Annotated in this window: 40 protein-coding genes and 6 tRNA genes (2 of these 46 running past the window's edge); 24 read left to right on the forward strand and 22 right to left on the reverse strand. The window is 55.6% G+C overall.

Annotated elements, in window-relative coordinates; all coding sequences use genetic code 11:
* Window positions 1-949 carry the 3' portion of an AI-2E family transporter YdiK gene (gene ydiK / locus ACTG2G_RS13280; RefSeq protein ID WP_421386591.1) on the forward strand. 143 nt of this gene lie to the left of the window's left edge, so the window shows 949 of its 1092 coding nt (coding positions 144-1092); the start codon falls outside the window, past its left edge; the stop codon is at window positions 947-949.
* A 104-nt stretch (window positions 950-1053) separates the two neighbouring features.
* On the opposite strand, the gene mutS is transcribed toward ydiK, so the two are convergent.
* The gene (gene mutS / locus ACTG2G_RS13285; RefSeq protein WP_439985521.1) at window positions 1054-3609 is read right to left on the reverse strand and encodes a DNA mismatch repair protein MutS; all 2556 of its coding nucleotides are present in this window, start codon (window positions 3607-3609) and stop codon (window positions 1054-1056) included.
* A gap of 212 nt (window positions 3610-3821) precedes the next feature.
* Between mutS and ACTG2G_RS13290 the strand changes: the two genes are divergently transcribed.
* From ACTG2G_RS13290 to ACTG2G_RS13300, 3 genes are all read left to right on the forward strand, one after another.
* Complete coding sequence (locus ACTG2G_RS13290) at window positions 3822-5114, forward strand: tyrosine-type recombinase/integrase (RefSeq protein ID WP_139740565.1); 1293 nt, start codon at window positions 3822-3824, stop codon at window positions 5112-5114.
* A 688-nt stretch (window positions 5115-5802) separates the two neighbouring features.
* A complete protein-coding gene (locus ACTG2G_RS13295; RefSeq protein WP_101320431.1) occupies window positions 5803-6000 on the forward strand; it encodes a helix-turn-helix transcriptional regulator in 198 nt (65 codons plus the stop codon).
* Between the two features lie 241 nt (window positions 6001-6241).
* Window positions 6242-7045 (forward strand): hypothetical protein, encoded by an 804-nt coding sequence (locus tag ACTG2G_RS13300; RefSeq protein WP_139409888.1) that lies wholly within the window; start codon window positions 6242-6244, stop codon window positions 7043-7045.
* A gap of 116 nt (window positions 7046-7161) precedes the next feature.
* On the opposite strand, the gene ACTG2G_RS13305 is transcribed toward ACTG2G_RS13300, so the two are convergent.
* The 10 genes from ACTG2G_RS13305 to ACTG2G_RS13350 form a co-directional block, all read right to left on the reverse strand.
* Window positions 7162-7890, reverse strand: coding sequence for a M48 family metallopeptidase (locus ACTG2G_RS13305; protein WP_101320435.1), 729 nt, complete (start codon window positions 7888-7890; stop codon window positions 7162-7164).
* Window positions 7887-10202, reverse strand: coding sequence for a type I restriction endonuclease subunit R (locus ACTG2G_RS13310; RefSeq protein WP_439985899.1), 2316 nt, complete (start codon window positions 10200-10202; stop codon window positions 7887-7889). The genes ACTG2G_RS13305 and ACTG2G_RS13310 overlap by 4 nt, the downstream gene beginning before the upstream one ends.
* Window positions 10203-10297: 95 nt before the next feature.
* Entirely contained in the window at window positions 10298-11053 is a 756-nt protein-coding gene (istB, locus tag ACTG2G_RS13315; RefSeq protein WP_059296348.1) for an IS21-like element ISAs29 family helper ATPase IstB, read from the reverse strand.
* Window positions 11054-11067: 14 nt separating this feature from the next.
* Window positions 11068-12609 carry an IS21 family transposase gene (gene istA / locus ACTG2G_RS13320; protein ID WP_059296349.1) on the reverse strand — a complete coding sequence of 514 codons (1542 nt, stop codon included), beginning with the start codon at window positions 12607-12609 and terminating at the stop codon, window positions 11068-11070.
* A 199-nt stretch (window positions 12610-12808) separates the two neighbouring features.
* Window positions 12809-13615 (reverse strand): type I restriction endonuclease, encoded by an 807-nt coding sequence (locus ACTG2G_RS13325; RefSeq protein WP_439985522.1) that lies wholly within the window; start codon window positions 13613-13615, stop codon window positions 12809-12811.
* 224 nt (window positions 13616-13839) lie between these two features.
* A complete protein-coding gene (gene darG / locus ACTG2G_RS13330) occupies window positions 13840-14913 on the reverse strand; it encodes a type II toxin-antitoxin system antitoxin DNA ADP-ribosyl glycohydrolase DarG (RefSeq protein ID WP_439985523.1) in 1074 nt (357 codons plus the stop codon).
* Window positions 14913-15563 (reverse strand): type II toxin-antitoxin system toxin DNA ADP-ribosyl transferase DarT, encoded by a 651-nt coding sequence (gene darT, locus ACTG2G_RS13335; RefSeq protein WP_374996536.1) that lies wholly within the window; start codon window positions 15561-15563, stop codon window positions 14913-14915. The genes darG and darT overlap by 1 nt, the downstream gene beginning before the upstream one ends.
* Before the next feature lie 53 nt (window positions 15564-15616).
* Window positions 15617-16552: an endonuclease NucS domain-containing protein gene (locus tag ACTG2G_RS13340; RefSeq protein ID WP_439985524.1), complete on the reverse strand. Its 936-nt coding sequence runs from the start codon at window positions 16550-16552 to the stop codon at window positions 15617-15619.
* Window positions 16549-17934, reverse strand: coding sequence for a restriction endonuclease subunit S (locus ACTG2G_RS13345; RefSeq protein ID WP_439985525.1), 1386 nt, complete (start codon window positions 17932-17934; stop codon window positions 16549-16551). The genes ACTG2G_RS13340 and ACTG2G_RS13345 overlap by 4 nt, the downstream gene beginning before the upstream one ends.
* Window positions 17934-20393, reverse strand: a complete 2460-nt coding sequence (locus tag ACTG2G_RS13350) for a type I restriction-modification system subunit M (protein WP_439985526.1) — start codon at window positions 20391-20393, stop codon at window positions 17934-17936. The genes ACTG2G_RS13345 and ACTG2G_RS13350 overlap by 1 nt, the downstream gene beginning before the upstream one ends.
* Window positions 20394-20675: 282 nt before the next feature.
* Between ACTG2G_RS13350 and ACTG2G_RS13355 the strand changes: the two genes are divergently transcribed.
* The 3 genes from ACTG2G_RS13355 to ACTG2G_RS13365 all read left to right on the forward strand — a co-directional run bounded on the left by ACTG2G_RS13355 (window position 20676) and on the right by ACTG2G_RS13365 (window position 22441).
* Window positions 20676-21221: a hypothetical protein gene (locus ACTG2G_RS13355; RefSeq protein ID WP_439985527.1), complete on the forward strand. Its 546-nt coding sequence runs from the start codon at window positions 20676-20678 to the stop codon at window positions 21219-21221.
* A 352-nt stretch (window positions 21222-21573) separates the two neighbouring features.
* Window positions 21574-22224: a hypothetical protein gene (locus ACTG2G_RS13360; RefSeq protein WP_439985528.1), complete on the forward strand. Its 651-nt coding sequence runs from the start codon at window positions 21574-21576 to the stop codon at window positions 22222-22224.
* 76 nt (window positions 22225-22300) lie between these two features.
* Window positions 22301-22441 carry a hypothetical protein gene (locus ACTG2G_RS13365; RefSeq protein ID WP_168176966.1) on the forward strand — a complete coding sequence of 47 codons (141 nt, stop codon included), beginning with the start codon at window positions 22301-22303 and terminating at the stop codon, window positions 22439-22441.
* Between the two features lie 394 nt (window positions 22442-22835).
* Here the strand turns inward: ACTG2G_RS13365 and ACTG2G_RS13370 are convergent, their stop codons facing one another.
* Genes ACTG2G_RS13370 through ACTG2G_RS13380 form a run of 3 tightly spaced genes read right to left on the reverse strand, consistent with a single transcriptional unit; the run spans window position 22836 to window position 29639 of the window.
* Window positions 22836-27155, reverse strand: a complete 4320-nt coding sequence (locus ACTG2G_RS13370) for an AAA family ATPase (RefSeq protein ID WP_439985529.1) — start codon at window positions 27153-27155, stop codon at window positions 22836-22838.
* A gap of 6 nt (window positions 27156-27161) precedes the next feature.
* Complete coding sequence (locus ACTG2G_RS13375) at window positions 27162-28742, reverse strand: hypothetical protein (RefSeq protein WP_210403389.1); 1581 nt, start codon at window positions 28740-28742, stop codon at window positions 27162-27164.
* 24 nt (window positions 28743-28766) lie between these two features.
* Window positions 28767-29639 (reverse strand): helix-turn-helix transcriptional regulator, encoded by an 873-nt coding sequence (locus ACTG2G_RS13380; RefSeq protein ID WP_100654644.1) that lies wholly within the window; start codon window positions 29637-29639, stop codon window positions 28767-28769.
* 954 nt (window positions 29640-30593) lie between these two features.
* On the opposite strand from ACTG2G_RS13380, the gene ACTG2G_RS13385 reads away from it, so the two are divergent.
* The 12 genes from ACTG2G_RS13385 (at window position 30594) to ACTG2G_RS13440 (ending at window position 38128) form a co-directional block, all read left to right on the forward strand.
* Window positions 30594-31085: a CinA family protein gene (locus tag ACTG2G_RS13385; RefSeq protein WP_244776833.1), complete on the forward strand. Its 492-nt coding sequence runs from the start codon at window positions 30594-30596 to the stop codon at window positions 31083-31085.
* Window positions 31086-31165: 80 nt separating this feature from the next.
* Window positions 31166-32230, forward strand: a complete 1065-nt coding sequence (gene recA / locus ACTG2G_RS13390) for a recombinase RecA (protein WP_005348744.1) — start codon at window positions 31166-31168, stop codon at window positions 32228-32230.
* A gap of 44 nt (window positions 32231-32274) precedes the next feature.
* Window positions 32275-32784, forward strand: a complete 510-nt coding sequence (locus ACTG2G_RS13395) for a regulatory protein RecX (RefSeq protein WP_139400467.1) — start codon at window positions 32275-32277, stop codon at window positions 32782-32784.
* Window positions 32785-33079: 295 nt separating this feature from the next.
* On the forward strand, window positions 33080-35704 hold the full coding sequence (gene alaS / locus ACTG2G_RS13400; protein ID WP_005336056.1) for an alanine--tRNA ligase: 2625 nt from the start codon (window positions 33080-33082) through the stop codon (window positions 35702-35704).
* Window positions 35705-35720: 16 nt separating this feature from the next.
* A complete protein-coding gene (locus tag ACTG2G_RS13405) occupies window positions 35721-36959 on the forward strand; it encodes an aspartate kinase (protein ID WP_111809428.1) in 1239 nt (412 codons plus the stop codon).
* A 103-nt stretch (window positions 36960-37062) separates the two neighbouring features.
* Window positions 37063-37251 carry a carbon storage regulator CsrA gene (gene csrA, locus ACTG2G_RS13410; RefSeq protein ID WP_005336053.1) on the forward strand — a complete coding sequence of 63 codons (189 nt, stop codon included), beginning with the start codon at window positions 37063-37065 and terminating at the stop codon, window positions 37249-37251.
* Window positions 37252-37465: 214 nt separating this feature from the next.
* A tRNA-Ser gene (locus ACTG2G_RS13415) sits at window positions 37466-37558 on the forward strand.
* Between the two features lie 3 nt (window positions 37559-37561).
* Window positions 37562-37638, forward strand: a tRNA-Arg gene (locus ACTG2G_RS13420).
* Window positions 37639-37738: 100 nt separating this feature from the next.
* Window positions 37739-37815, forward strand: a tRNA-Arg gene (locus ACTG2G_RS13425).
* A gap of 25 nt (window positions 37816-37840) precedes the next feature.
* Window positions 37841-37917, forward strand: a tRNA-Arg gene (locus tag ACTG2G_RS13430).
* A gap of 29 nt (window positions 37918-37946) precedes the next feature.
* Window positions 37947-38023, forward strand: a tRNA-Arg gene (locus ACTG2G_RS13435).
* Window positions 38024-38051: 28 nt separating this feature from the next.
* Window positions 38052-38128 (forward strand) — tRNA-Arg (locus ACTG2G_RS13440).
* Between the two features lie 343 nt (window positions 38129-38471).
* Here ACTG2G_RS13440 and pbpG read toward each other — a convergent pair.
* The 6 genes from pbpG to ACTG2G_RS13470 all read right to left on the reverse strand — a co-directional run bounded on the left by pbpG (window position 38472) and on the right by ACTG2G_RS13470 (window position 44091).
* On the reverse strand, window positions 38472-39299 hold the full coding sequence (gene pbpG / locus ACTG2G_RS13445; protein WP_005348750.1) for a D-alanyl-D-alanine endopeptidase: 828 nt from the start codon (window positions 39297-39299) through the stop codon (window positions 38472-38474).
* 159 nt (window positions 39300-39458) lie between these two features.
* Window positions 39459-40124, reverse strand: coding sequence for a DedA family protein (locus tag ACTG2G_RS13450; RefSeq protein WP_005343012.1), 666 nt, complete (start codon window positions 40122-40124; stop codon window positions 39459-39461).
* 18 nt (window positions 40125-40142) lie between these two features.
* Window positions 40143-41435, reverse strand: coding sequence for a hemolysin family protein (locus tag ACTG2G_RS13455; RefSeq protein WP_236354095.1), 1293 nt, complete (start codon window positions 41433-41435; stop codon window positions 40143-40145).
* Between the two features lie 259 nt (window positions 41436-41694).
* Window positions 41695-42753 (reverse strand): L-asparaginase 2, encoded by a 1059-nt coding sequence (gene ansB / locus ACTG2G_RS13460; RefSeq protein WP_110304215.1) that lies wholly within the window; start codon window positions 42751-42753, stop codon window positions 41695-41697.
* A 130-nt stretch (window positions 42754-42883) separates the two neighbouring features.
* Window positions 42884-43078 (reverse strand): heavy-metal-associated domain-containing protein, encoded by a 195-nt coding sequence (locus tag ACTG2G_RS13465; RefSeq protein WP_439985530.1) that lies wholly within the window; start codon window positions 43076-43078, stop codon window positions 42884-42886.
* 62 nt (window positions 43079-43140) lie between these two features.
* Window positions 43141-44091 (reverse strand): AEC family transporter, encoded by a 951-nt coding sequence (locus ACTG2G_RS13470; RefSeq protein ID WP_159157724.1) that lies wholly within the window; start codon window positions 44089-44091, stop codon window positions 43141-43143.
* 137 nt (window positions 44092-44228) lie between these two features.
* Here ACTG2G_RS13470 and treR point away from each other — a divergent pair, with 137 nt between their 5' ends.
* From treR to ACTG2G_RS13495, 5 genes are all read left to right on the forward strand, one after another.
* A complete protein-coding gene (gene treR / locus ACTG2G_RS13475) occupies window positions 44229-45176 on the forward strand; it encodes a trehalose operon repressor TreR (RefSeq protein WP_439985531.1) in 948 nt (315 codons plus the stop codon).
* Between the two features lie 192 nt (window positions 45177-45368).
* Entirely contained in the window at window positions 45369-46799 is a 1431-nt protein-coding gene (gene treB, locus ACTG2G_RS13480) for a PTS trehalose transporter subunit IIBC (protein WP_005348758.1), read from the forward strand.
* A gap of 66 nt (window positions 46800-46865) precedes the next feature.
* Window positions 46866-48527: an alpha,alpha-phosphotrehalase gene (gene treC / locus ACTG2G_RS13485; protein ID WP_167557103.1), complete on the forward strand. Its 1662-nt coding sequence runs from the start codon at window positions 46866-46868 to the stop codon at window positions 48525-48527.
* A gap of 3 nt (window positions 48528-48530) precedes the next feature.
* Window positions 48531-49130 (forward strand): sugar O-acetyltransferase, encoded by a 600-nt coding sequence (locus ACTG2G_RS13490; RefSeq protein WP_139731101.1) that lies wholly within the window; start codon window positions 48531-48533, stop codon window positions 49128-49130.
* A 120-nt stretch (window positions 49131-49250) separates the two neighbouring features.
* The gene (locus ACTG2G_RS13495; RefSeq protein ID WP_005336040.1) at window positions 49251-49439 is read left to right on the forward strand and encodes a hypothetical protein; all 189 of its coding nucleotides are present in this window, start codon (window positions 49251-49253) and stop codon (window positions 49437-49439) included.
* Between the two features lie 72 nt (window positions 49440-49511).
* On the opposite strand, the gene rluA is transcribed toward ACTG2G_RS13495, so the two are convergent.
* Both rluA and rapA read right to left on the reverse strand, forming a co-directional pair.
* Window positions 49512-50168, reverse strand: coding sequence for a bifunctional tRNA pseudouridine(32) synthase/23S rRNA pseudouridine(746) synthase RluA (rluA, locus tag ACTG2G_RS13500; RefSeq protein ID WP_042058808.1), 657 nt, complete (start codon window positions 50166-50168; stop codon window positions 49512-49514).
* A gap of 115 nt (window positions 50169-50283) precedes the next feature.
* A protein-coding gene (gene rapA / locus ACTG2G_RS13505) for an RNA polymerase-associated protein RapA (RefSeq protein ID WP_439985532.1) crosses the window boundary here: on the reverse strand, window positions 50284-52803 show its 3' portion. Its footprint extends 348 nt past the window's final position; 2520 of the gene's 2868 nt are visible here — the last part of the coding sequence; its start codon lies off the right edge, out of view; its stop codon occupies window positions 50284-50286.

Consider the following 52803-nt stretch of genomic DNA (forward strand, 5'->3'; position numbering starts at 1 on the left):
ACTGATGTTGATGGTGCAGCGGTTGCTGTGGGGCAAGCGTGCGCTGGCCGCTCTCTTTATGAGCCTGGTGCTATTGCTGATGTTTGTCATTCCGCTCTTTATGACACTGGCCAATGTGGCGGAGAAAGCCCCCATGCTGATCGAACTGGGGACCAATATCAGCCAGTCGCCTCCGCCCGAGCTGCTCTGGTTGCAGCAGATCCCGCTGGTGGGCGGCAAGCTCTATGACTTTTGGCAGCAAATTCTGGCGAGCGGTGGTCAGGTGCTGTTTGCCAAGCTGGCGCCCTACTTCGGTCAGACGGCGCGCTGGCTGGCTGCTCAGGCCGGTAATCTGGGCATGCTGCTGGTCCACTTCCTGCTGACGGTCGGTATCTGTGGTCTGCTCTATCACTCCGGTGAAGTGGTGGCGACCGGCATTCGCCGCTTTGCCCACCGGCTGGCCGGGGATCGCGGTGACAATGCGACCGTGCTGGCTTCCCAGGCGATCCGTGCCGTGGCCATGGGGGTGGTGGTCACTGCGCTGGTGCAATCCTCGGTGGCCGGGGTGGGGCTGTGGATCGCTGGCATCCCCTACACCATGGTTCTGGTGGTGGTAATGTTCCTGCTCATCGTCGCCCAGATAGGTCCCTTTCCGGTGCTGATCTCCTGTGTCGGTTATCTCTACTGGAGCGGTGATACTACCTGGGGCACCTTCCTGCTGGTCTGGTCGCTGATCGCCGGCACCATGGACAACTTCCTGCGTCCCTTCCTGATCAAACGCGGTGCCAATCTGCCCCTCATTCTCATTCTGGTGGGGGTTATCGGCGGCCTGCTGGCGATGGGGATCATCGGTCTGTTTATCGGCCCCGTGGTGCTGGCTGTGGCTTATACCTTGCTGGATGCCTGGATCAAGGAGGGTGACCACCAGTCAGAGGCGACCCATATCGCGGCAGCGCCCAGTGTAGATTGACGGTTCTATAAAAAGACGATGCAAAGAGCCGCCCGATGGGCGGCTCTTTTGTTGATGATGACAGCGTCAGGCCGGTTGTTTCATACCTGAGCCGTAGCGGTTGTTCACAGCATCTGCTTGAGGCGATAGAGCAGGTCCAGCGCCTGGCGCGGGGTGAGCTCGTCGGGGCGCACCGTTTCCAGCTCTTCCACCACCGGATGAGGCTGCGGGGCGAGAGTCACCGGAGCCGGACGGCTTTCACCGGCGGCGACCGGGGTGGCGCTCTCCAGCTCATGCAGTTTGTGACGGGCCTGCTGGATCACCGATTTCGGCACCCCGGCCAACGCCGCCACTTGCAGGCCGTAGGAGCGGCTGGCCGCGCCTTCCTGCACTGCGTGCATAAAGGCGATGGTGTCGCCGTGCTCCACCGCATCGAGGTGGACGTTGGCCAGCCCGCTCATCAGCTCGGGCAGGCGGGTCAGCTCGAAGTAGTGGGTGGCAAACAGGGTGTAGGCGCCAATCTTGCTCGCCAGCTGCTCGGCGCAGGCCCACGCCAGCGAGAGGCCGTCGTAGGTGCTGGTGCCGCGGCCAATCTCGTCCATCAGCACCAGACTGCGGGCGGTGGCGTTGTTGAGGATATTGGCGGTCTCGGTCATCTCCACCATAAACGTGGAGCGGCCGGAGGCGAGATCATCCGACGCCCCGATACGGGTGAAGATGCGGTCGATGGGGCCGATGCGGGCGCTGTCGGCGGGCACGAAGGCGCCGATATGGGCCAGCAGCACGATCAGCGCAGTCTGGCGCATGTAGGTCGATTTACCGCCCATGTTGGGACCCGTGATGATCAGCATCCGCCGCTCCCGCTCCAGCCGGATAGGGTTGGCGATAAAGGGATCTGTCATCACCTGCTCCACCACCGGATGGCGGCCCGCTTCAATGATGATCTGATCTTCGTCGATGAGGGTCGGGCAGCGGTAGTCGAGGGTCTCGGCCCGCTCGGCCAGGTTGGCCAGCACGTCCAGTTCCGCCAGTGCGGCGGCGGAATCCTGCAGATCGCCGAGGTGGGGCAGCAGGGCATCGAGCAGCTCTTCGTAGAGCCGTTTCTCCAGCGCCAGCGCCTGGGACTGGGCGGTGAGTACCTTGTCCTCGTACTTCTTCAGCTCATCGATGATGTAGCGTTCGTTGTTCTTGAGGGTTTGACGGCGGATGTAGTGGGCCGGCACCAGATGGCTGTTGGCCCGGCTCACCTCGATATAGAAGCCGTGCACCTTGTTGTAACCCACCTTGAGGGTGTTGATGCCGGTCAGCAGCTTCTCCCGCTCCTCGATGCGGGCGAGGCTGGCGGTGGCGCCGTTGGCGAGATCCCGCAGCTCGTCCAGCTCCTGATTGAAGCCGTCACGGATGACGCCACCATCGCGGATCAGCACCGGCGGCACTTCCATCACCGCGCGCTCCAGCAGGTCGAGCAGCTCGGGGAAGGTGCTGGCCCGCTCGGCCAGCTGTTGCACCGCTTCGTGCTCGTTATCCGCCAGCAGGCGCTGCAATTCGGGCAACTGGGCGAAGGCCTGACGCAGGCGGGTGAGGTCGCGCGGGCGGGCCGAGCGCAGGGCGAGGCGCGCCAGCACCCGCTCCACATCCCCCACCTGACGCAGCAGGTTGCCCAACTCGTCGTAGAGGTTCTGCTCAATGAGCTCCTTGATGGTGCTCTGGCGACCTTTCAGGATCACCCGATCGCGGATCGGCTGGTGGATCCAGCGCTTGAGCAGGCGGCTGCCCATGGGAGTGGCGGTGCGATCCAGCACCTCGGCCAGGGTATTTTCATAGCCACCGGCCAGATTCTGGGTCAGCTCCAGATTGCGGCGGGTGGCGGCATCCATGATGACCGCATGATCCGGCTGCTCGAGGCGCACGCTGCGAATGTGGGGCAGGGCGGTGCGCTGGGTGTCCTTGACGTACTGCATCAGGCAACCGGCGGCGCACAGGGCGGTCTCGCTCTGCTCGACGCCAAAGCCCACCAGATCCTGGGTACCGAACTGTTGGCACAAGAGCTTGCGGGCGGTGCCGAGCTCGAACTCCCACTCCGGGCGGCGGCGCAGACCGCGGCGACCCTCGACGTGGTGCAGGAAGGCGAAGGATTCGGGGTAGAGCAGCTCCGCCGGATTGGTGCGCTGCAGCTCCGCCAGCAGGGTCTCTTCCTTCTCGAACTGGTTGATGAAGAAGCGGCCCGAGCCGATGTCCATGGTGCCGTAGCCGAAGCGGCGGCCATCGTGATAGACGGCGGCAATCAGGTTGTCCTGTCGCTCGCTGAGCAGCGCCTCGTCGGAGACGGTGCCCGGGGTGATGATGCGAATGACCTTGCGCTCCACCGGCCCCTTGCTGGTGGCGGGATCCCCTACCTGTTCGCAGATGGCGGCAGATTCGCCAAGCTGCACCAGTTTGGCCAGATAGCCCTCGATGGCGTGATAGGGCACGCCTGCCATCGGGATGGGGCTACCGGCCGACTGGCCGCGCTTGGTCAGGGAGATGTCGAGCAGCTGGGAAGCCTTGCGGGCATCGTCATAGAACAACTCGTAGAAGTCGCCCATCCGGTAGAACAGCAGGATCTCCGGGTTCTCGGCCTTGAGGGTCAGATACTGCTGCATCATTGGTGTGTGATTGTGGAGATTCTCTATTGCTGACATGTAGTTATCTCTCTTTACATGCTTATATTACAATGGCTTATGGTGTTTGCGTGGTCTCTTGTTTGCTCTGAGAGTCTCACTCGATCTCACCCAATCGCAGGCGAAAATGTAGGTTGAAGTGTAGGTTTTGATTTTGTAGCCTACAGTGACATTAAGCCCTATGCATGCGGCCAAGCTAGGAGAGCGTATGCATCAGCCATAGGAGGTCGGTTATGCCAGCGGACAAGGGTAACAAAGCACTGTCCTTTAGAGCAATTGAAGTCATGAAGCCATCGGATAGCGATAAGGCTGATAATGGGGTCAACAGAGGGCTTCGTGTCACTTGCGGAAAGACAGGTAAAAAGACATTTTTCTATCGTTATACGAGCCCAGTAACAAATAAGTTAACCCAAATCTCACTTGGGGTATTTCCAGCCGTATCCTTGGAGCAGGCCCGTATAAAACTACGGGAGCTCAAGCTCATCAGGCAACAAGGCCGGTGTCCAGCTACTGAAGCAAGAGCTGCCGCGCTTGAGCTTAAACAAAAAGTCAAGAATGAGAGTGAGCTAGGGAAGTTTACCCTTAAAGCGATGATCGATCTTTATCTAAAGAACCATATAGAGGATCAACGTTTACCTAATGGTACTATAAAGAGTGGGGCAAGGAAAAAGAAAGGTCAGGCTGAGGCTAGGCGCACTCTTTACGGTGATGCGGTTCCAATGCTTGGTGACCAATTAGCTCGTGATGTGAGTCGACAAGATATGATTGATCTTGTTATGTCTATTATAAAGCGAGGTGCTAATGTTCAGGCTGGGAATGTTTTGCGGGAGGTTTTGGCTGCATATGATTACTCGATGGGATTGGGTAAATTCGATGACCAATTTATTAACCCTGCGCTCCAAGCTAAGGTCAGTTTGGCTAGAACCAAGGTCAAACTAACTTCTAAGAAAGGTAGCCGTTTTTTTAGTAATGATGAACTGAAAATGTTTTTGAACTGGTTGCCAAATTCAAAATTCACTGATGTGCAGAAAAATATTCTTAGGATGACTTTATGGACTGGCTGTCGTACAGGGGAAATATGTGAGGCTACTTGGCGTGATATAGATATTAACGAAGGCATATTTTACATTCGAGAGTCTAAAACAGGAGTGGCAAGAGAGGTCCAACTTCCACGTCAATGCATAACCTTTCTTAAAGAAAATAAAATCGGCAATGAGCTTTATTTATTCCCATCTCAGCGAACAGGTAAGCCCATAAAACAAAAGCAGTTGACTGAAGCTACTTGGGTTATGAGGTGTGGGAATGTAATGCTAGATATTCCGCATTGGACGCCACATGACCTCCGGCGTACCGTTAGAACAGGGCTCTCGCGTTTACAATGTCCAACAGAAGTTGCAGAGGCTATTCTTGGGCACTCGAAGAAAGGGTTGATCGGGACATATGATCTTCATCAGTACACCGAGCAAAGTCGAGAATGGTTGCAACGTTGGGCGGATCACCTAGATACATTGCATAGCTCGAGTTGATGAACTTCTGGTATGCGGTGAAGCCACAGAATGTCGATCCGGAATTTGGAGCCTGTAAATAATTCTGTGTAACTGCCAATTCCATTACAGGTGACCGTTCAGGTGGTCACCGAATTCGATAATTATAATTCTGGATAAACATTATTTCCAACGTTCATGAGTAACGTTCGTGTTCTTTGGTACAACATTCAGGATCAACATATGCGATGCACTGTTTTGCTTGGATCTTGTAGCGCTGAGCGTTCTACGTACGTGACACTAGAGCTATCTTACCTTGAGCACAGTTGCCAAAAATCTTGTCGTGCTACGTCACCAGTTGGTGAGCAGAGCCCCTTCAAAGGATTTTCGATACCCACACTTATTCTCCCTATAAGATGGCAAAATCCCTCTTGATGTGTTAAACGCGCGTGCGCGCGCGTTTAATCGCGCGCGCGATATACGCGCATGATACAACGCAGAATGTGGCGATAACGCACGTAGCGATATGAACGTGTACGTGCGCGTCCATACATCGTTATGTGTTGTGGTTGTGCAGGGCAGTTCAAAAGCCGCGATCGTGATTCTTTAGAATGCGTCCCTCGTATTCGATCAGTCGTTATGAGCGGCGACATCGAGGGAAAGAACACATCAAGTTTTCGCTGTTCTCGAAATCTGTAAATGACCTTTGACTATTACAAAGGAGTCATTTATGAAAAACGAAACATGCTTGCTGAGCCTGGCTGAAGTCATCGAATGCTGCACAATTTCTCGCGCAACAATTTATCGTTTGATGGCGCAGGGAAACTTTCCGAGATCAGTTCAGCCGAAAGGTTGTCGTCGAGTTGCATGGCGTTCCTCCGATATACAAGCATGGATGAGTAATCTGCAATACACCGACAAAAAATGAAACCACTCATTTCATTCATGAATGGGTGAGTCTAAATATTCAACCTGATTTTTGTTCTACTCTCCTTACATCTCCGCCTAAGCTCTACGTTTTTAACTTGGTAGCCAGAACCAATGCGATATTGTTGTCGAAAGATATCGCAATAATGAGTTTGTTCGTGTGGTAGTGCAAACGTTAAATATAGCGAATGGCTTCGCGATGGTATGGAGTCAGTGCCGAGACTTTGAAAATGAAAAAGTTCATGAAAGCCAAAATTGAAAATGTCATTGCAATTGAATCGTTGCTTCCAAAATTTGAGACCCATGAAGATTGTTGGCATGAGAACAAATTTAGAGTAAGCAAACTTTCTTATTCTAGTAGATATGCAGCGAGAGTGCTTGCTGAAAAACTATCAGATTGTGATGAGGAGGAACCTTGTTTTAGTTTTGCGTGCCATGAATGTGTAAGGCGATTTCGACTTAAAAAGATAAGTCAGTTAGCATTGTTCTGTGAAGATTATAAAGAGTGGAAATTTGCGACGTTCATCTATTATGACGAAATGGTTCGCGAATTAAGCCACATCGACATCCCTCGTTTGAAAGATAGGTTGTATAAGCAATTGCATCGTGCAGGCATAACTGATGTTGTTATAGGGTGTTTTGAAGTTGATTTTCAAACGGAATATGATCATTGGCTTCCCCATTTTCATCTGCTAGTGAAATGCAGGGATGATAATGCACCGGAGTGGCGTGAGCTGTGGGACCAGCTTCATAAGCAAAATGTGCCAAACAACGTCTATGTTACAAAGTTCAGCCCTGTTGAGTTTGATGAGCTCAACGATCCATTGGAGCAGATTGCTTACATTTTTAAATTTATGTGGCAGCGGAAGGTGACTTTTACTGGAAAAGATGGGCGTAGAAAACGCAAGAAATATAGATTGCCAAGAAGTAAGTTCATTGACGCATTACTGACGCTTGATTCATTGAAATTAGCTGATTTAGAGTTCATGTATATGGTGCGACAATATGGAACAACTTTGAAGGAGTCTGTCCATGGTAAAAAATGATACTTTGCTATTCCATGCTGTTAGATCATATCTACAGTACTGTAGAACTATCTACTGGCTATATTAGGTGGCTAACACTAATCATCAGGCTGCGTTTTAGTTTGCAGCCTGATGATTCAGTGGGTATCACGCATCCACGTATCATGTCCTAACGGCAGGTCTTTCAATAACGCACGGCTTTCACGCCAATTGGGAAGGTGACGATTCATCAGTGCTTCGAATCGGGCATTGTGATGCCGCTCCAGCAGATGGATCAGTTCATGTACAAGGATGTATTCGAGGCATGTCACTGGTTTCTTGGCTAGTTCAAGGTTGAGCCAAATTCGGCTCGCCTCACGATTACATGTCCCCCATTTTGTCTTCATTTTTTTGATACCCCAGTGTTGCAACTGGGTACCAAGAATGGGTTCCCACAAGGCTAGGAGAGCAGGAACTCGTTGCTTGAGCTGAGCGCGATACCACTCGGTTATGACCAGATTTCGGTTAGCCAGAGTTGTTTCTGGATTCACAAACAGTGCCAGTTTTCGGCTTCCCTTGATGAGAACTTCATGGCGGCCAACACGCTCAATTACCTCTAGTCGGTAACGTTGACCCCACACGTGATGGCTTTCCCCGCTGACTAATTCACGTTCGCTTTGGCGGGGTTGCGCCACAAAATTGCGCTGTTGTTGCTTAATCCAAGGTAGCCGACGAATGATGGCCACCCTGATTGCTGTCTCACTCATGGCAAGCGGGGCCGAGACTCGAACCTTGCCATCCGGTGGCAATACATCAAGATGCAGGTGCTTGATTGCTTTGTGATGTAGCTCGATTGTCAAAGGGCCAATGTGTAAGGTCGTACTCAATGATACTCCTGCTGTGCTTTGACCAACGTCATGATTTCTGCCACATCGATATCATAGCCTTGTACCTCTTCACGAATCGCATTGGCCAGCTCCCGTTCCTTGAATCGATCGCCTAGCCACTCCGCTTTTTTGGTGTAGCGAATAGCCGTGTCGAGCTTTGCGACTAACACCTCATCTTGGCCAAAGTTGTCGAATAGGGCTCTTTTGGCTCTGGTGTCAACAGATTCAGGGTAGTGTTGATGGCGTTGTCCATCGGGATTAACGACCTGCTTGGCCAGTGCCAAAACCTGTTCCAAGTAGCCTTGGTACTCGAGTGCTTTCTTGCGTCGCAGCTTGATCAGCTCGTCGAGTAGTACAGACATCTGTTCGTAATACTTTGGGTTTACTGGATTTTCATCGACGATGGTTTTGCGAATGTTGTTCTCTATAGCCTCGGCCATGGCTTCAGGATCCTTTTTGATCCCTTCTGGCAGGGAGTCGAGAGCGGCCGTTCCCTTGGCATTGATAAGTTGCAGTAAACCACGATCATCAAAGTCGATCAGAAGTTCGCTGTCATCGGCGCGGATATACATATCGAGCAGGGCTCGCATGGCCGGTTCATAGTGCCGCATGTCAAGATCATCACCGCTGGCAATTTTGATCTCATCGCGGACCTTTGCATAATGAGCCACCTCGGCTTTGATGTCCGAGGCTTGTTTCACTGTATACCCTGCTGCGCTCATCTCGTTGGCAAGGTTCATGTAAGCTCGAAGCAACTTGGCAACACTTTGATAAAGGGTTAGGCGTAGCGCCTCTTTTTCCGGTTGGTCACTGCTGTTAGCGCCTGACGTCCCGCAAAAATAGTGAATGTAGTCAGCCGTGTGGCGAGGTGCTAGCACGGGTTCGCACAACCCGCGAACCATTTCCAGAGCGTTGTCCAAATCTTCACGTGCAAGGGTGAGTCTGTCTTTGAGCAAACCAGCCACATCCTCCTTGTCGTAACCATCAAACGCTTCGCCGGTGTAGTCACTGATCGCCTTATCAAGAGATTTGAACAGGTCCTTGTAATCGATGATGTAGCCATACTCTTTATCATCACCATCGAGTCGATTGACCCTGCAGATTGCTTGGAAGAGGTTATGATCTGCCATCTGCTTATCGATGTAGAGGTATGTGGCAGGAGGGGCATCGAAGCCTGTCAGTAGCTTGTCTACAACGATCAGCAGCTTCATCTGCCCCGGTTCATCGACAAACCGAGCCTTGACGAGAGTCTCAAATTCCTCGACTCGACTGGCTGCAGCGTCTTCACTCTGCTCAAAGAAGTCAGCCAACATCTTGCGATAGGTCTGATATTTAAACAGCATTTCCGTCAGACCTGCATCGCTCGCCTGTCCCTTGATACTTGTGGCAGTGGGTTGATAGCTGGTCACTATCGCGCACTTGCCCGCGAGTTCGGTTTTGCTGAATAGTTCATACAGGGTGCAAGCCTGATGGATACTGGCGCACACCAAAATGGCATTGCCATGACCATTTTTCAAACGGGGGCGCTGGCTCATGTCCAGCAGGATATCCATCATGATCTTCTCCAGCCTACTCTTGCTGGAGAGGAGCTTCTGCATCGACCCCCACTTCTGTTTCAATTGAGTGCGAGCAAGGTTGGAGAGCCCTGATGTTTTGGCGGTGAACCACTCATCAATTTTCTTCTCGGAGGTGAGATGTTGATCGATATCCCGAGCCTCATAGCGAAGATCCAGCACTACCCCATCCCGAATGGCCTCATCAAACTTGTAGGTATGAATGTAGGGGCCAAAAATCTCGATGGACTTTTGCTTGTCTTTTTTCATCAACGGCGTGCCCGTGAAGCCGAAGAACATAGCCTCTGGCAAAATGCGCTTCATGGCCTCGTGTAGTTTGCCTGATTGAGTACGGTGGCACTCATCGACAAACACAAACACGTTTCCCTTGGGTTTGAAGTCGCTAGGCAAGCAGTGGGTCAGCTCCGCAATGTAGTCGTCTGCGTCTTCATATTGATCGGTTTTGGACTCTTCCTGCTCTCCTTGGCGGCCAAATTTATGTACCAAGGAGCAGATTAACCAAGGGGAGGTTTGGTTTAGCGTGGTAACCAGATCCGCACCACTTTGGGTTCGGTAGATGGTCTCTGCCACCCCGTTGAAGACTTTCTCAATCTGTTCATCGAGCTCGGTTCGGTCAGTGATAAGCAGCACTCTGGCATCAGTCACGTTCTCGCGGATCCACTTGGCCAGCCACACCATCGTCAAGCTTTTGCCTGAACCTTGGGTATGCCAAATAATGCCCCCTTCGCGTCGCGCGATGTATCGCTTTGCTGCTGCGTATTCCGGCGAAGTTGAACAGCCATTCCGGCCAACGTGAACACCCTGATCCTTAACGCGCTCACGTCATCCCGTTTCTAACTCGACTGTTCAGATTGGGTCAACTCACTTCTCCTCTTTCTCATCGATTCTCCCTTCAGTGACAGCCGGTGAGCGTTGTGCATCAGCCGGTCCAGGATCGCATCTGCCAGGGTGTTGTCACCCAAGCTCGCGTACCACTCTTCAGTTGGCAGCTGACTGACTACTACCGTCGAGTATTTCCCGTACCGATCATCCATGATCTCCAGCAGGGCGTTGCGCTGCTCGGCATTCACCGCTTCCAGTCCCCAGTCATCGAGGACCAGTAGCTCTATCCTGGCCAGTTGACCCAGCAGTCTGGCGTAACTGCCATCTACCTTGGCCTGGCTCAGCTCAAGTAGCAGACGCGGCAGCCGGTAGTAACGAGTGCTATGCCCTTGCTGACAGGCTTGGTAGCCCAGCGCACAAGCCAGGTAGGTTTTTCCACAGCCACAGGGGCCGGTAATGAGCAGGTTCTGGCCTCGGCGCAGCCACTCTCCTTGGGCCAGGTTTGCAACCTGTGACCGCTCCAGGTTGCGTGCAGACTGGTAGTCCACCTCTTGCACCGTGGCTTGGAGTTTGAGCCGCGCCTGCTTGACTAGCCGAGCTTGTTTACGTTGCTCCCGGCTCAGTTGTTCGTGTTCGACCAGCAGGCTTAGACGCTCGATGAAGGGCAGCCCTTCGTAGGTACTGGCCTGTTCCAGTTGTTGTTGCACTGCATCCGCCATGCCGGTCAGTTTCAGGTTTCTCAGGCGGGTCAGGGTTTGTTGGGTCATGGGGCGTATCCTCTTTAGTGGAAGCTCTGGGGGCCACGGATGTTCTCGTGCTCTTGCGGTAACTCTGGGTAGCTCAGCGGGCTTTCGGGCAGTTGGTCGCGGCCACTGGTCAGCACCGACTTGAGCTGTTTGAGTCGCACCAGTCCTTCCCGATTAGCCAACTGACAGCAGGCCTCGACCCGTGATGGCGGATACTCCCGGCTAAGACTCAGTAGCCCCAGGCAGAGTCGGTATGCCTGCTCGACATGGGCTTTCTCTTCCAGCCGTTCGCTCACCCAGCACAAGGTGCCCGGTCCGATATCAGCAGCCCACTGCTTGAGACGGCCTGGCGTCCAGCGTTGCTGCTTGCTGTGGCGTTCCGGCATGTGCTCCGGGATCGTGCTCATCCCCGGGATGGTTTTACGCGGATGGCTCGCGACCAGCTGTTGCTGGTGATAGACCTGAAGCAAAGTGTCGCCAGCATGGAGCTCCAGTTGCTGGCCCACATACTGGTGTGGCACCGAGTAGTGGTGCTGCTCATAGCTGACGTGATAGTCGATGTTGACCTTGACCGTTTTGATGGCGACATAGCGATAGGGATGCACCGGCAGTGGTCCCAGCGCCGGGCGGTCCAACTGCTCAAACGCCTCGCGCCGGTTACCGGGCAGTTGCTTGAACGGGCGCTCGTTGAGTTCGTCCAGCAAGGCCCGGATGCACTGGTTGAGCTCGGCCAGCGAGAAAAAGGTCTGGTGGCGCAAGCGGGCGAGGATCCAGCGCTCGACGATCTGCACACCCACCTCAGCCTTGGCTTTATCCTTGGGCTTGTAAGGGCGAGCTGGCATCACTGCCACCTGATAGTGCTCGGCCAACTGCTGGTAGCTGGGGTTGAGCTCGGGATCGTATCGGCAAGCCTTGCTGACACCGCTTTTGAGGTTGTCGGGGATCAGCAGTGCAGGTGTACCGCCGAAAAACTCAAAGGCACGGACATGGCTTTGCAACCAGTCCGGCAGTGACTGTGACCAGGTAGCCTCGGCAAAGGTGTAGTTGGACGCACCAAGCACGGCGACAAAGATCTGGGCCTGACGGACCTCCCCCGTGGAGGGCGAGGCGATGGGCACCGTGGGCCCGCAGTAGTCGATAAAGAGCTTTTCCCCCGCCTTGTGGATCTGGCGCATGGAGCGCTTTTGCAACTGACACCAGGATTTGTAACGGTCGCAGAACTGGGAGTAGCTGTAACAGCTGTTGGGATAGCGCTGGGTGTACTCCTCCCAGAGCAGTTGTTTGGAGACCCCCTTACGCTTGAGCTCCTGATGGACAGAGGGCCAATCCGGTACAACATGGCGGGCCGAGATGGTGGTATCGGCCTGCGGATAGAACAGGGCCGCCAGTTGGCCATCATCAAGCTGGCTAGGTAAGGGCCAGGTCAGGCCGAGCGTCTGGGCACTTTTGAGGAGTTTCTGGATGGAGCCAACGCTGACCTTGGTGCAGCAACTTATCTGGCGAACAGAGAGGTCAGCTTCCAGCCGCAGTCGCAGCACTTCACGAATTTTACGCATTGCAATCCTCTTGGCAGACATAGGCTCTTCCCTGGCAAAAGGGAGAGCGTATCAAAGGTTGTTAAATCAATGCGTTAAGGATGATTCCGGTGAATGTGAACAGTGATTCCGGGATGTTGAACACTGTTTCCGGAAAGGAGGAGCAAAGTGTTCAGGTTGAGCCGGAATGAGCGTTCACATTGGTCCGGAAATGGTGTTCACGTTGAACCGGAATCGGTGTTCATGATCGGCCGGAATATGCAGCTGCTTCAATACCGAAGAATTGGTTGTGCCGACAGGTCTTTTTTACACCGGCATCGAACACAATGAAGTCATGGATAATCTGTAGAAAGCGCGACTTGTTACATAGCTCCACCAGATGATTATCAAGGGGGCTCTCATAGATGCTTGGTGAATCAGATTTCCATTCCAGCCAATACTTTTCTGCTGTCTCGATGGTGCCGTAGCGTAAACCTTGGGTATCGTTACCGGCCATGACCAGTTGCATGGTGGTGAAGAAGTTGCGGATGAAGCTCTTCTCTTGGTTATCTAGATTCTGCCGAATGCCTTCGGATACCGAGATTGTGGAGCGTTTGAGTTCTATTACCCCAAGCGCTATGCCATTGACGTAGAGCACCAGATCGGGGCGCTTCTTGTTCTCCCCCTTGACGCTGACCTCTTCGGCAATGGCAAAATGGTTGTCGTTTGGGTTTTTCCAGTCGATGAGCCATACCGTCTGATGCTGTTCGCCCGCGCCAGTTTTATCCTTGATGCCGTAGCGCAGCAGGTTGTAGACATCTCTGTTGGCGTAGTAAAGCGTCTTGCCTTCACCCAGCGCACTCGCCTGATCCAGTTGGCGCAAGGCCCGCTTAATCAGGGCATCATTGACGCCGCGTTGCTTGAGCCAAGGGGTCAAGATCGACACCTCAACGTTGCGGTTGTTGCTACGGTGGTGCCAGTTGCCAAGGTACTCCCATTGCAACTGCTCCTGAAATAGATCGATGACTCGCTGCTGGGTGACCAGCTCTTTTTGACCCACTTTACCCATTAGGACGTCTTCCATTTGAACCATGGGTTGGCGATGGTTGCATGCAGTCAAGACAGGGAACCACGGCTAACCTGCAATACGCGATGACATTGTCCACAGCAGGGCCTGAAATACAGGCCCTTGTTCCAGAAATCAGGAATGGAGACAAAGATTTAACTCTTGATTGGAGTCAGACAAGACTACCAGATTTGGATAAGAAGTGTGTCCCGCTAGAGAGCATTACCTCAGTGATATGCAGGGAAGCTCTGTTGCAAGCGGGTCAGGGCAATGCGCAAGCTCTTGTCATCGAACAGTCTGGCTTTACGTTGCGCCCACTTTCCACCCTTGGGCCAACGGATAAGCCCTTCACGCAGTGCCTCTACGGTGGGTTCACACCCCTCTTGGTTTACCATCCAGTCAACGGTTGCGAGCAGCTCCATCCCATAGGGCGATTCAAATCCATCGATAAGCGCAGCTGCCTGTTCCAGCGCGGGTAAGTAGTCTTGCGCCTCGGTATGCAAATAGGTGGTGAGTAGCTGCTTCTTGTCATCATTAAACCAGATGACATCAAAGGGTTTGCTGTCTGGGATCCGCTTATCTGATTTGAGATAACTGCCGTCCATTGCATTCAGCAAGTGGGCTAGATTATTGGCATAAGGCCCGTAATGGTGTGCCGTGAAGTGCAACTGCAGCGGATCTTGTGGCGCCGTTTGACGAATAAAGCGCTCCAGAAACCATGCCAGTTTTTGAATTTCCAGCAGGCTGCACTCCATGCCAAGAAACCAGTAGCGACGGACCAGTTCAGCAATCAAAGCGCGGGCTGGTGTGAGATGTTCGACGCCAGTACGTTTGGCAACATTTTGGTACTGGTTGCTGGGTTCAAACAGCAGGATCTCAATATCCAGATCACCGAGAGCCTCTTCAATGGCCTGTTTTACTTCAGGCCATGGTAGGCCACCATTGCCTGCTCCTAGCGGGGGGATGGCGATAGATTTGACGTGATTTTGCACAAGCCAATGTCGCAGATCTTGTAAGCCTTCCTGAATCCATGCCATATGGGATGGAGATCGCCAATGTTGCTTGGTGGGAAAGTTGATGATCCAGCGGGGGCCGAGTAGCTCACCAGTTTCGGTGATGAACATCTTGCCAGTGGTCACTTGCCCTGACTTACAGGCAGCCGCATAGCGAGCCATGTTGTCGGGGAAGCGCTCTTTAAACATCAGCGCAATGCCTTTACCCATGACACCAACGGTGTTCACTGTATTCACCAATGCCTCTACAGGGGCATCTAGCAGGTTGCCAGTGGTGTATCGAATCATCAGAAATACCATCCAGAACGAACATAAACCGGTCGGGCGACACCCAATTGGGCCATCGTTTGCTCAACCTTAGCCTTTGTCTCTTCGTTGTAACACACCACGCCGACTAATGCCTCAACGGGGCAGTGTTGATGCACCAACGCCTCTGCCTGATACCGCTCAAACTTTGCAGGGTCATCCGGGTCACGCTTGAAGTCTCGACGCTGCAAAATAGGCCAGTCGATGCGGTTCAGTTCACCCAGGTCATCGTAGAAATTGGCCCATTGATAGTAGGCATGGCTATCGGTAAACAAAAACGCTAATTCAAGCTCAGCCATGCGGTGCAGACTCGATACCAAGACTAGGATCTCGTCGTTATCGCGCCGGGGTACTCCTCTCCCTGCGTGGATATTGCTAAGCATGGGAGAAAATGGGGTGAAGTAAAATGGCACATAGTCATTGAGCACGCCATAGGGGGATAGCGGTACCGGATGATGGGCACGCTTGTTGATAAGCTCCGTTAGTCCAATATGAACCCAGCTATCGCTCTTCTCCGCACTATTCCCTGCCCAAAGGCCATTGGCTAGGATCCACGGCAGATTATCGCGATGTACGATGCGAAAAATCAGCGCCTTGTCGGGGTTGAGGGTTCCGCTGTAGTCATATGGCATTGTCTTTTATTCACCTCGGTTGTCTGTTTTCGGTTCTACATCCCCTGCATCTATCACGCCTTCACTAGCTTGAAGTTCACTTGATAGCGATAGAACTCGATATTCTGTGTCACGCTCAAGGCACGACGTAATTTGAGGTCATCTTCCAGTGCGATGATCACTCCCTGTACCCGCTGGCCAGGTTCACACAACTCATCCTTGACGTAGCCCATGTAGCGCTGAATTTGTCCTACTACAGCATCACTGGCGCGACCACGCTTGAGCTCCACCACCAATAAGCACGTTTTGTCTTTGCTGATGGCAAGGATATCGATAGGGCCGGTATCTGAGGGATATTGCCGCCCCACTGGCTCATTGTCTTCGCTATAGATGTCGAACAACTTGCCCAATTCTGTGGAGGACCAATTGGCAACCAGAAAATCCTCAAGGTGCTTTTCCAGCGCAAACACACTGGGATCCTCTACCGTCTCATCGGTATGAATCAGCGAGGGAAGGTGATTGCCTGCCAGCAGATGAGCAAACTCATCTGCGTACTTGCTCAGATCGCAGACCGTTGCAATCGAGCCAGCTGAGTTTTTTAATGGCTGGCTCATCGATTCTTTATCCAGCCGAGCAGGAAACCAGTTCACTTTGCGTCGATGAGGTAAAGGCTCGCCGGGCTGATAAAAATAGGCAGAGCTCACCTCTCCCACATAGTAGCGGCCATTACCATCGGGGCAGATTACCAGATCATGGGTCTGCATCCCCTTACAGATGGTATGCAACATGCCACAGGCCAAACCGGCGGCGATACGACTTTTGTCGGGATTGGCGGCAAGAAACTGCGGCACGAACGCTTTATTAAATTCGCGCCAATCATCGGGTAACTGGTTGCTGAGATCCTGTTCAATTCCCCAGTCGCCGCCGATAAAACCTTGCTGCTGACACAGGTCGGCATACAGGCTTTTGGCACCAGCGAAGATACGATAATAACGGCGATTTGCACTCATGCTTGCACCTCCAGTGGCAGGCGGATACGGCCGGTCAACAACTGCTGCATCATCCCCTGCTTCACATCACGGGCCTTGGCCAGTTTCTGCTCCAGCGCAGTAAGCTCGCTATCCATATCGGAGAGAATGGTGGCGATAGCGGTTTGTTCTTCAAGGCAAGAGGGGACCGCAACAAACATTTTCTCAAATGTTGCTCTTTTAATACCTTGTGCTGTTGAACCTGTCGCACTTTCTGAAATGTATGATTGAAACATATCAGACAGAAAAACTTGAATAATGAATGTTGGTAAAAATTTAGAACGTTCAAGCTGAAGTAATATGGTTCTTTGGCTAAGAATGTATTTATCGTCATTAGGAATCAAAGCGACATTACCTAGCGGAGCCTCCATGGTAAAAACAATGTCATCTTTGCTTGCATCGCCAGATGTCATCCATTTTTTATATAGTTCATCTGAACCGAAATAGCATTCAGCTTTATAATCGATGAAACCTTTCTTTACGTTACCTGCGGATAGAGCAAGAATATTACCATCGCCCCACTCTAATCCCAGCTTCCTTGGCGTACGCCCACGATAGTCAATGATATTACTCGTAATACCTTTAAGCGTTGGGGTAATCCAATCCTCGGGGATTTGTCCCAGCTCGCTAGTTTTATAACCTTTTGGGGTGCCATCGGGGCGCTGGGCGAACTGCGGCAGGCGGGTACGGCCGGTCAGCAGTTGCTGCATGGTGGCGGTCTTGATGGCCTGCTTCTTGGCGATCAACTGCTCTAAGCCTGCAATCAGTTCATCGGTATCAGATAACACTCCGGCAATAGCTTTTTGCTCATTAAGTTCAGGAACGTAAAACTTCAAACCATTTATTTTCCCCAACGTCAGCCTTGTGATAGCGTTCCCTGACATCTCATCTTTTATAGTGGATTGGAATGTGGGTGATAATATTTGTTGGACAAAGAATGTAGGCTCATGATGCTTTTTATTTAGCCGTAAGAAAGCCACGCTTGATAACAAGCTAAATGGCTCGTCGAGAGGATTTAAACATACATTGCCTGTATTGGCTCCATCCTTGGTTATGAGTATGTCATTTTTTGTTACATCACACCGCCTGTATATTTTTTCATGCTGACACTTATCAATATATTCAGCGGATTTCAGATCCAAAAAACCATTTCTTATGTTTTTAGATGTTATATAAAGGAACTCGCCCCCATTAACCTTGGGTGAAAAATGAGTTCCGTCCTGTATTTTTACAAATAACTCTCGGCCATTTATGACTTTCCAGTCACTTGGAATCACCCCAATCTCAGTCAGCTTATAGCCCGCCGGAATAATTTGCTTGGCCGCCATTTCACCCGATTTATTCTGCTTCATCTGTTCCGCCATTATGCCCACTCCAGCCCCATGGCCTTCAGATGACGAGCCACTTTGATCTCCAATTTGCAGACATCTTTGGTCAGCAGTGGCAGAGAGCGGCTATAGCGCTCCTCCAGCTCCTTGACTCGATTCGCCAGTTGCTGGGTAACCCGCTCAATCTCGGCTTCCAGCGAAGATCGCAGGCTCGCCTGCCACTTATCTTCCACCAGCAGGGTTTTAATTTCGTTATCCTGCAGCTTGGGGTAGTGAGCAAACACCGCCTTATCGAGGGTGTCGCTGGCCTCTTTATGGGCCTTCTTGGCGCGAGTCTCGGCGTCAAATAGCTGCTGCACCTGCTTGAGCACAGCCAGCTCCTCCTTATCGGTGGCGGCCTTGATGCGGGCCTTGACGCTGGCAGCGGTCACCTTCTCCTTGTCGTTCATCGCCTCAACCAGACCGCCCTCTTCCCCGCTCTGCTCCTCGATAAAGCTCTCCAGTGCCTGGCTCGCTTCATCCAGCGCGGCTTGCAGGGTATCGAGCTCTTTTTGCTCATTGGCAAAGAAGCGGGCCACCAGCAAGGCGGGTGGGATCAGCTCCGCCTTGTACTTGGCTTTGCCAATCACCAGGTCCGGGCTCTCTTTAAGCTTCTCGCCCTTGTCGACGATCAGCTCACGCAGCACTCGACCCGCTGGCCAGCCATCTTGGGAGAGCACATAGAGATCGTCTTGCAGTTGGCTTTGCCAGTAGTCCATCAGCAGCTGATAGATGGCGTAGGGGTCGAGCAGCTCACCGGTCTCCTCGGCGGTGGCACGGTAGCGCTCAAGCAGTGCTTCACTCACCTCGTCGATCAGCGCCTTTGGTGAGTCGCCCTTGGCAAATTCACCGAACTGGCACTCGCTAAACCACTGGGTGAACGGCGCCAGCGCCGCTTGTTTGAAGCGGGCAAACTCCTCACAGGCCAGTATGGAGCTCTTGACCTTGGCAGCGGCTACCCGCGCCTCACTGTAATCGGGACGAAGCGGGGCAAACAGGGTAGCCTTGAGGGTCGGGAATACCCGCCAGTAGACACCAAGCGCCGCGATATCGCGCTCGGGGATCCCCCCTTGCAGGTGACCAGCCAGATCGTGCAGGTCTTCTCCATCGCTGCCATCGATATAGCGCGGGATATTGAGGTTGTAGTCGTTGCGGGCGATCTCGCTAAGCGGCACCCAGCGGCTGTAACCCTCCAGGGTCAGGCCACGGGTGAAGGTATCGACAATCTTGTGGATGTCCTGCTCGCGCAGCCGGTTCTTGTTGCCATCTTTGATAAAGCCTTTGCTGGCATCGATCATAAACAGCCCTTGTTCATTGCCAGCCAGAGCATTGAAGGCGCGGGTATGGGCACTCTCTTTGTCGATGACGATGATGCAGGCGGGAATACCGGTGCCGTAGAAGAGGTTGGCGGGCAGACCGATGATCCCCTTGATGTAGCCCTGCTTGAGCAGATTCTCGCGGATACGCGCCTCGGCATTGCCGCGAAACAGCACGCCATGGGGCAGGATCACCGCACCCTTGCCGGTGCTGTTGAGGGACGTCAGGATATGGAGCAGGAAGGCATAGTCGCCGTTCTTCTCGGGCGGGACGCCCCAGTGGAAACGATTGAAGAGATCCTTGTCGGGATTCAGGCCGTTGGTCCAGTTCTTGTTCGAGAAGGGGGGGTTGGCCACGGCAAAGTCGAAGCTCTTGAGGCGATCATTGCCCTCTTTCCACTGAGGGTCGGTGAGGGTATTGCCCTTCCAGATCTTGGCGGTGGCGTTGTCGTGCAGGATCATGTTCATCCGCGCCAACGCACTGGTGGCGTTATCCATCTCCTGACCATAGATGGTGAGGCCCCGTGGGGCTTCATCACTGGCTTTGAGTAACAAGGAGCCTGAGCCACAGGTGGGGTCGTAGACGGTAGCATCCTGCGGTGTCAGTTTGTTGATGCCGACCACTTTGGCCAGAATGCGCGACACTTCTGCCGGGGTATAGAACTGCCCCTTGGATTTGCCCGATTCGGTGGCAAAGTGACGCATCAGGTATTCATAGGCATCACCCAGCAGATCATCACCATCGGCACGGTTGGCGGAGAGATCCAGCCCCTCAAAAGTGGCCACCAGATTGGTGAGACGATCCACCATCTCTTTGCCTTTGCCGAGCTTGTCTTCATCGTTGAAGTCCGCCACATCAATGACGCCCTTCAGATCGTTCTCTTCGGCCAACGCCGCAATGATCTTGTTGATGCGATCGCCGATCTCTTTGTTGCCCTTGAGTGCGATCATGTCGTCGAAGCTGGCCCCTGTGGGTACAACGATCATGCCGTAGGGGTTGCCCTTGTACTTGTCGGAGACGTACTTCATAAACAACAGGGTCAGCACGTAATCCTTGTACTGGGAGGCGTCCATGCCGCCACGCAGCTCATCGCAGCTGCTCCACAAGGCGGAGTAGAGTTCGTTTTTTTTGATAGCCATAGGAGAGATACCGCAAGAGGCAAGAGAGAGTGATGGGGATTCTACCTTTGTCGTCGCAGGCGATAAACCAAGAGAGTCACGTTTGCGCGGGTTTTGTGAGATGGCATGAGCTGCGAGCGAGCCCTGCCATGGATGGCGTTGGCCTGTGGCTGGTTGCGCATAACACGCAGTAGCACTCAAGCCAGCAGGCACCATGTGACGACCAACAACGTATCCTAAGGGAGTTTTTTGATACAATCGCACCTCTTTTGGAATCAAGTTCCGCCAAGGATGACCCCTTACATGCATGCCCCACACACTGAGTCTGGCCAGACTCCTGGTAATGAAACGTTGCCTTCCAGTTCACCTTCACTGTTACAACGTTTTGATAATGGGCTGATGGGCCTGTGTCAGCGGTTGTGTTATTGGTTAGGGCAGTGTTTTCTGCTTGGTTTTGGATGTGCCAGTGTTTGGACATTCGTTACAACCATCTTCAAATATGGTGAGGGGATGGCGGATCTGAGCATTGTTGAGAAGGGAGCGTTGTTGTTACTGGTCTTGTTGCTTTGGCGTCATTGGCGGTACTGTCAATATTGTTTAACTCCCTATTTGCAACGAATGCTGCGCCCCTTGCTCAGTTTGGGGTTTTTATTTGTGGTCGAGCAAGTCATGGTGGGCATCATTTTTAATGTTGACGCAAGCTTGCTAGCTGAAGATGCAGGGCAGTTTCAGGAATATGCCATTTATGACCGACTGTTAGATTCCGTGCTGTTTTTGGTCGCGCTCTATCTGGCAGCGCCTCGATTCCAACACCCATTCTCCATCTCTTCGAGTGAGCAAGTGTCATGATGCGACGTTGTATTCCCGCTCTATTTTTCTTGGTGTCATCTTCGTGCGTGATGGCGGACACGAACCGGACCGTTTTGATCGAAGGTTGTGCAGAGGCGGTACAAATCTATGATAACCAGCAAGAATACAAGACTGGGGCCGCCATGATGACCTCCCTCTCTGAAGCGCTACGGGCGGGGTATTGCAAAGGGGTTTTGGATGAGTATGGTCGCAGCCATTATTGCGGTGGCGATTGGTTAAAGCGAGCCCAACACATAGCGCATTACAAAGATGCTAAGCGCATGCCCCCATCAACTGAAGACCTCTTGAACGAAGCCTGCCGGTTATGAGTCTGTATACGCTAGCTGACGCCATGAGACAGCTGTTCGGGATCAAGTTGGCGGAATACACCAAGTTGAAAGACAAGGTGCACAGTTTGGCGCGCAATGGATTGATTCGGGTTCAAAGCGAGTCACGAGTTCAGCGGAACAAGAAGTACTTGGCAGAGAGCGAGCTGACGACCTTGTTCAATGCGACCTTGTTGTTGGCGTTTATTCCTGATCCCGCCAGAGTTAAAAAGACTTTTGATGAGGCTGATGAGCGGCAACAAGTTGCAAAGCTTGCGAACTTGGTCGTGATGAATCGGCAATCGTTACTGGAGTTGGTGCATTTGAACGCTAACGCCGCAAAGTTCGTACAGCAGCTTGCCTCCGATATAGACCTCCGGCTGAACCGGTTGAGTAACCCGTTTGAGCGACTGCCTCAGCTCTTGCTTGATGACGATATCGGTTTGTTAAGCTGCAATGTTGCCCGAAATGCCAGTCTGGTAAAGGCCGATCCCATGTTAGGCAGTTACTTGGCCGGTAAGTTGGACGTTGCGGCAGATCATGCATTTGCCATTATCGCGGAGTCAGAAAAGTACCCATCTGAGTTGGTTGACCTCGCGAAACATATTCAGGTGGAGTATCAGTCCGCCAAGGAATTTTCTGCAATTATCGATCTTTTGTTCGGAAAGACTTTTTAGTGCATTGCACTGATTGATGATGGCTCTTGTCAGCACAACGTCGTGCGGGCAACTATCAACACTCAAGGAGTCTTTTATGTCAAAGCATGCCCCCATCAAACCCGCAGATAATGCCGCCAACATGCAGAATAAAAATGCTGGCTCATCAGGGACCAATCGTCAGTATGACCAGAATCAGGGGAATCGTGGCAAGGACATGAACCCGAATCGCAAGTAATAGCATTTCTGCCGTGGATTGCGGTAAGCGCAGAGCCATGGCTTGGTTGACCATAACGGCATGGAGCCTGTGATGTCCAAAAAAGATGATGACGATAACCATTCACGTCAGTTAAACCCTGAGCATGATGCTTACTGGCAGAGCCGGGGATATGACGAACGTCCCGATGATGAGGACGAAGAGTGACCTAAAGACGGGGGGCCAATGAGCCCCCCCGAATGTATGCTTGATTGCAACTTAAAGGCAAAGACAGCCCAGACTTTGAGCTGGATGCGCTTTCAACTTCGAGAACCATATAACACTTTTGTGGTGACTTTTATCTTGGTGTTCATCCATTTCACCAGCCGAGCGTAAATTCGGTTGATTCGTAACCATTAACTGCAGAGTCATATATCTATTCGCAATGATTCCGCTCTCGGAGAATGTCGATGGCAACTTCGACCAAGCTGGTTTTTACCGTTTCCAATCGTTCTCGGGTTGTATCGCTGGCTCCTTCGAGCAAGCGGGCTTTTACCGCGGCACTACATTTTCCTCTGGCGATGGCTAACGGGGAGGTCACGCTAAATACGATGGTATCTCGAACTTCCTCATCTTGGTCATTAGCCAGTATAAGGTGGATTTCCTCGCTGCTGGGCGGTGGTAAAAAGCCGAAAAGCCTGCGCGCAAGGGCTTTTCTGACTTCAGCATCTGGATCCTTTGCTAGGGTGCGTTGAGCCTGCAGTGGTAAGTGATGGTGAAGGGACTCTTCGATAAGTTTGATTTTTACGCTTGTGTTGACGTCGCTTGCAAGCAACATGAGTGTCTCAGGTGAGAGCCTTCCGTTTTCTGCAAGCGCAAGGCGCACATTGATATCGCAGTCTCTTGCGAGAAGTCGTTGTATTTCTTCATTGAGTGAAAGATGGGGCCAGTCTTCTGAACCTTTAGCAAGGGCCTGTCTGACAATAACGGACTTATCTTCTGCCAACAGCTTCTGCACTGAAGGGGACAATTTGGGGTATGCTGCCAGTTGCGTTCGTATATCTGTATCGCTGTCCTTGGCAAGGATTTGCTGGGTAGTTAATTTGAGGTGAAAGTCGCTAAATTCGCGTTTTAACAGGCTCGCGCGTACCTCTTTAACCGGGTCGCGAGCAAGTTGCAATTCGACAGTTTTGCTTAAATGACCGTTGGCGGAGAGAGCACTGCGCACACTAATTAAATTGTCTTGGGCCAGCTGTCGCTGAATTTTAGGCGCTAACCATCTATTGGTGATTAACGTAGAGCGAACCATAGCCGCATGATCATTGGCCAGTTTGCAGATAGTTTCGCTGCTTATATTTTCATTGGCTGCGAGCGTTTCTCGTACCCTGTTGTCCTTATGGGTTGCTAGCTCTTGCTGCACAGTCTCCGATAATGACCGGTTGCTGGCCAGCACTTGCAACAGCTCAACGGGGGCGTTTTCTTCGGCCATCATGGTTGCTTGAACGTTGGTTGGCAACCCTTTGTTGCGGGCTAGCGTCAGCTTTACTTTCGACACCGGCCATGCTTCTGAAACGATGCAGTTGCCTATCGTCACAGGTTTAGTCATAGGTTTTTGGGCTGATTCATATGTATTGATGTGTATCATCAGCGCTTCGGCAATAGCCGAGTTACCTGCAAGTGCCGCACGTACTTGCTCGGAACCATTCCTGAACAGTTGAAAGTATTGTGATTCGCTCAGGTGGCGGTTCTCCGCGAGCACTAATTGAACCTCTTCTGCGTTACCGAGAAGTTTTTCTGCGACCAGCTCGCTCAGCCCGGTATTACCGGCCAAAGCGATGAGGATCTCCATATTGCTGTTGTCCGCAAGCTTAGTTTGCAAAGGTTCGATCAGGGATGTGTTGCGTGCCAAGATCAGGCTGATATCGGCGCACCCCTTGTCCAACAAATACTGCTGAGTTGTAGCTGCGATGCAGACATTGCTTGCCAGTTCCTGCTGCACCTCTGGGACGTCGTAGCACAGTCGGTGCTGGATTTCATCTCGTAGTCCCTTGATGGACGCCAGGCGTTTGCGGATTTCGACCTGTGGGTCGCAGGCCAAGTGACGCTGTACGCTTGGTAATACGCTATCGCGCCAGCGTATCAGCCGCTCACGCACATCCTCGTTTTCATCGCGCATTAATATTCTGACAATATCCGCTACGGCACTTTCATTGCCTGCCAGTGCCTCGCGTACTGACGCGCTGGCGTCCTTGACCAGAATAGTTTGAGCTTCGCTGCAGAGCTGGCTGTTGCCTGCCAGCGCCTCGCGTACGTTCTCTGACTTGTTTCGAGCCAGACTGATCTGCAGCAGGTCCGAGCTCAGGTGACGGTTGCCAGCAAGTGGCACTTGTACTGCTTCGACATCATTGACGAGGTACTGCAAGGCCTCATAGGCAATGGCTGGATGACCTGCAAGAGACTTACGAACTTCGATCTGTGAATCTTGTGCTAGCAGCAACTGTGCGGGAGTGCCGATGGTTTTGTTCTCTGCTAGTGCTATACGTACTTCTACGGTGTTTTTGGCCAATGCTAGTTGCACAGAGTTGGCCAGCAGCTGGTTGCGCTGGCGGCCAGCTAGTGCCACGCGCACGTCTAGGTCGTCGTCACCGGCTAGGGTGAGTTGCACATCCTCGACTAAGTCGACCAACCGAGTCAAAGTTTCGCGCACCTCGAAAGATTCGTCGCTTGCCAGTTGCGCCTGAGCCTTTGGGGATAAGGCTTCGTTACAGGCCAAGTTGTTACGCACCTCTACATCCGGATCCTTGGCCAGCAATTGTTGTAGCTCGCAGATTAAGTGCTTGTTCCGTGAGGCATTACTGCGAACCTCAATATCTTCGTCCCCCACCAATTGTCGTAGCAGCGATTCGTGAGAGCTTTTTTGGGCCAAAAGTTGCCGGTGTTTAGGTTGGAGTTTTAGTCGTGAAAACTGGGATGCCACTAGGTCATGGGGTGCATTGGAATGGATGCAAGCTAGGTGCAACAGGTTAAGGTCGAAATCCGGCTTGCCATCTTCGATATTGATGCGCAGACTCAGCAGCCGCTCTGGGCAGTTGTCGTTTTGGTATACCGCGGTGCGGATTTCTAGGTCGGGGTCTCTGACTAGCTTTTCCAGTAGGTCCTCTGGGCAGTCAGAGTTACTGGCGACCTCCTTGCGGCGGAGTGCGTTGGGGTCGTCGGCCATTTTGATCATCTGCGCTATGCTCAGCCCTTCAAAAGTCGATGCTGGCTTAAGCTTGAGTTTTTCGAATAGATCTTCGTATTTGCTGACCTGTTCGCGAAGGGTCTCACGTAGCGGTACCGTGAGTTTTATGGCTGATACGAGGTCTTCGAACTTCAGTTTTCTGTTATCTAGGAAGGCTGATTCACGAGCTTCATTGAGCGCGTTCTGGATATCGGCTCCAGCGTAGTCACGGCACATGTTGATGAGGGCTCGTCGAGCGTCTGGTTCGAGTGTGAGATCGTCCCCCCGAAGATGAATATCGAGGATCGCGCCTCGTTCCGCAGGATTTGGGAAGCCGACGTAGAACACCTCATCAAACCGTCCTTTGCGCAGAAGCTCGGGTGGTAGGGCGGTAATGTTGTTGGCTGTGGCGATGACGAATACTGCGCCAGTTTTTTCCTGCATCCAAGTCAGGAAGTAACCGAATAGTCGTGAAGATACTTCCGAGCCACTACCACTGTTCATGCCAACAAAGGCTTTTTCTAGCTCGTCGATCCAGAGGATGCATGGGCTGACTGACTCCGCCATTGTCAGGGCCCGCCTCATGTTATGTTCGCTTTCACCGACGTATTTTCCCAGCAGTGAACCGATGTCTAGACGCAGTAGTGGTAGTTGAAACATACCTGCGGCGGCTTTGGCAGTCAGCGACTTACCACAACCGGGCATACCTGCGATCAGTACGCCCTTAGGTGCTTGTACTCGAGCTTGGCGTGCCTCGTCTAGTCGGTGGAAGATTTGCGCACGACGATTGAGCCAACTTTTGAGGTTCTCTAGCCCGCCAATATTCGCGGTACTTTCACTGACTTTAATCATTTCTAGCACGCCACTCTTGGCGATAATCTGTTCCTTTTCATACTGGATCAGCGCCAAAGCTGCGTCGTTGAGCTGTTCATGCTGCTGCTGGACCATGGCCAGCGCTGAACGAATTTCTTCTTGATTGAGGCCGCAGCAAGCAGCGTGTAAACGCTGATGCAGGCCTTCCGGTATTTTTAAGTCGAGTTGTTGGCAGACGCTATCGAGTAGGTTGCGGATCTCTTCATCGCGAGGCAAAGGTAAAGGCAGCAGAGTGATCTGCGCTTCGAGTTGTGACGGGATATGCTGGGTTTCTGAAACCAACACAACTGCAGCTTTGCCCCTGTGGTGACGTTGAATGCGGTTGAGCAACTGCTTGAGTCGCGCTACAGCCAGTGGCTGGTTTTCCAGAGCGCTGCGGGCATCCTTGATGATGAAAAGTTTACCATCCAGTTCATCGTGGCACAGTATCGGCAAGCAATTGGCGAGTTCGGTGCTTTCCTCTTGATAGCTGTGTGGTTGCTTGTTGTTGAAGTTGACCCAGCCGTAGCCCAAGTTCCACTCCTTGGGGCTCATATTCAGTTGTGATGCAATCTCTTGGAGCATTTCATCGACCCTGGCCTCTTCGCCTGACTGGATGAACAACCCCGGATAACCAGCGATCAAACGGGACTTGATCTTGTTCTTGAGTTCGAGCAAATTCATGAGCGGTTACCAGAATGAGAATAGAGAAGAGGCAAAATTGCTTAAAGCCCTACCAGCTGATTCGAATGCTCGTCCGGTGCTTTCGGCTATGCTGGCGACAGTCTTGATTGCAGTCTTAGCTATCGACTTCCCTGCATGATAAATAACTTCACCGATTTGTCCGCCAGCGATACCTCCCGCCACCCCCCCGACGAAACCTCCTACAGCAATGCCTGCTGGGCCTAGCACTGTGCCGAGAGCCGCGCCGACAGACGCGCCTTTGGTAGCACCGGCAATAGCCATGGTGGTGGTTACTGTGGTGTTACCTATGACATCAAGCGCCTCGTTTTGGGTGAGTTCGCCTTTCCCAAGCTTGTAGAGCACTTTTGCATTCTGCAGGCCGACACATGCGACGTTAGTAATTAACCCAGCTGGAGTGTTACGCAGGGCTGCACCCAACCAACCGTTCTTCACCGCCACTACTACTGCTCCGGACACTGCAACTTGCGCAGAAATATTGCCAGTGGAACGAAACGAGCTTTCGAAAAATTCTTTAAGGTCTTCATCGGACCTCGGGGTTTCTTGGCCATTGAGGCGCTTCCAGGCCCGACGGGCAAGGATCCGAGCGCCTTGCATACCAGCAGCGATACATGCACCAACCAAGGCTTGTTTACCAATGTGTTTGGCGATATCGATACGGTTGGTGTCTTTCCACTCGTACTGACGAGCTTCGGCTTCTTGATGAGCCTTTTCCTGATGGGCTTTGGCTTCCTCTTTGGACAATGGTTTTGATTGCACACCGTCAACTTCTATAACGTCTGTACTGTTGGGGACTTCTGCAGACTGCCCTTCAGGCACAAGACGCTGTTGGTCTCCATAGTCACCACGATCCAGCAACTTTGTTGTTTCGCTGGCGTTGGCCCCGTATTTGGATTGGTATTTGCCGACAACTTGGCCATTTCCATCAATAACTTCAATATCGACTGAATTTAAGTCTCGGGAGTTGACGAGCCTTGCCCGATAAATACTGCCCTTGGTTGTTGCATCAATGTTGAAGGTGTCGACATGGTGCTGCTCTGCGATGAAGCCATCTAAATTCGGGTTCAGGTTTACCGCGCCAGCTTGGGTTGTGATGATCCGCTGAGCGTTAGTGTTGGCTTCAGCAAGAGCTTGATCAATGTTGCTAGCGTAGTGCCCCACGCTCACTGACCCAGTCAACGAAGCATTTCTCTCGATCTCTCCGGCAAGCCATGATTCCTTGCTGCGGCCTTGATCCTGATGCTGTTGCAGTGACTCACGGGATTGGTTGAAGTCGTTCGTAGACTGGATGACTTGGCGAGCAGTCTTAAGTATTTCTTCTTCGTTCTTCCACAGTTGGGGGTACTTACGAAATTCGTCGCTTAGCCAATGAACCAGCGGTTTTTCACCACGTAGACTGCAGGATGTGACGAAAGAGGAGATTACTGCGGTTGTCTTATCTGCGTTTTGTTCACTGTTGAACAGTGCTACTTCGAGGTGGGAGGCCTGTGTGTGTATGGTGTGGTTGAACGCTATCTCTTGCTCGCCGACATGAGCGTTGCTGAGGTGTTTTTCCAAATGTTGGTTCATCGTGCTCTTCCTTTTAGTGGACGATCATTGCAGATAGTCGGTTAACTCGTCGTGCAACTGCTGTTGCAACCAAACGGGCTCGAGAATGCGTACATGGGGGATCCAGTAGCGGATTATCGGAAGTAACTGGTTAGGGTGATTGACTTGACAACGTAGCAGTAACTGACCGTCGTCAAGCTCTTCAACCAGCTCTTGGTGCGGTAGCACATTACGCCGCAAGAAGTAATAGGCATTGCTAGCGGCTATGCGCAGCATTACTCGGATGGAGTCTTGGCCAAACCAGACGTCATCGTCATCCTCGATCTGTGCCTGGATCGCAGGGTTAGCCACGAAAGTTTCCGGTAGAATTTGCAAATCAGTGATGCGCCCCAGGGCAAAGCTTTTCAGACGGCAGTCTTCGACGGCTGCCAGATACCAAATGCCCTTGTTGTGGATCAACTGGTAGGGTTCTACTTGCCGCGACTTTTCGGTATATGTCAGTTGGCAGCGTAAATGCTGGCCAATAGCCTTATCCAGCAGGCGAAACTTCACGGGATGGGGTTTGCACTCTTCAAAATGTCCGTCGCGGATAAGGAAGCTGGTTTTGCCTGGTTCGAGCAATTTCATCCACGATTCGCGGTCGCCAGTTGGGAATAGTCGTTCGACTCCGCTTATACGAGCAAAAGTCTGCAAATCTGCTGGTGATAGCTTGCTGCGGTATTCAGCTGTCAATGTATAGCAACCATTTGCTAGGGGGGTGACCACATCACCCAAGCGGTTCAGGTCTCGGTAGATTGTTCGCTCACTAACCCCGAAACGTTCAGCTAAATAGTGGCGGTCTGGCTGTTCACCAAGATGTAGCAGACGGAGGATTTCTGCGAGGCGCAGGGCCAGAGTGTCATGCTCTTTGGTTGCCATGGTGAATTCCGTGTCTGATGAAAGTAGAAAGCGATTCTAGCGTTTTACATTGACAGGTTGTGTCAGTGTCACTTGAAGCGATCTGATAAAGAGCCGTTACGATAATCCCATCCGTCTTACATGGCTATATTCGTCATTTGATTACGCCTTGTTACATGGCTATGGCGGCAAAAATTCACTAATGAATGAAAAATGGTAACAATATCAATGGCGCGGAGAGCAATTGGAGATAAACCAACTTTAAACTGCTGCGATACCCAGTAGAGAGTGTTGTAAGCAACGTCTTAGGTTGGGTCTCGCTCGGGTCCGGTCTGGGGCGGGCACAGTCACACCTGCTTTGACTTGCTTAGAGTGTTCATCACGGATGTATTCGTGGCGAGCCACCTCGGCAATCCACATGCAGATGAATAACATCGCGAATAACACCGCTCGACTTTCAAGGAGGGGCTATCGAGGCCTTTCTCCATGCCTAGTCTGCATGTCTAGATTGACCTAGTTGGCCACAGCTATCGTCAATATGTGGGGTGGAGAGACTTAAGGGGGCTATTTCTGCGAAGGAGGGGCGGTTCTTGAGAGCGGGGGGAGCCAGAATTCAAGTGTAGGTTTAAGTGTGGCTTTCTGTTTTAATCGAAAAAAACACTATATTTATCAATAAAAACACACCCATGCATCATGGGCGTGTGGGCGCTGAGATTGGCGCTTGGCGCGGCGCCAGTAGCTTGGTGTTGTGCGGTCATGTTCTATTCCAGAAGGGGCCTCTGCGGGCCCGGGTCTGCGGTGATGATCCTTGAGCTTGATGGCGCCATTCTACACATAAGCGCCGCGCCGGGGGAGGTTGGCTCGCACCACCATTTGGCCGATGCGAGTCATCAGCCTTGTGACAATCAGCTCAGTTGCGAGGGGCTGCGGCGGGATCGCATAATGTGCCCTTTCCACGAATCAGAAGGAGCTGTGATGAAACTGGACGCAGAGATAGAGCACCTCGCCATCGAGCTGGGGCGGGCCCTTGGTCAACGAGGCTGGCTGGCGGCGACCGCCGAATCCTGTACCGGCGGTGGGGTGGCTACGGCCATCACCGACATTGCAGGCAGCTCCGGCTGGTTCGATCGCGGTTTTGTCACCTACACCAACGAGGCCAAGCAGCAGATGCTGGGGGTGAGCCGCGAGAGCCTTGAGCGGCACGGCGCGGTGAGCGAGGCGGTTGTGCTGGAGATGGCCCGCGGCGCGCTGGCGCACTCGTCTGCCTCCATCAGCGTTGCCATCAGCGGCATCGCCGGCCCCGGCGGCGCAACCGAGGGCAAGCCGGTTGGCACCGTTTGGTTCGCCTGGGCCGACAGCAATGGCCGCCACCACTCCCTGCTGGCCCGCTTCGACGGGGATCGTCGGCAGGTGCGCCAGCTGGCGGTGAGACAGGCCTTGTCGGGTCTGTTGGCCCTGCTCAGATAAATTGGGCTTGATACTGTATGAATAGACAGTATACTTAGCCCAACTTCATTTTTTACTCACGATTTCCAGCGGAGATTGGCATGGATCAGAACAAACAGAAGGCACTGGCGGCTGCGCTGGGTCAGATTGAAAAGCAGTTCGGCAAAGGTTCCATCATGCGTCTGGGCGACAGCAAGACCATGGATATCGAAGCCATCTCTACCGGTTCCCTCTCGCTGGACGTGGCGCTGGGGATCGGCGGTCTGCCGTGTGGCCGTATCGTCGAAATCTACGGCCCGGAATCTTCCGGTAAAACCACCCTCACCCTGCAGGTGATCGCGGAAGCCCAGAAGAAGGGCAAAACCTGTGCCTTCGTCGATGCGGAACACGCCCTCGACCCTATCTATGCTGCCAAGCTGGGCGTCAACGTCGACGACCTGCTCATCTCCCAGCCGGATACCGGTGAACAGGCGCTGGAGATCTGCGACATGCTGGTTCGCTCCAACGCGGTTGACGTCATCATCGTCGACTCCGTGGCGGCCCTGACGCCGAAAGCGGAAATCGAAGGGGAGATGGGTGATTCCCACGTTGGCCTGCAGGCCCGTCTGATGTCCCAGGCGCTGCGCAAGCTGACCGCCAACATCAAGAACGCCAACTGCCTGTGCATCTTCATCAACCAGATCCGGATGAAGATCGGCGTCATGTTCGGTAGCCCGGAGACCACTACCGGTGGTAACGCGCTCAAGTTCTACGCCTCCGTGCGTCTGGATATCCGTCGTATCGGCGCCATCAAGGAAGGCGACGAAGTGGTCGGTAACGAGACCCGCGTCAAAGTGGTCAAGAACAAGGTGGCCCCGCCCTTCAAGCAGGCTGAATTCCAGATCTTCTACGGTGCCGGTATCTCCAAAGAGGGCGAGCTGGTGGATCTCGGTGTCAAGCACAAGCTGATCGACAAGGCCGGCGCCTGGTACAGCTACAACGGCGAGAAGATCGGTCAGGGCAAGGCCAACGTGATGAAGCTGTTCGCCGAGAACAAGGTGATGGCTGGCGAAGTGGAAGCCCGCCTGCGCGAGCTGCTGCTCTCCGGCGCAGTGCCTGTCGATGACAAGGCTGCTCCGGTTGAGGCAGACGAGTTCGATGCCGAAAGCGAACAAGAGTTCGAATAAGGAACAAAGGAAGGCCGGGTAGATACCCGGCCTTGTTATTTATGATGGTTGATGAATCCGTTACAGAACCGGTCGAGCCTGCCGAACCGACCTTTGCCGAGCAGCTTACCGCCGCCCGCGCCTTTGCCATGCGCAGTCTGGCCCGTCGCGAGAGTGCCGAGTCGGAGCTGGCCAACCGGCTGCGCCAGCAGGGTTTCAATGAAGAGGTGATCGAGGCAGTGGTCGACTACTGCCGCGGTTACAACTGGGTCAATGACGAACGTTACGGCGGTATGGCTGTACGGGCCGGTGCCGCCAAGGGCCATGGCCCCATCAAGATCCGTTTCGATCTGCGCCGCAAGGGGCTCGACGATATGCAGATTGATGCCGCATTCGATCAGCCGGAGCTGGACTGGTTCGAGCTTGCCTTCGAACTGCTGGAGCGACGGGCAAAAATTGTCGATCTGGCCGATTTCAAGCTGCGGATGAAGTGGCTCAAATATCTGCTGGGGCGCGGCTTTACCCAGGATCAGGCACGTTACGCCATCTCTGCCCTGCAGGAGCGGGAGGAGTAACGCCACTGCGTGGCATACGTCGTTTCACCTCTCCTTGCGGCAGGTTTTTCCTGCCTGTTCAGTAGGTTGCGCGCACAATCCCGAAAAAGCGGCCTTTTGTTCATCTCATCCCTCTTTATGCGCTGCTTTTTTGCCTCTCGACAGTGAAAAAAGCCACTGTAGGCAGCGGCGCTCTTATCTGGCCCGTTTATGTGCGCTTTTTCGCCCGTGGCGGCCCTGTCCGTTTTACTTTACCCCGCAGAAAACTTACATTAATGCGGTTAAAAGTCCGTATTCGAATCAAGCAGGATTTTCCATGTATATGTCCACGTCAGAGATTCGCGCTGCGTTTCTCGAGTATTTCCGTTCCCAGGGGCACCAGGTTGTCTCCTCCAGCTCGCTGGTACCGCATAACGACCCGACCCTGTTGTTTACCAACGCGGGTATGAACCAGTTCAAGGACGTGTTCCTTGGCGCAGACAAGCGTGCCTACAATCGCGCGACGACTTCCCAGCGTTGCGTGCGTGCCGGTGGTAAGCACAACGATCTGGAAAACGTCGGCTATACCGCTCGTCACCACACCTTCTTCGAAATGCTGGGCAACTTCAGCTTCGGTGACTACTTCAAGCAGGATGCCATCAAGTTTGCATGGGGCTTCCTCACCGAGGTGCTGCAGCTGCCGAAAGATCGCCTGCTGGTGACCGTCTACGCGACTGACGATGAAGCTTTCGATATCTGGGAAAAAGAGGTCGGTGTCCCGGCCGATCGCATCGTCCGCATCGGTGACAACAAGGGTGCCCCTTACGCTTCCGACAACTTCTGGGCCATGGGCGATACCGGCCCGTGCGGTCCCTGCACCGAGATCTTCTATGACCACGGCGATCACATCTGGGGCGGCCGTCCCGGCTCACCGGAAGAGGATGGCGACCGTTTCATCGAGATCTGGAACGTGGTGTTCATGCAGTTCAACCGTCAGGCTGACGGCACCATGGAGCCGCTGCCACGTCCGTCCGTGGATACCGGCATGGGTCTGGAGCGGATCTCCGCCATCATGCAGGGTGTCCACTCCAACTACGAAATCGACATCTTCCAGGCGCTGATCAAGAAAGCGGCCGAGATTGTCGGCACCACCGATCTGAGCAACCAGTCCCTGCGCGTCATAGCTGACCACATCCGCTCCTGCGCCTTCCTGGTGGCAGATGGCGTGATGCCGTCCAACGAAGGTCGTGGCTATGTGCTGCGTCGCATCATCCGCCGTGCCGTGCGTCACGGCCGCAAGCTGGGTGCCACCGACGTCTTCTTCTACAAACTGGCTGCCGAGCTGGCGGTGCAGATGAAGGATGTCGCTGCCGAGCTGATCGCCCAGCTGCCGCTGGTCGAGCGCGTGCTGCGCATCGAAGAGGAGCAGTTCGTCCGCACGCTGGATCGCGGTCTGCTGCTGCTGGAAGATGCTCTGGCCAACCTGGGCGATGCCAAGGTTATTCCGGGCGAAGTGGTGTTCAAGCTCTATGACACTTACGGCTTCCCGGCCGACCTGACTGCCGACGTGGTGCGCGAGCGCGAGATCGGCATCGACGAAGAGGGCTTCAAGGCCGAGATGGAGAAGCAGCGTGCTCGTGCCAAAGAGGCCTCCAGCTTCGGCGTGAACTACAACGAGATGCTCAAGCTCGACTTCGAGACCCCCTTCACCGGTTACAAGACCCTGACCGAGCGCACCCGCGTGGTTGGTATCTACAAGGGTGTGGAAGAGGTGAGCGGTCTTATCGCCGGTGACGAAGCGGTCATCGTGCTGGAAGAGACCCCCTTCTACGCCGAGTCCGGCGGCCAGATTGGCGACAGCGGTACCCTGAAAGTGGACGACGGCATCTTTGCCGTGACCGACACCCTGAAAGCGGGCAAGGCGATCATCCACAAGGGCTACATGGAGCTGGGCACTCTGGAGAAGGGCGCCGAAGTGGAAGCCGTGGTTGACGCTGACCGTCGTCAGGCCATCGCCCTGAACCACTCCGTGACTCACCTGCTGCACGCAGCCCTGCGTCAGGCACTGGGCGAGCATGTCACCCAGAAAGGTTCTCTGGTTGGGGCCGAGCGCATGCGCTTTGACTTCTCCCACTTCGAGGGGCTGACCATGGCGACCATTCGCCGGGTCGAGGAGCTGGTCAACAACCAGATCCGCGCCAACCATGAAATCACCACCCAGCTGATGGATCTGGAAGCGGCCAAGTCCGCCGGTGCCATGGCGCTGTTTGGTGAGAAATATGAAGACGACGTGCGTGTCGTGCGCATGGGCGACTACTCCACCGAGCTGTGTGGCGGTACTCACGCCAAGCGCACTGGTGATATCGGCTTCTTCAAGATCATCGCCGAGAGCGGTATCGCTGCTGGCGTGCGCCGTATCGAAGCGGTGACCGGCAAGGCCGCCATCGACTTCATGCATCAGGTTGGCGAGCAGATCGAAGAGGCTGCTGCACTGGTTAAAGGTGATCAGTTCTGCATCGCCGACAAGGTTCGCCAGATGCTGGACAAGGCCAAGATGATGGAACGCGAGCTGGAGCAGCTCAAGGCCAAGCTGGCCGCTCAGGCTGGTAACGATCTGCTGGGTCAGGTGATCGAGATCAACGGTCAGAAGGTGCTGGTTGCAGCGCTGGAAGGGGCCGATCCGAAATCCCTGCGCGGCATGCTGGACGAGCTGAAGAACCAGATGAAGTCCGGTGTCGTGCTGCTGGCCACCTGTGCCGATGGCAAGGTCAACCTGATCGCCGGCGTCACCAACGACCTGACCGGCAAGGTCAAGGCCGGTGAGCTGGTCAATCTGGTTGCCCAGCAGGTGGGTGGCAAGGGCGGTGGCCGTCCGGACATGGCACAGGCGGGTGGTACCCAGCCTGAGGCGGTGCCGGCAGCGCTGCAATCCGTTCACTCCTGGCTGGAAGAGCGCCTGTAATCGGGCGAGGTGATCTGTGGCACTCTATGTACAGAAGTACGGCGGCACTTCGGTCGGCACACTGGAGCGGATCGAGGCGGTAGCTGAGCGGGTCGAGCAGACCCGCGCCCAGGGACACGACGTGGTGGTGGTTGTCTCCGCCATGTCGGGCGAAACCAACCGGCTGCTGGGCATGGCCCAGCAGCTGGATCCTGATGCCAACCGGCGGGAGATGGATGTACTGGTCTCCACCGGTGAGCAGGTCACCATAGCGCTGCTGGCGATCGCGTTGAACAAACGCGGTTGTCCTGCGGTCTCAATGACCGGTGATCAGGTACGGATTCACACCGATTCCGCCTATGGCAAGGCGCGCATCACCCACATCGACACCGAGCTGGTTCAGGCCGAACTGGCTGCGGGCAAGGTGGTGGTGATCGCCGGTTTCCAGGGCCGTGACGAGCATAACGCCATCACGACGCTGGGCCGCGGCGGTTCGGATACCACGGCGGTTGCCGTGGCGGCGGCCATCAAGGCCGATGAGTGCCAGATCTTTACCGATGTGGATGGGGTATACACCACGGATCCGCGCATCGAGCCCAAGGCGCGTCGTCTCGACACCATCACCTTCGAGGAGATGCTGGAGATGGCCAGTCTCGGCGCCAAGGTGCTGCAGATCCGCTCGGTGGAGTTTGCGGGCAAGTACCGCGTCCCGCTGCGGGTGCTGTCGAGCTTTATCGATGGAGAGGGAACCTTAATCACATATGGAGGTGATAGGATGGAAGCTCCCCTGGTATCCGGGATCGCTTTTAACCGCAACGAGGCCAGCCTGACCATTCTGGGTGTGCCGGACAGACCAACCGTTGCCGCGCAGATCCTGAATCCGATCAGCGACGCCAACATTGATGTCGACATGATTGTGCAGAACACCCTGGGAGATGGCACCGCCGACTTCACCTTCACGGTGAATCGTGATGACTATCGCCGCGCCCGGGCACTGCTGGAGGAGACCGCCACCGAACTTGGCGCCTCCTGCGTGCAGGGAAATGGCGAAATTGCCAAGGTTTCCATTGTCGGTGTCGGCATGTGGAACCATCCCGGTGTTGCGCGCACCATGTTCAAGGTATTGGGCGAGGAGGGGATCAACATGCAGTTGATCTCGACCTCTGAAATCAAAATCTCTGTGGTGATTGACGAGAAGTATCTGGAGCTGGCGGTGCGAGCCCTGCACGCGGCTTTCGGGTTGGATCAGGCACCGCAAGAGCAGCCCTTGGGCTAACAATCTCTGATTGATTTAGTTTCAACCATTTACCATATCGGTATCTTTGTTAGATAATGTCGCATATCGATATAAAAACAAAACAGGATACAGGAGCAAGCGAATGCTTATTTTGACTCGTCGTGTTGGGGAAACCCTGATGATTGGTGATGAAGTGACTGTCACCGTACTGGGCGTTAAAGGCAACCAGGTCCGTATCGGTGTTAACGCGCCGAAAGAGGTCTCCGTACACCGCGAAGAGATCTACCAGCGCATCCAGGCCGAGAAAGTTCCGGGCCAACCGGGCTTCTAAGCCACTTTCATGGCTGTGACAAGGCGACACCTCATGTGTCGCCTTTTGTTTTTTCCGGCCCCTTGAAATCGCCCTGCAGGGCGCGAAACTGCGGGATAAGTGCCGATATTGTTTGAATATTCCACGCTTTGGCCAAATGCTGAGCGAACGCACTTTTTTCTCCAAAAAAGTGTTTGACTAAAAATCCCTGTGAAGTATTATCAGCCCCGCAAACGGAGAGGTGGCCGAGAGGCTGAAGGCGCTCCCCTGCTAAGGGAGTATGCGGCTTATACCCGCATCGGGGGTTCGAATCCCCCCTTCTCCGCCATTTGCGCCCGTAGCTCAGCTGGATAGAGTACCTGGCTACGAACCAGGTGGTCAGAGGTTCGAATCCTCTCGGGCGCACCATATTACGACTCAAGCAAGAGTCATGTGTTGACCATCAGCAAGTCGACACTTTGGAAAAGGCTTACTGATAAGTAAGCTTTTTTTATCGTTTTAAAACAGGGCGCCCGTAGCTCAGCTGGATAGAGTACCTGGCTACGAACCAGGTGGTCAGAGGTTCGAATCCTCTCGGGCGCACCATTTAAAACGACACAACGATTTATGAGCGCCCGTAGCTCAGCTGGATAGAGTACCTGGCTACGAACCAGGTGGTCAGAGGTTCGAATCCTCTCGGGCGCACCATTTTTCAAGCAGTACACAAAAGTTTGTGAGCGCCCGTAGCTCAGCTGGATAGAGTACCTGGCTACGAACCAGGTGGTCAGAGGTTCGAATCCTCTCGGGCGCACCATATTTCAAGCAGTACCAAAAGTTTATGAGCGCCCGTAGCTCAGCTGGATAGAGTACCTGGCTACGAACCAGGTGGTCAGAGGTTCGAATCCTCTCGGGCGCACCATACAGACAGCCCCGACTTCGGTCGGGGCTGTTTTTTATGGGCGATATTTAACTTTTTGGTGCGGATCCCCGTGCGCTGTTGCGGGTGGATCGCCCGTTTACCTGGCTGTTCTTGTCCTTATTTCTTCCCCTTTCTGTGATTGCGCACAGTTCTTCTGATCGTTGCACCGCCTCACCACCCTTTGCCTCATCTATAGGCGCGCTGTATGCCTGCTGTGGCAACGGCAGATGCCGGGCCACTCATCACCAAAGGTTCGCTCATCAACATCCTGCAAGGCCTGCTGAAGCGTTCTGCAGGCAATAAAAAAGGATGCCGCAGCATCCTCTTGTGTTGAGATATTTACTCAGCTTTTCAGCCATTTGCGAATGCGGTTGGCATCGCCGATGGGGGTGCGTTTGCCCACCGAGTTGAGCAGCACGATGGCTAGCTCGCGGCTGTCCGGTTTGGCGCGCATCACCAGACAGCGCCCCGCTTCGTCAGTGAAGCCGGTCTTGGAGAGGCGCACGTCCCAATCCGGGTTTTTCACCAGCGGGTTGGTGTTGTTGAACATCAGGCTGTAGGCAGGGGCGCTGAAGCGCATCTCCCGGTTCTCATCCTGAGTGAACTGACGGATCAGCGGCTGGCGATAGGCGGCGGCGGCCAGCTTGCCCAGATCCTGGGCGGTGGAGACGTTGCGGGTGGAGAGGCCGGTGGAGTCGTAGAAGTGGGTATTACGCATACCCAGCTGTCTGGCCTTGTTGTTCATGGCTCGCACGAAGGCGCTGCGACCGCCCGGATAGTGACGCGCCAGTGCCGAGGCCATCCGGTTTTCGGAGGACATCAATGCCAGATGCAGGGCGTCGCGGCGGGTCACCTTGGTGCCCATGCGGATGCGGGAGTGGGTGTGTTTGACCCGATCCAGATCGTTCTTGTCGACCGTGATGGTCTGGTTGAGATTCTGTTTGGCATCCAGCACCACCAGCGCTGTCATCAGCTTGGTGAGAGAGGCGATGGGACGCACCTTGGTGGCATTCTTCTGGTAGAGCGTCTTGCCCGTTTTTACATCCACGACTAGGGCGCTGCTCGAGCGTACTTCCAGTTTGGCAGGGTTGGGTGCCGCGCTGACCGCAGGCAATCCCAGCATTCCCATCAACCCGACAACCAGCGCTGCTGCGCGAATCCGACACCACATACAACCGACTCCGTTCCCATCCAAAAAAAGGCGCTAGATTCACTCATTTTTACCCCGGCTTTACAAGGGCCGAGCGGGACTATTTCTGCTATTTGCGCGAAATTGGCGATCAAAAAAGCCCTCTGGCGAGGGCTTTCGGGTCGGGCGTTGGGCGAGGGGTCAATCCCGCGGCTGCGCGGCCCTGCGTTTGCTGATCCAGCGCCAGACCAGTGCCACCATGCCACCCACCAGCAGGGCCACCGGCAGATAGATGATGATGTTGAAGAACTGGGTCTGGTATTCGGCGGCCAGCTTGGTGTGGCTCAGGTAGTAGCCAAACCCGACCAGCGGGCAGATCCACATGATGGAGCTGATCAGATTGACGATGAGGAAGCGCCCCTGGGGCAGTTCGGTGGCACCCACTATATAGGGGTAGGCGGTGCGCACGAAGGCGATATAGCGCGCGGTGATCAGGGTGATGATCCCGTACTTGTCCAGCAGGTGGTAGACCTTCTGCTGGTGTCGCTCTTCCACGTGGGACATCAGCCGATGGTAGAGCTGGGTGTGGCCAAGGAAGCGCCCCTGCATGTAACCGAGCCAGGTGCCGACAAAGGTAGCCATGATTAACAGCGGGATCACCCCGAGAGACAATACATCCTGATAGATGAGCACGCCGGTGAGGATCAGCAGGCTGTCACCGGGCAGAAAGGCGGTAGGGATGAATCCGTTTTCCAGTACCAGAAACGTCAGAATCACACCACAGATCATGAAGGCCATCTTGGGATCGGAAAGTGTGTTCAGATCGTGATTCATAAAGGCGTGAGCCAGTTGGTAAAACTGCTCCATACTTGCAAACTCCGCAGGTTAGCTGGGTTGATCGGTCAAGGGCATGGCGAGCACCTTGTCGATGCGCAGGCCATCCATGTCAACAATTTCCAGTTGCCACTGTTCCAGTGTCACCAGGTCTCCGGTTTGTGGAACACGACCAAGGAGCAGCATGATAAGCCCTCCGAGGGTGTGATAGTGATGTTTTTCTTCTTCTGGCAGACGAACCAGCTCCAGACAGTCCTTCAACTCCGGCAGCGGGATCAGGCCATCGAGCAGCCAGCTGCCGTCGGCGCGCCGGAATGCCCAGTTGTCCTCGCCATCCTCCTGCTGGAAATCCCCCGCCAGCGCCTCCAGCAGATCCTGCTGGGTGACCAGCCCCTGCAACTCGCCATATTCGTCAACCACCAGCGCCATCTGTTCGCTGTGGGTGCGGAAGTGGTTGAGCAGCTCGACGCCGTTGAGGGTCTCGGGCAGCAGGCTGCCCTCCTGGGTCAGGGCAGCCAGATCGATGGGCTCCTCCTTGATATAGGCGTGCAGCACCTTGCTGACATTGATGATACCCACCAATTCTGACAGGTTGCCGTCGCAGACCGGAAAATAGCTGTGGCGATACTCCACCAGCCGCTGCAGGTTGGTCTCCAGCGGCAGCGCCAGATCCAGATAGCGGATATCGCTGCGCGGAACCATCAGGGAGGAGAGGCTGCGCTCGTCGAGACGGAAGACGTTGCGCAGCATGGTGTGTTCATGATCCTCGATCACCCCGGCTTCAGAGCCCTCCACCAGCATGGCGTGGATCTCCTCCTCGGTAACGTTGGCGCTGCCGTTCTGGTTGACCCGCAGCAGCCGCAGGCTGGCATTGGTAGAGGCCGACAGCAGCCAGACGAAGGGGCGGGTCAGGGTGGCGAGCCAGTGCATGGGGCGGGCCACCAGACAGGCGATGCGTTCGGCATTGAGCTGGCCGAGCCGCTTGGGCACCAGCTCCCCCACCACGATGGAGAGGTAAGTAACCACCACCACCACGATGACGGTGGCGATCAGGCCACTGCTCTTGGCGGGGAGCCCCCACTCCTGCAACCAGAGGGAGAAGGGCTGGGCCAGCAGGGATTCGCCGTAGATACCGTTGAGCAGACCTATGCTGGTAATGCCGATCTGGACGGCGGAGAGAAAATGGGTCGGGTCTTCGCCCAGTTTGAGGGCAATGGCGGCGGAGCGGTTGCCTTCAGAGGCAAGCTTGCCGAGGCGAGCCTTGCGTGCGGTGACGATGGCGATTTCTGACATGGCGAAGACGCCATTAAGCAAAATCAATCCCAGCAGGATCAATATTTCCATACAGCAACAGCACTCCTTGAGTGGATAAGATCGCTGGCAGTGTAATGAATTTGGCGGCGATGCGCTTGTGAAAGCGGGTGATCCGGCTCGCTAATTTGATGACAGCGCTTTGTGATGGCTAAAAAAGATGGCCGGAAAAGGGAAGTATGACCTCGCCAAACGACGTAATGGGTGAGGCGGGTGCTTGGCGAAGTGGCATGGCTGGATGGAAAAGGGCGGGAAGTCCCGCCCTTGCTTGTCATGGTTCAGGCAACCGTTGTCAGAACTGCTGGAACCAGCGCTGGATCTGGGCCGGATCCTTGCTCTGGGTCAGGGAGAGCATCAGCAGCACCCGCGCTTTCTGCGGGTTGAGAGTGCCGGAGGCCACGAAGCCGTACTTGGCATCATCGATCTCGGCATCCAGGGTGGTGGCGCCGGTCGGCACGCGGGCGGAGCGCACTACCCGGATGCCGTCTTTGCTCGCCTTGGCCAAGGTATCGAACAGGGTGTGGTAGAGGTTGCCGTTGCCCACCCCGGCGCTGACGATGCCGTCGAACTTGGCATCCACCATCGCCTTGGCAGGCAAGTCGGTGGCGTTGGCGTAGCTGTAGACGATGCCCACTTGCGGCAGCTTGTCGAGCTTGCTCACGTCAAACGGCGTCTTGCTGGTGTGCAGACGGGCCGGGCTACGCTGGTAGTCGATCTTGCCATTGTGGATGTAGCCGAGCGGGCCGAAGTTGGGGGAGGCGAAGGTCTGCACGCCTGTGGTGTTGGTCTTGGTGACGTCGCGGGCATCGAGCACGGTGTCGTTCATCGCCACCATGACGCCACGTCCCTTGGAGGCGGGGTCGGAGGCGGTCACCACGGCGTTGTAGAGGTTGAGCGGGCCATCAGCACTCATGGCGGTGGAGGGGCGCATGGCGCCAACCAGTACCACCGGCTTGTCGCTCTTGACGGTCAGATTGAGGAAGTAGGCGGTCTCTTCCATGGTGTCGGTGCCGTGGGTGATGACAATGCCATCCACGTCATCCTTGGCCAGCAGCTCGTTGACCCGTTTGGCCAGCTTGAGCCACACCTCGTCGTTCATGTCCTGGGAGCCGATCTTCACCACCTGCTCACCCTGCACATCGGCCACTTTCTTCATCTCGGGCACGGCGGCGATCAGGGTTTCGATGGCCACCTTGCCAGCCTCGTAGTTGGACTGGGTAGCGGACTGGCCAGCTCCGGCAATGGTGCCGCCGGTTGCCAGAATATGGACGTTGGGCAGGGCCATTGCCATGGGGGAGAGGGTCAGGCCAACGACGGCGGCGAGCAGGGTCTTGCGGATCGGTAGGGTCATGCTGCAAATCCTTATGGTTGGAATAATCGCAGCAAGTTTGCCCGTTTAATAACCCGGGTCTGTGATAAAACTCACCAAAAGACAGGTGAGTACAGATTTTTAACCTGTTTTATACCTATATGGAGATAATTTAACTCGCAGAGAAACCCTTGGCTTCGATCAGGGCGATCAGCTCGGCCTTGCTCAGATCGCTCTCGATGACGGCCTTGCTGCTGGCGAAATCGACGGTCGCGGTGGTGACCGCAGGCTGGGCCAGCAGCGCTTTTTTCAGACTGGCGGCGCAGCCACCACAGGACATGCCGGACACGGTGAGTTCGATGGTCATGGAATATCTCCTCTGTTGATGAGCGCCAGCTTAAAGCTGCCGCCTCCGGCAAGGTCAAGCCGTCAGTACATAAGACCCAGATAGTTCATCAGAGTCGCCCCGAGGCTGGTAGTAACCAGCGAACCGAGGGTGGTGGTGGCGATGATGTTTGCGGCCAGCACGCTGTCGCCCCCCATGGCGCGGGTCATCACATAGCTGGCGGCGGCAGTCGGGGTGGCGCTGATGAGAAACAGAATACCCAGCTCCAGATGGCTGAAGCCGAGCAGGGCCGCCCCAAGAGTGAACGCAGCCGGAATGAGACAGAGCCGCATGATGCTGGCCCAGCCCGCAATGGCTGCACCACCACGCAGAGCATCCAGGCTGAGGGAGGCGCCGGTGCAGAGCAGCGCCAGCGGCAACGTCATGTTGGCGAAGTAGCTGCCGGTGGTGAGCAGCAGTTGCGGCATCTTGATACCGAGCAGGGTAAAGGGCAGCGCCGCCACAATGGCGATGATCAGGGGATTCTTGATGATGCCGAGCAGAATGGGGCGGATACCGGTGGCGCCGCCGAGACTGCGGGTGAGGGTGATCACTGCGAGAATGTTGTAGAGCACGGTCACCGCGCCGACATAGAAGGCCGCCGCCCCCAACCCCTCGTGGCCGTAGGCGTTCTGCACATAGGCGAGCCCGATAATGGCGCTGTTGCCGCGAAAGCTCCCCTGTACGAAGATGCCGCGCAGCCGCAGCTCCCCGATAAAACGTCCGGCCAGCAGCTCCAGAACCAGATAGCTGATAACGGTGGCGAGCAGGCCATAGCCGATAAACCAGAGGCTCGGCATGGTGGCGAAGTTGGTACCCAGAATACTGAGAAAGAGCAGAGCGGGCAGGGTGACCTGAAACACCAGTCGCGAGGCGGATTCGGTAAAGGGATCCGGCAGCAGCCCCAACCGCTTGAGCAAGATGCCGAGCAGCAGCACCACGCAGATGGGGCCTGTGATGGAGAGGGAGAAGAGCAGACTGGCCAGCAGATCCATGATGGGCATCCTGTGCTGTGCCCACACACCCTGACGGCGGGGCAAAAAGGGCATTCTAACGCCATGGGCTTGTATTCACAGGGGTTAATCACAACAATGTGGGCAATTCCACCGCCTAGCCTCCTGTGAGCCAATTCATGGACAAGAAACTGACCATCCTCGATATCGCCAGACTGAGTGGCGTCGGCAAGTCGACCGTCTCCCGGGTGCTCAACCAGGATCCCAAGGTGAAGCAGGAGACCCGCGAGCGGGTGGAGCAGGTCATCGCCGAGCACGGCTTCGTGCCGAGCAAATCGGCGCGGGCCATGCGCAGCCAGAGCCAGCAGGTGGTGGGGATCATCGTCTCGCGGCTCGACTCCAGCTCGGAGAATCAGGCGGTGCGCGGCATGCTGGAGACCCTCTACCAGCGTGGCTACGATGCCGTGCTGATGGAGAGCAAGTTCTCCCCCGCCAAGGTGCAGGAGCATCTGGCGGTGCTGGAGCGGCGCGGAGTGGATGGCATCATCCTGTTTGCCTTCAATGATTTGGACTATGCCGCCATGGCGCCGCTCAGGGATAAGCTGGTGCTGGTCGCCCGTGAATATCCCGGTTTCTCCTCGGTCTGCTTCGACGACGCCGGTGCGGTGCGCACCATGCTGGCGCAGCTGGCAAGCCGTGGCGCCCGCGACATCGCCTATCTGGGGGTGGATACCTCGGATCTCACCACCGGCCAGCGCCGCCTCGACGCCTATCTCGCTTACTGCGCAGAGCAGGGGTTGCGCCCGCGCAGTGCCCTCGGCGATCTCAGCCTGCAGAGCGGCTACCGGCTGGCGGCCGAGCTGCTGACGCCCTCCACCCAGGCGTTGGTCTGCGCCAGCGACACCCTCGCCATCGGTGCGGCAAAATATCTGCAAGAACAAGGGCGTAGCGAGGTGCTGGTGACCGGCCTTGGCAACAATCCCATGCTCAGTTTCCTCTTCCCCAACGCTCTCAGTCTCGATCTTGGCTACAAGGGGGCGGGGGAGCAGGCGGCGCGTCAGCTGCTCGGCCAGATTGAGCAGGCTCAGCCCCCGCTGGTGACTATCGCCCCCTGCCGAACCCTGTGAGCCCCATCACTTCCGACTGAACAAAAAGTGTGCTTTTTGTGACGCTGACCACGAATTGGGAACGTTCCCATTTCGATCTGGCCAGATTGTCGGCATGCTAAATGGGAACGATACCAAAAACGCTCCGGCCGACAGACTGGCTCAAAAGGGCGATACAGACCACTATTCAATGGCGTCACAGAGGGAAGACCCATGTCCAAGATCAACGCACAGCAGCTTGCCACCCTGATCGACAAGATCGGCGGCAAGGAGAACATCGCCACCGTCAGCCACTGCCTGACCCGGTTGCGCTTCGTCCTGAACGATCCGGCCAAGGCCGACAGCAAGGCTATCGAAACCATTCCGGCAGTGAAGGGAAGCTTCACCCAGGGCGGTCAATTCCAGGTGGTGATCGGCAACGAGGTAGAGCAGTGGTACAAGGCGCTGACCGAGCAGCTCGGCGTCAGCGGTGGCAGCAAGGAGACCGCCAAGCAGGCGGCACGCCAGAACATGAACCCGCTGGAGCGGGGCATCTCCCATCTGGCGGAGATCTTCGTACCGCTGCTGCCTGCCATCATCACCGGCGGTCTGATCCTGGGCTTTCGCAACGTCATCGGCGACATCAAGATGTTCGACGATGGCACTCATACCCTCACCGAGATCAGCCAGTTCTGGGCTCAGGTGCACGCCTTCCTCTGGCTGCTGGGCGAGGCGATTTTCCACTTCCTGCCGGTCGGCGTCTGCTGGTCTGCAGTGAAGAAGATGGGCGGCTCCGAGATCCTCGGTATTGTGCTGGGGGTGACGCTGGTGTCACCGCAGTTGATGAACGCCTACGGCATCGGTCAGCAGACTCCCGAGGTGTGGGACTTCGGCCTGTTCGTGATCCAGAAGGTAGGTTATCAGGCCCAGGTCATTCCGGCGCTGCTGGCGGGCGTATTCCTGGCCTGGGTTGAGACCAACCTCAAGCGGATCATTCCGGCTTACCTCTATCTGGTGATTGTGCCGTTTGTCTCGCTGCTGCTGGCAGTGATCGTGGCTCACGCCTTTATCGGCCCGTTCGGTCGCTGGATTGGTGATGGCGTCGGTTTCGCGGCCAAGGCTGCGATGACCGGCTCCTTCGCTCCCATCGGTGCTGCCCTGTTCGGTTTCCTCTATGCACCGCTGGTCATTACCGGTATCCACCACACCACCAACGCGGTGGATCTGCAGCTGATGCAGAGCATGGGTGGCACCCCGATTTGGCCGCTGATCGCCCTCTCCAACATTGCGCAGGCGTCTGCGGTCGTCGGCATCATTTTGATTAGCCGCAAGGAGAACGAACGGGAGATCTCGGTACCTGCCGCCATCTCCGCCTACCTCGGGGTGACCGAACCGGCGATGTACGGTATCAACCTCAAGTACAAGTTCCCCATGCTGTGCGCCATGGTGGGCTCCAGCCTAGCGGCCCTCATCTGTGGCTTTGCCGGGGTGATGGCCAACGGCATCGGGGTCGGCGGCCTGCCGGGCATCCTTTCCATCCAGCCGCAATACTGGGCGGTATTTGCCATCGCCATGCTGGTCGCCATCGTGGTGCCGGTGGTGCTGACCCTGCTGGTCTACAAGCGCCAGCAAGCCGCTGGCAAGTTGACCCAAGCCAGCGCCTGACAATGATTATCAGGGCGACCCGCGGGTCGCCCTCTCCATTTCATATTCGAGACAAGAGAAAGACCCATGAGCCAAACACCCTGGTGGCAGAGTGCCGTGATTTACCAGATTTACCCCAAGAGCTTTCAGGATTCCGCGGCCCGTGGCACCGGCGATCTCAAGGGGATCATGGCCCGCCTCGACTATCTCAAGACCTTGGGCGTCGATGCCCTCTGGCTGACCCCCGTTTACGTCTCCCCGCAGGTGGACAACGGCTACGACATCGCCGACTACCTTGCCATCGACCCCGCCTACGGCACCATGGCAGATTTTGAGGCGCTGCTGGCCGCCGCCCACGCGCACGACATCCGCATCGTGATGGATATCGTGGTCAACCACACCTCCACCGAGCACGCCTGGTTCAAGTCGGCGCTGGGGGATAAAAACAGCCCTTACCGCGACTACTACATCTGGCGCGATCCGGTGGATGGCGGCGTACCCAACAACTGGCAATCCAAGTTTGGTGGCAGCGCCTGGGAGCTGGATCCCGCCACCGGTCAGTACTACCTGCACCTGTTTGCCCGCGAGCAGGCGGATCTCAACTGGGAAAATCCGGCGGTGCGCGCCGAGGTGAAAAACATCATCCACTTCTGGGCGAAGAAGGGGGTGGACGGTTTCCGGCTCGACGTCATCAACCTTATTTCCAAGGATCAGGCGTTCCCGAGCGACGACAGTGGCGATGGCCGCCGTTTCTACACCGACGGGCCGCGCATCCACGAATTCCTGCAGGATGTGAGCCGCGATGTCTTCGCCCCGGTGGGGGCCATGACGGTGGGGGAGATGTCCTCTACTTCGCTGGAGCACTGCCAGCGCTATGGCGCGCTGGACGGCTCCGAGCTCTCCATGGTGTTCAACTTCCACCACCTCAAGGTGGATTACCCCAACGGCGACAAGTGGACGAAAGCACCGTTCGATTTCCTCGAACTCAAGCGCATCTTCAACCACTGGCAGAGCGGTATGCACGGCAAGGGGTGGTCGGCGCTGTTCTGGTGCAATCACGACCAACCGCGCATCGTCTCCCGCTTCGGTGACGAGGGTGAGGATAGGGTGGTCGCCGCCAAGATGCTGGCCAGCACGCTGCATGGCCTGCAAGGCACCCCCTACATCTATCAGGGGGAGGAGATAGGCATGACCAACCCCGGCTATCAGCACATCAACGACTATCAGGATGTGGAGAGCCGCAACATCTTCGCCATCAAGCAGGCGGAAGGGATGAGCGAGGCCGAGATCCTCGCCATTCTCGGCGCCAAGTCCCGCGACAACTCGCGCACGCCGATGCAGTGGAGCGCAGCGGCCAATGCAGGTTTCACCCAAGGAACGCCCTGGCTCAAGCCTGCCGCCAACTATCCCGAGATCAATGCCGAGGCGGTGCTGGCCGACCAGAACTCGGTGTTCTGGCACTATCGGGATCTCATCGCCCTTCGCAAGGCGCACCCCATCTTCACTCAGGGGGATTATCAGGAGCTGTTGACCGGGCACCCGCAGATCTGGGCCTATGCCCGCCGTGCCAACGGTCAGACCCTGCTGGTGGTGAGCAACTTCTACGGCGAGCCGGTTGAGTTTGCCTTGCCTGCCGAGCTACAAAGCGGGCAAGGTCGGCTGCTGCTCGGCAACTACCCCGACAGCCCGGCCCAACCGCAATCGGGTATGCTGCGCCCTTATGAATCCCTGATCTGGCTGATGGAGTAGGTAATGGAGAAGGTGGTGCGCGGTACCGAGTGGCAGAAGATGGTGGCGGGGGAGCCTTATGATGCGGCTGACCCTGAGCTCAAAGCGGCGCGCGAGCGCTGCCGCCGGCTCTATCACACCTTCAACACCAGCTGGCAGGAGAAACCAGCGCGGGATGCTTTGCTGCACGAACTGCTCGGTGGCCGCGGCCAGGAGTGTGCCATCAATCCACCATTCTTCTGCGACTATGGTGCCAACATCTTCGTCGGCGAGAACTTCTACGCCAACGTGGGCTGCACCATCCTCGACGTCTGCGAGGTACACATCGGCGACAACGTGCTGCTGGCGCCCGGGGTGCAGATCTACACCGCCGCTCACCCGGTGGCGGTGGCGCCGCGCATCAGGGGTGTCGAGTTCGGCAAGCAGGTGCGGATCGGTCACAACGTCTGGATTGGCGGCAGCACTGTTATCTGCCCAGGCGTAACCATTGGTGACAACAGCGTCATCGGTGCCGGTTCGGTGGTGACCAAAGATGTGCCAGCCAACGTGGTGGCGGCTGGCAACCCTTGCAAGGTGCTTCGGCCGATGACGGCACAGGAGCTTGAAGGCGTCATCCAGCGGTGAACAGGGGCCATGAATGCTAGTGCTATCTGATTGATAGAAAAGCAACTGTCAGATTGTTTTGCATTCAGTGCTTATGTTCGGGGCCGCTTGGCCGATACTGTTGAATGCAGGAGGAACCCTATGGATATATCAAGTTCTGCAAATGCGTCGTTTGGTTCTGCTCTGATGACGGCCAGTCTGGCCAAGAAACAGCAGACCCAAGAGGGCGAAGCTGCGCTGAAGCTGCTGCAAAACGCAGCGCAATCAGCGCCGGTTGCACCGACATCGGCCAGCGCTTCTTTGGGAAGCAAGATCGATATTCGCGTCTGACCCTAATGAAAAAGCCCCCATCTCACGATGGGGGCTTTTTTATCTCTGCGATTTGGCGCGAGCCTCTTCCGCTCAGAGCGGGAAGGGGGCTGGCGCCTCGAAGGTCATCCGCTCGCCACTGCGGGGGTGGCTGATGGTCAGGCTGGCCGCATGAAGGTAGAGATGGGGCGCAGCCGCCAGCGCATCCGGATGGGCATAGAGGTTGTCACCCAGGATCGGATGCCCCAGCTCCAGCATATGGACGCGCAACTGGTGTGAGCGACCTGTGATGGGGGTCAGCTTGATCAGGCTGTTGCCGTTCTCCACTTTCAGTTTTTCCCACAGGGTCAGAGCGTGACGCCCCTCCTCGTGATCCACCTTCTGTTTCGGGCGGTTGGGCCAGTCGACGCAGAGCGGCAGGTCAACCTGACCCGACTCTGCCTCCGGCTCACCCCACACCCAGGCGAGGTAGTGCTTCTCGGTCTCCCGCTCGCGAAATTGTCGGCTCAGTTCCCGATGAGAGTTGGGATTGAGGGGAATGACAATGACGCCAGTGGTGGACATGTCGAGGCGATGAGCTGCCGCCGCCTTGGGGTGTTGCTGTTTCACCCGATGCAGGACGCTGTCTTCATTCTCGGGGCCGCGCCCGGGGACGCTTAGCAGGCCAGTGGGCTTGTTGACCACCATGATGTCCTTGTCCTTGAACAGGATATCGAGCCAGGGTTCCAGAGGCGGTGAGTATTCAAACATAAATGTCTCGCATCAGAAGGTGGGGGCAAGCCCCCATCAGTTATGGGTAACCACGACAAAGCGGCCTTGGGTATCCAGTTTGAGCTGGGTCTGGCCGCTATCAGTCGGTACCTTGTCAGTTATGGGTGACCACGATAAAGCGGATGGCATCCAGCTTGAGTTGGGTCTGATCGATCAGGTGGTGCAATTCTGCCTGCAGATTGCGCAGATAATCCAGTTCGCTGTCGCGCACGTTCGGGTTGACTGCCTTGAGCGCTTCCAGACGATCGAGATCCTGCTGCAGGGTCTGTGCCATCTGGGCGCGCGCCTTGTCGACAATCCCGGCTTTCAGCTCTTCGGCAATGGCCTGGCCCTTGCCAATCAGACCGTGGATCACCGGCTGGGATGCAGTCACGAGCTTGCTGCCGAGGTGGCGATTGACCGGAGTCAGCTGGCGGTTGAAGGCATCGAACGCCACTTTCTCACCCAGATTCTGGCCGTTCTTGTCCATCAGCAGACGGATTGGCGTCGGCGGCATGAAGCGGTAGAGCTGGGGATGGGCCGCAGATTCGGCAACGAAGATCAGCTCAAGCAGGATGGAGCCGATGGGCAGCGCCTTGTTCTTGAGCAGTGCGACCGAGGTGGCACCGATCTCGGAGCCCAGGATCAGGTCGATACCGCCGCGCATCATGGGGTGATCCCAGGAGAGCAGCGCCATGTCATCCCGCGACAGGGCTGTGTTGCGATCGAAGGTGATGGTCATGCCATCTTGTGGCAGGCCCGGGAAGCTGGAGACCAGCATGTGATCCCCGGGGGTCAGCACCAGCGCGTTCTCGCCACGGTCATCCTGATTGACGCCGATCTCGTCGAACATCTTGAGAGCGAAGGAGATCATGCCGGTGTCGTCATCTTCGGCGGCCAGCTTGTCGACCAGCTGCTGGGCGGCGGCGCCACCGCTGGAGTGGATCTCCAGCAGGCGATCGCGACCCTGCTCCAGTCGGGCCTTGAGCGGCTCGTGCAGTTCGCGGGTCTTGATCAGCAGGGCGTCGAGGGTCGCCTGATCGCCGGTGTTGGCGGCCAGCAGCTCGAACAGCTCTTCACGTACCGCTTCGAATACCGGGCGGGCTGTCGGGCAGGTCTGCTCGAACGCGTCCAGACCATCGTGATACCAGAGCTGCAGGGCGCGCTGGGCAGTCCCTTCCAGATAGGGAACGTGGATCTCGACGGTATTCTGCTGACCGATACGATCCAGTCGGCCGATCCGCTGTTCCAGCAGATCCGGGTTGAGGGGCAGATCGAACAGCACCAGATGGCTGGCAAACTGGAAGTTGCGGCCCTCTGAGCCGATCTCGGAGCAGAGCAGCACCTGGGCGCCACCCTCTTGTTGGGCAAAATAGGCGGAGGCCTTGTCCCGCTCGAGGATCGACATCCCTTCGTGGAACACGGCACCACGGATCCCTTCACGGGTACGCAGCGCCTCTTCCAGCGCGATAGCAGTCGCCGCTTCGGAGCAGATCACCAGCACCTTCTGCTGACGGGCTGAGAGCAGCAGCTCCAGCAACCATTCGACGCGCGGGTCAAACTGGGTCCAGGTGGCGTTGTCGCCTTCGAACTGCTGGAAGATCTTCTCGGGGTAGAGGTAGCGCAAGGCGCGGGTCTGCAGATCGCCACCATTGCCACCCATCATGCCCATCACCTTGATGGCAGTCTTGTACTGCTCCGGCAGCGGCATGGGGTAGACGTTGAGGTGACGCTCGGGGAAGCCCTGAATATTGGCGCGGCTGTTGCGGAACAGTACCCGGCCGGTGCCATGCTGATCCAGCAGCTTGGCGACCGCCTGCTGGCGGGCAGTCGCATCGCTCAAATCCAGCCCTTCCAGCTGGCTGGCGAGGATCTGTCTGGCTTCATCGCTCAGGGTCTCGCCATCCAGCAGCTCTTGCGCTGCGCTGGCGACCTGACCATAGGCCTGCTCCTCGGCGAGGAAGGCCTCGTAGTCGTAGAAACGTTCGGGATCGAGCAGGCGCAGACGAGCAAAGTGGCTCTGGTGACCCAGCTGATCCGGGGTCGCAGTCAGCAGCAGCACGCCAGGCACCTGCTCGGCCAGCGCTTCCACCATCTCATAGGCACGGCTCGGTGCCTCTTCACTCCACTCCAGATGGTGGGCTTCGTCGACAACCAGCAGATCCCACTCGGCTTCCAGCACCTGCTCGAAGCGACGACGCTTCTTGCGCAGGAAGTCGAGGCTGCAGATCACCAGCTGTTCGGTCTCGAAGGGGTTTTCCGCATCGGCAAATGCCTCGATGCAGCGCTCCTCATCAAACAGGGAGAAGTGCAGGTTGAAGCGGCGCAGCATTTCGACCAGCCACTGATGCTGGAGCGTTTCGGGCAGCAGAATGAGCACGCGATGGGCGCGGCCGGAGAGCAGCTGCTGATGAATGATCATGCCCGCTTCGATGGTCTTGCCCAGACCCACCTCATCGGCCAGCAGTACGCGCGGAGCGTAGCGGTGACCCACCTCGTGGGCGATATAGAGCTGGTGCGGGATCAGGCTGACCCGGCCACCGGCCAGACCGCGAGTCGGGTTGCGACGACGCTGGTGCTGGTTGACCAGCGCCTCGTAGCGCAGGGTGAAGCGGGACATCCGATCGATCTGACC

Source organism: Aeromonas sp. 55A (assembly GCF_051919665.1).
GTDB classification, from domain to species: Bacteria; Pseudomonadota; Gammaproteobacteria; order Enterobacterales; family Aeromonadaceae; genus Aeromonas; species Aeromonas veronii.

Bases quoted from the DNA above. Each gene is read 5' to 3' on its own strand.
- mutS (WP_439985521.1), bottom strand. From the start codon at position 3,609: ATGTCAGCAATAGAGAATCTCCACAATCACACACCAATGATGCAGCAG.
- ACTG2G_RS13290 (WP_139740565.1), top strand. From the start codon at position 3,822: ATGCCAGCGGACAAGGGTAACAAAGCACTGTCCTTTAGAGCAATTGAA.
- ACTG2G_RS13295 (WP_101320431.1), top strand. From the start codon at position 5,803: ATGAAAAACGAAACATGCTTGCTGAGCCTGGCTGAAGTCATCGAATGC.
- ACTG2G_RS13300 (WP_139409888.1), top strand. From the start codon at position 6,242: ATGAAAGCCAAAATTGAAAATGTCATTGCAATTGAATCGTTGCTTCCA.
- istB (WP_059296348.1), bottom strand. From the start codon at position 11,053: ATGACCCAACAAACCCTGACCCGCCTGAGAAACCTGAAACTGACCGGC.
- istA (WP_059296349.1), bottom strand. From the start codon at position 12,609: ATGTCTGCCAAGAGGATTGCAATGCGTAAAATTCGTGAAGTGCTGCGA.
- ACTG2G_RS13325 (WP_439985522.1), bottom strand. From the start codon at position 13,615: ATGGGTAAAGTGGGTCAAAAAGAGCTGGTCACCCAGCAGCGAGTCATC.
- darG (WP_439985523.1), bottom strand. From the start codon at position 14,913: ATGATTCGATACACCACTGGCAACCTGCTAGATGCCCCTGTAGAGGCA.
- darT (WP_374996536.1), bottom strand. From the start codon at position 15,563: ATGCCATATGACTACAGCGGAACCCTCAACCCCGACAAGGCGCTGATT.
- ACTG2G_RS13340 (WP_439985524.1), bottom strand. From the start codon at position 16,552: ATGAGTGCAAATCGCCGTTATTATCGTATCTTCGCTGGTGCCAAAAGC.
- ACTG2G_RS13345 (WP_439985525.1), bottom strand. From the start codon at position 17,934: ATGGCGGAACAGATGAAGCAGAATAAATCGGGTGAAATGGCGGCCAAG.
- ACTG2G_RS13350 (WP_439985526.1), bottom strand. From the start codon at position 20,393: ATGGCTATCAAAAAAAACGAACTCTACTCCGCCTTGTGGAGCAGCTGC.
- ACTG2G_RS13355 (WP_439985527.1), top strand. From the start codon at position 20,676: ATGCATGCCCCACACACTGAGTCTGGCCAGACTCCTGGTAATGAAACG.
- ACTG2G_RS13360 (WP_439985528.1), top strand. From the start codon at position 21,574: ATGAGACAGCTGTTCGGGATCAAGTTGGCGGAATACACCAAGTTGAAA.
- ACTG2G_RS13365 (WP_168176966.1), top strand. From the start codon at position 22,301: ATGTCAAAGCATGCCCCCATCAAACCCGCAGATAATGCCGCCAACATG.
- ACTG2G_RS13370 (WP_439985529.1), bottom strand. From the start codon at position 27,155: ATGAATTTGCTCGAACTCAAGAACAAGATCAAGTCCCGTTTGATCGCT.
- ACTG2G_RS13375 (WP_210403389.1), bottom strand. From the start codon at position 28,742: ATGAACCAACATTTGGAAAAACACCTCAGCAACGCTCATGTCGGCGAG.
- ACTG2G_RS13380 (WP_100654644.1), bottom strand. From the start codon at position 29,639: ATGGCAACCAAAGAGCATGACACTCTGGCCCTGCGCCTCGCAGAAATC.
- ACTG2G_RS13385 (WP_244776833.1), top strand. From the start codon at position 30,594: ATGAAACTGGACGCAGAGATAGAGCACCTCGCCATCGAGCTGGGGCGG.
- recA (WP_005348744.1), top strand. From the start codon at position 31,166: ATGGATCAGAACAAACAGAAGGCACTGGCGGCTGCGCTGGGTCAGATT.
- ACTG2G_RS13395 (WP_139400467.1), top strand. From the start codon at position 32,275: ATGGTTGATGAATCCGTTACAGAACCGGTCGAGCCTGCCGAACCGACC.
- alaS (WP_005336056.1), top strand. From the start codon at position 33,080: ATGTATATGTCCACGTCAGAGATTCGCGCTGCGTTTCTCGAGTATTTC.
- csrA (WP_005336053.1), top strand. From the start codon at position 37,063: ATGCTTATTTTGACTCGTCGTGTTGGGGAAACCCTGATGATTGGTGAT.
- pbpG (WP_005348750.1), bottom strand. From the start codon at position 39,299: ATGTGGTGTCGGATTCGCGCAGCAGCGCTGGTTGTCGGGTTGATGGGA.
- ACTG2G_RS13450 (WP_005343012.1), bottom strand. From the start codon at position 40,124: ATGGAGCAGTTTTACCAACTGGCTCACGCCTTTATGAATCACGATCTG.
- ACTG2G_RS13455 (WP_236354095.1), bottom strand. From the start codon at position 41,435: ATGGAAATATTGATCCTGCTGGGATTGATTTTGCTTAATGGCGTCTTC.
- ansB (WP_110304215.1), bottom strand. From the start codon at position 42,753: ATGACCCTACCGATCCGCAAGACCCTGCTCGCCGCCGTCGTTGGCCTG.
- ACTG2G_RS13465 (WP_439985530.1), bottom strand. From the start codon at position 43,078: ATGACCATCGAACTCACCGTGTCCGGCATGTCCTGTGGTGGCTGCGCC.
- ACTG2G_RS13470 (WP_159157724.1), bottom strand. From the start codon at position 44,091: ATGGATCTGCTGGCCAGTCTGCTCTTCTCCCTCTCCATCACAGGCCCC.
- treR (WP_439985531.1), top strand. From the start codon at position 44,229: ATGGACAAGAAACTGACCATCCTCGATATCGCCAGACTGAGTGGCGTC.
- treB (WP_005348758.1), top strand. From the start codon at position 45,369: ATGTCCAAGATCAACGCACAGCAGCTTGCCACCCTGATCGACAAGATC.
- treC (WP_167557103.1), top strand. From the start codon at position 46,866: ATGAGCCAAACACCCTGGTGGCAGAGTGCCGTGATTTACCAGATTTAC.
- ACTG2G_RS13490 (WP_139731101.1), top strand. From the start codon at position 48,531: ATGGAGAAGGTGGTGCGCGGTACCGAGTGGCAGAAGATGGTGGCGGGG.
- ACTG2G_RS13495 (WP_005336040.1), top strand. From the start codon at position 49,251: ATGGATATATCAAGTTCTGCAAATGCGTCGTTTGGTTCTGCTCTGATG.
- rluA (WP_042058808.1), bottom strand. From the start codon at position 50,168: ATGTTTGAATACTCACCGCCTCTGGAACCCTGGCTCGATATCCTGTTC.